Below are 56,015 nucleotides of genomic sequence, written 5' to 3'. Positions count from 1 at the left end.
TCGACGTGGAATCGATGATCTCGGCACGGCGTCCGCTGGACGAGGCGGCCGACGCACTGGCCGACCTCGCCGCCGGCCACGCCCTGCGCCAGCTGCTGATGATGGAGGACCGGACATGAGCACCGCCGGAAAGCAGACCACCGCCGGACAGCCGGCCGACGGACTGGCCCACCGCTCCGTCTCCACGTTCGAGGTCGGCGCGCAGAGCGTCGCGAACGTCGCGCCCAGCGCCGTCATCGCGTTCGCCCCCGCCAGCATGGCGGCCTCCGCGGGCAACGGCGCCTGGTTCTCGTTCTTCCTGGCCATGGCCGCCGTGCTCGCCATCGCGTACTGCATCTGCGTCTTCGCCCGCAGGCGCGCCGGGGTCGGTTCGCTGTACGCCTTCTCCCGGCTCTCGCTCGGGGCACCCGGCTCGTTCGTCACCGGCTGGGCGCTGCTCATCGGCGCGGTGTGCATCGGTTCGGGTTCGCTGGCCGGTGCCGGTTACTACACGGCGCGCGCCCTCGACCAGATCGGCATCGGGCTCTTCACCGGCATCCCCGGCCAGATCCTGCTCGATGTGCTGCTGGCGGCCGTCGCGATCCGGCTGACGATCGCCAGTGTGCGGACCGCGGCGCGGGTCGCCTCCGTACTGGAGGTCGTGTCGATCGTCCTGATCGTCGTGGTGCTGGTCCCGGCCTTCTTCAAGAGCGGGAACATCATCGACACGGAGCAGCTGAGCCTCAGCGGCTCCACCCTCGACGGTGTCGTCTTCGCCGTGGTGCTGGGCGTGCTCGGCTTCGTCGGGTTCGAGGGCGCCGCGTCACTGGGCGCCGAGGCAACCGACCCGTACAGGGCGATTCCCCGCTCGGTGATGGGCAGTGCGGTGCTGGCCGGCGTGCTGTACATGTTCGCCACGTACGCACAGGTCGCCGGGTTCGGCGGGGCGGACGCCCTGGCGAAGAGCGCCGACCCGATGGACGAACTGGCGGAGCTGTCCGGCCTCGGCTTCCTCAAGTTCTTCCTGCACGCGGGCTTCGCGGCCTCGTTCGTGGCCGTGGTGATGGCCTGCATCACCGTCGCCGCCCGGCTGCTGTTCGGCATGGCGAAGGAGGGCGTGATGCCGGCCCGGCTCGGTGTCGCCCACCCCCGCCACCGGACCCCGTCCGCGGCCATCTGGGCCGTCGCCCCGTTCGTCGCGCTTCCCGCGGTGCTGGTGGTCGGCGCCGGGACGGAGCCGCTGAACGCGACGACGTACATCGACACCATCGGTGTCTTCGGCTACATGCTCAGCTACACCCTGGTGTGTCTGGCCGCGCCGCTGTTCGTACGCCGGATCGGTGCCCGTGGCCTGCTGCTCACCTGGGGCCTGGGGCTGATCGGCGCCGCCGCGATGGTCTACGTCTTCTACCGCAACCTGTGGCCCGCTCCGGCCTGGCCGCTGAACGTGCTGCCGTACGTGTTCGTCGGCGCGCTGGTCGTCGGCATCGTCGGCTTCGCCCTACTGCGGGTGCGCAGGCCGGAGGTCGCCGAGCGCGCGGGAACGTTCGCGGACGACCTGGACTGATCCCCTCTCCACCTCCCCGATGCCCTGCTCCCCCGCACCCCGCGGGTGGGGCGGGGCATCGCCCGTTGGGCCCGAGTTTGGGGCCAAGGGCCCAGGTCACCCGGCTCGTACGCCCCTACGCTCACGTCCACACCCGAATGCGGAACTGCGGGCACAGGCATGGCAAGTGGGCGTCGGAAGGGAAGAACCGTGACTGGTGGCGGGGGCTGGGGAAGCGGAAGCGCGGGCCACATACCACCGCGGAACGGGGGTGGTGGTTCCGGCGCGAGCGGTGGCGTGTTCTTCGCGCTGACCCGTAGCTGGGCCGCCGGCGCCCTGGTCTACATCGCCGCCGGGTATCTGGTCTCGCGCGGACTCGTCGAACTGCTGGCCACCGACGAGCGGCTCGCGAGCTTCGGCTGGCGGCTGGCCCTGCTGCACGTCCCCAACGTCATCACGACCGTCCTCACGGTCCTGGCCTCCGCCCGCGTCCTGCCCGACGAGTACCGCGAGTCCCGCCTGCTGACGCTCCTCGCCGCGCTCACCGTGCCGCTGGCCGCGCTCGTCTACGGGCTCGCCGTGTCCTGGCATCTCGTGGACGTCGAGGGCACGTTGATGCCGATGGTCTCGCTGGCGACCGGCGCGGCGGCGGGGCTGGCCGTGGACCGGCTCCTGGACGACCGCGCGGACGAGCCGGAGCCCGCCCCGTACCGCCCGTACTCCTGGCGGGACGGCGGCGCCACGGCCATGGAGTACCTCGGGGTGGTCGTCCTCGTCGTCACGCTGATCGGCGCGATGTCCATGGCGGGCGTCGGCGGCCAGATCGGCGAACGCATCCGCTGCGCGATCAGTTCGCTGGGCGGCGGCGGGGGCAGCTGCTCCACCGGCGGCGGGGAAACCACCGCGAAGCCGAAGACGGACGCCGACTACGAGCCCAAGATGTGCCAGGTCTCCAGCATCTCCGACACCGTCGGCGACAAGGTCAAGATCGGCTGGTTCGAGTGGGGCAACGAGTACGGCTTCCAGCAGAAGGTCAGCCAGGCCAAGACCGATGTGAACGAGGACGGCAAGGTCGACGAGAACGACAAGCTGGTCTACATGACGTTCACGGACGCCGCCTCGGCCGGTGCCACCGCCAGCACCCCGGGCGTCAAGCTCGGCAACCTGGGCAAGGCCGATGTGGACGTCGGCGGCGGCATCAAGATCACCAACGGTGACACCTGGGTCTTCAAGAGCGAGGAAGAAGCCGCGAAGATGCGGGACGACATCGAAGAAATGAAGATGTGGGAGACCTCCACCAAGTACAGCGGCGGCTACGGCGGCGGCTGGTACTCCGGGATGAAGTGGGCCGACAAGAAGAAGGACGTCGAGAGCAAGATCGGGGACAAGAAGATCTCCTACTCGACCGTCGGCCTCAACGTCTACGCGGACGGCGGGCTCTCCATCAGCGCGGGTGACGAGGCCAAGCTCGGCGCGAAGCTCGGCGGCAAGGCGAAGTTCTCGCCCGAGGTGACCATCACCAAGGACGACGTCAACGGCAACGAGTCGTACACGTACACCGCCAAGCTCGATCTGGAGGGCAAGGTCGGCGGTTCGGCCGGTCCGCTGGGCGGCACGGCCTCCGCGAAGGACAGCCGGACCGGGGCGGTCACCGTCACCCGCGACCAGAAGACCGGCAAGATCGTCCGCATCGACATGACCCAGACCGTCGAGAACGGCTCGACGACCGACAAGGGCGACATCAGCGGCGACAACGGCGAGAAGGGCAAGGACAAGCGCGGCGGCAAGGTCAGCGGCTCCGACTCCTCCGGCGAGACCGGCATCGAGGTCCTGACCAACTCGATCGTCTTCGGCAAGGACACCGACAAGGCCACCGAGGACAAGCGGGCCATCGCCGAGCAGTGGCTGGACGGCTCCGGCAACAACACCGCCCCGTTCGAGTACCTGTTCGGTGATCACTCCCTGGAGGAGAAGCCCACCGGAACCGACCCCTTCGACCAGCTGATGTACCAGGACGGCCTGTCGAGCAAGATGAACTACAACGGCCAGACGGACGCCCAGGAGTTCGGCTTCGAGGTCTCGCTCGGCATGAGTCTGGGATTCTCCATCTCCGACGAGCACAAGAAGGAGACACTGACGGACGCGGAGTTCCTCGGCGCTCCGCAGGGCGACAAGCGCGCGTACCTTCCGTACAGCTACTGCGCGAAGTAGCCGTACGGGAAGCACCGACCGGGCACGACGAAGAGGCGATAGGCGATGACGACGACGAAGAAGATGTACCGGGCGATCGGCGCAACTGCTGCCGCCGCCATCGGCCTCGCCCTGCTCACCGGCTGCGGCGGGGAGACCGCCGCGCTCCCGGAGGGCTGGGACAAGCTCGACACCAAGAGCCTCTCCGTCGGCTACCCCGGGGACAAGGGCTACAAGGAGCAGCCCGCGGCCGACCGGGCCAAGGCCAACGCTGCCGTCGCGCTCAAGGAGGAGGGCGGGCTGCGCACCGGCATGGTCTCCGTGCAGCTCGACTTCGCCACGGGCGTGGACAACGCCGCGGAGGCGGCGTCCGCGGCGGGTGCCGGCATCGGTCTGGGGGCGACCCGCAAGGGGACCGAAGAGGTGCGGCTCGCGGGTGCGGAGAGCGCCCGTGACGCACGCCGGATCGACTACGAGTTCACGTCGAGCGGCGAGGAGCAGACTCCGGCGCCGGGCACCCGGATGACGGGGGTCGTGGTGGCGGGCGTCGATTCGAAGGACGTGCCGTTCGCGGTCCGGATCAATGCGGTGAAGGGCTCGCTGAGCGCGACGGACCTCGACGCGTTCGTCGATTCGATCACGGTCAAGTAGCGGACCGGGAGCGCTCGTCCATGCAGATCCTGCCCGGCGGCACGGCCACGTTCCTGCTGCTGTTCGGCCTGCTCCTCGGCGCGTTCGCACTCCGTTCCGCGCTGCGCCTGAACCGGGTGCTGCGGCTGGTGCGGCACGGCGAACGCGCCGAGGGGCGGTGCGCGGACCGCCGGACGGTCGACCGGGGGCCGGGCATGGAGCGGAGCTACGCCACCGAGTACGTCTTCGCGTTCCGCACCCGCGACGGCCGCCACATCGAGTTCACCGACCATGCCCCGGGCCCGTTCGGCTTCGAGGTCGGGGCGCCGGTCCGGGTCAGTTACGACCCGGCCGACCCGGCGAAGAACGCCACGGTGGCCGGGCCGGGGGCGTGGGGTCCGGCGGTGATGCCCGCGGTGTTCGCGTTCGGGCTCGGGGCGTTCGCGGTGGGTTTGCTGCTGGGGTTCGCGGCGATGCGGGGATGGCTCTGAGACACGCCGCTCACGGGCGCGCGGGAGTCAGAACGTGGCCCGGTCGAACGGCACCGGGAGCTTCTCCAGCGCCCCGGCCTCCCGCAGTCGTGCGTTCGCCTCGATGATCGTCTCGACGGCCGGGGACTCCGTACCGCCACGGGTGAGGTCGATGACCAGTCCACCGTGTGCGGTGCGGACGTACGTTCCGGGCAGCCCTTCGGGTGCGAGGGCGGCACGCCCGGCGGAGAGAAAGACCGCACGGCCGCAGCGGGGGTCGGCGTTTCCCAGGTCGAATCGTTCGGTCACCGCCCGGTACTGAGGCTTGCTGTACACCTGCCCGGCGTCGATCTCCCAGTTCTCCGCGAGGATGCGCAGAACCTCCGGAGCGCGCCGGATCACTTCCGCGGATTCGTCCACCTCGCGCGACCGGAGGACGAGGGAGACGGAATTCGCCGCGTGGAGCGACGTGCTGCCCGCGTGAATCGCCGTGGACACATTCGCCGCACCGGGATTCTGCGCCCACAGCGACGTCGTGTACCCCACCACGTCGAGGTCGGGGCCCGTGTTCTTCCGTTCGATGTACTCCACCAGTGCGGGAACCGAGGGCTCCAGCAGGGGATCGGACGCGAGACCGTCCTCGGACTCGTGCCATACGTCGAAGGTCGGGCCGTCGATGTCCTTGAGCGCGGTGAGAGTGCCGGACCAGCGCTCGGCGATGCTCCGCACGGTTTCCCCGCGAAGGCCCCACAGGCCGTTGACTACGACGTACAGCACGACACGTTCTCCTCGGCTTCGGTCTGCGGTTCGCCTCCCCGTACGGCGTTCAGCCGGTCACATCCCCCGGGGTGTGGATCACCTTAACCGGGATGCCCCTCTCCTCGAACATCTCTCTCGCCGCTTCGGCGACGTCCGGGTCGGAGAGGTGCCACTCGACCGGCTTGCCGCGTGCCGCGTCGACCTGACGGGTCGCCTGGTCCGCCCACCGGTCGGCGACCTTCGGGGTGAGCGCCCCGGTGTCGGCGTTGTAGAAGTCCTTGCCCTTGTACCCGTACTTCGCCTCCAGGTAGGTGCCCCGCGAGGCGTCCCAGCCGTCGAAGTCGACCGGCTTCCCCGTGAGCTTGTCCAGCGGAACCCGGTACTCCTTGCCGCGGCCCACCTTGGAGATCTGCTCCTGGTAGCGGGCGCCCATCTCGGTCGGGTAGTTCCAGACGCCGGGCTTGATCTCCTGCCAGTTGCCCTCGCCGCCGTCCTTGGCACCGGCCGGCGGGTCCTTGAGGTCCTTGTACCAGGCCGGCTTCGGCTGGTTCTGGGCGTCTTCCAGGGCCTTCCGGCGCTTGGCCGCGTCCGCGGCCTTCTTCGCCTCGTCGGCCAGCCGCTGGGCCTCGTCGGCGGCGGCCTTCTTCTCCGGGTCGACCTCGTCGCACTTCCCGGCGAAGAACCCGACGGGCACGGCCGTGCGCGGACCGGCCATGACGCCGGTACGGGAGCCGGGCACCCCGAGCTCGGCCCCGCCGCCGAACGGGACCCGGACGCGACCGCCCATCCCGACGGTGCAGCCCTTGAGGCCTGCCTCCTCGGCGGCGTCGTCGGCGTGCCGCTGCGCTTCCTGCGCGGCCCTCTCCGCGCCGTCGATGTCGCCCGCCTTGGCGGCCTTCTTCGCCTTGTTCGCGGCATCCGAAGCCTTCTCGGCGACCTCGCCCAGCTTGCCGAGTTTCCCGAGCTTGCCCAGCTTTCCGAACTTGCCGACGAGCTTGGCCTCGCCGTAACCCGGGATGAACAGCGAGCCGATGTTCCAGAGGCCGGTGCCGATCGCCTGGCCCTCGTTGCCTTCCTTCCACATGTCCCGGACTTCATCGCCGATGAACATGTCGTCGAGGACCTTGATGCCGGTGCCGCCGGACGCCTTGGTCCAGTCCCAGACCGCGCCGAGGTAGTCGCCGTCGGACCACTTGTCCCCGGCGTCCTTCGAGTCCTGGCTCCATTTGTCGCCGAGGCTCTTGCCGTAGTCCATCAGGCCGTTCCACGCCTCGACGGGGTGGATGACCGTGTCGATCGTGCCGGTGATGTCGCCCCACAGCCCGTCGCCGATCAGGCCCTCGAAGAAGCCGCCGGTCTGGTGTGCGGCGCAGGAGAAGAACGCGCCGACGCCCGAGGTGCAGCTCTCGCCGGGCTTCTCCTCGTCGCCGTTGCCGGTGTCGTCCTGGTCGTCGCCGCCGTCCGGCTCCCCGGAGGTGTCCACGTCGTCGCCACCGTCGTCGACCTGGATGGCGGTGTCACCCCCGCTGGAGCTTCCGGAGCCGCCCGAGCCGGACCCCGAGTCGCCCGATGTGCCGGTTCCGCCGGCCGTGTCGGTCCCGCCGGCCGCGTTGGAGCCCCCGGCCACGTCCGACCCGCCGGAACCGGAACCGGACCCTGCCGGGCCCGATCCGCCCGAGTCCGTACCACCGGACGCGGTCGACCCACCGGAGTCCGTACCGCCGGAAGCGGACGAGCCGCCGGAGTCCTTGCCGGGCCCCGCCTCCACATCGCTGCCGGGCGCGGGGCAGGCGCTCCCGGTGAGCCGGCAGATCGCGTCCTGCATCCCACCGGTCAGCTGGGCGGCGATCCCCGTGACGACGAGTCCGCCGATGAGGGCCACGACCACCAGGACCATGCCCAGGTATTCCATCGCGGTCTGACCGGCGTCGTCCCGGCGCCACCTGATCATGCGCGCGATGCTGAACCGCCGGTGCGGCGCCCGCTGTTCGAGAGGCAGCTCGAACCACTCGCGCGAGCTGGGCCGGAACAGCAGGACGACGACGGCGACCGGCATCACCAGCTGCGTGACGCCGCGCCCACCGCCGTCCCCGCCGAGGGTCGCCAGCGCGCCGAAGGTGAGCCAGACGTGTACGGCCAGCAGTCCGCGCCAGATCCAGACGCCGCCGGTGCGCGCGTACAGCGAGAGCACGAACGCGGCCACGCTCGGCAGCGCCGCGTACAGCAGCAGCCCGAACAGCCGGCCGTCCACCTCGTTGACCGCCGACGCCACGGTCAGCACACCGATGCCACCCAGAACGGCGGCTGCGAAGAGGAGCCGTACGAGGATCAGCACCGCCTGCAACGGGCGCGGCAGCGACTGCCTGCCGCCCTGCTGGTGCACGGCTGCACTCCCGCCGGCACCACCCGAAACCGCAAATCCGCCTATGCCAGACACGACGAGTCCCCCAGCTTGTCGGTGTACGGCCACAGTTCAGCCACTCCACACATCCGACCACACCGGCACCCTTCGGGGCATGGGCCTCAGGACCCAATGCAAGGCTCAAAGTTGCCGATTCCGACGGACGTCACGGAGCGGAGCGGAGCTTCGGAACAGCGGACCCGCCGCTACCGGACGGGGACCTCGCTCCCGAACAGCATCCAGGGCGACTGGTCGTACGAGGCCACGCCGGCCAACTGCGGCTGCATCGCGGCGATCTCGTGCCGCACGGCCAGCGTGTCCGGCCAACTGTCGAAGTATGTCGTCCCGTTGATGACGACACCGCTCCAGTCGGTCGCCACGGAGGCGCCCTCGCGGTCGACGACGAAGCCGATGCAGAGCACGGAGGCCCGCCCTATCGCCTCCCTGATCGCCCTCGCGGCCACCTCCTGTTCGTCCCGGTCCAGTCGGCCGAACCCGAATTCCAGCGCGACGACTCCGTCCCTCATCCGACGGATACGGGCGGGAACGTCGGCCCCGCTGTTCACCCACAACACGAAGTCGACGCTGTCGAGCCGCTGCAGTCCGGCCAGGAGCACGAGCTGTTCCCTGGTCACCCACGACGGGGTGCCCCGCGGACCGGGTCCCGGGCCGAGGAGCGTGACCCGCCTCGTGACCGGGTGGCTGAGCCGCAGACCCGCCGCGTCGAGATCGCTGAAGAGCGACTCGGAGTCCGGGCGGCTCCAGCCGAGGTGGTAGGAGTAGAAGAAACCGTCACTCATCGACACATCACCCCATGCAGACAGGTGGAGCGTGCAGTTCCAGGTGCGTGCGGGCACGCCGGACAGGCGCTCGTGCCGAGCGCCGGCCAGACGGCTCGCAGTTTGGTCGTGCACGAGCCTAATGAGGCCCGATCTCCGGGGCGTGGGCCCAGGGACCCAGGGGCGGGCCCCATTGGACAATGCGATGGACAGGAGGCGGCCCATCGCGGATCGTGTACGTCGATGACACGCACCGATTCGCCTCCCGCATGGGACGAGCGCACCCAGCTGGCCACCTTCCTCGACTACGTCCGCGACACCGCGCGCGCGAAGTGCGAGGGCATCTCCCCGGACGGTGCCCGCCGGGCCCCGCTGCCCGGCTCTCCCCTGATGACGATCGCCGGGCTGATCAACCACCTCAGCTGGGTCGAGTACTACTGGTTCGAGGTGGTCTTCCTCGGCGGCGAGGACGAGGGGCCGTGGACGGACGAGGACCCCGACCGCGAGATGCGCATCGCGGTGGACATGCCGCTCGCCGATGTGCTGTCGCTGTACGAGGAACGGACCACCCGCTACCGCGAGTTGGTCGCCTCCAACGACCTGGACGCATCGGCCAGGCGCACGCGCGACGACGGCAGCAGCCCCGACCTGCGCTGGATCGTCCTGCATCTGATCGAGGAGACCGCCCGGCACAACGGCCATCTCGACGCGATCCGGGAGATCGTCGACGGCACCACCGGCAGGTAGGGCCGTTCGGCGCGCGACGCACGCACGCGCCGCCGCCGCTGTCGGCTAGCCGATCTCGGCGACGGCGGGTGCGATGCGTTCGGCGACCTGGTGGGTGTAGCTGACCGGGTGCCGGTCGGGCAGCACTTGGATCTCGCTGATGCCCAGGCTCGCGTACGCCTCCGCGTCGGCGAGGAACGCGGCCGGCTTGTCCAGCACCGGGCCGCTGTACATCACGGTCTTCGTGATGGCGTCGTAGTCACGGTCCTCCGCGGCGCAGTGCGCGCGCAGCACGTCGAGCTTGTGGGCCACTTCCTCCTGGTCGGTGGCGAAGAGATTGCACGCGTCCCCGTAGCGGGCGACCAGGAGCAGGGTCTTCTGCTCGCCTCCGCCGCCGATCATGATGGGCGGGTGCCCGCCGATCGGCTCGGGCACGCACAGCGTCTCGGCCAGCTGGTAGTGCCTGCCCCGGAACGGGCCGTTGTCGTCGCTCCACATCTGCAGGCAGATCCGGATCGCCTCCTCCAGCCGTTCGAACCGCTCGGCGACCGGGACCACCGGCACCCCGAGCCCGTACTGCTCCCGCTCGTACCAGGAGGCGCCGATACCCAGCCTGGCCCTGCCGCCCGACAGCACATCGAGGCTGGTGACGATCTTCGCCAGCAGACCGGGGTGCCGGTACATCACGCCCGTGACCATCAGGCCGAGCGTCATCCGCTCGCTCACCGCAGCGACGTAGCCGAGCGTGGTGTACCCCTCCAGCATCGGCTCGTCGGCGACGCTCTGCCCGGTCTCCATCTGGAAGTAGTGGTCCATCACGGTGAACGACGCGATCCCCGCCTGTTCGGCGATCCGCACCGACTCCGCGAGGGTGGGCGCGATGAGCGCGGGGTCGGCCGGGGTCGAGTAGTTCCAGTAGTGCAGACCGAGCTTCATGTCCCGCCTCCCGCCCGACGAGCTCGACCACCTTGCGTAGTCGGCTGTCACGCTACGCGAGGATCCGGTCGTCGGCATTTCGGCGGACGAAGGTCGTCGGCCGGTCGGCGGACGACGTGGGCGGCGACTTCATGGGCACGGCCCGAGGCGGGCCCGCCGCGCTCCTACGCCGCCAGCCGACTTCGCCCAGGTGGGTGACGGTGGGCGGCTCCGTGCAGACCTCGCTCAGGGCGGCGCGGTAGCGCCGGAACGAGGCCGGCCGGCGGTGCGGGGCCGCGACCGGGTCGCCGACGGGCGCCGAGGACCACCCCGTTTCGGCCGAGCACGTCACCGATCCTTCACCGCGACTCGCCACCACGGGTTGGATACCTCAACTATCTTATTTCCGTGGACCAGTTGATCACCGAAGATCCCCTGCACATCGGCCCGTACCGCCTGATAGCCCGTCTGGGCGCCGGCGGCATGGGCCTGGTGTACCTCGGCCGTTCCGAAGCCGGACGGACCGTGGCCGTGAAGGTGGTGCAGGCCGAACACGCCCAGCACCCCGAATTCCGCAAGCGGTTCACGCGCGAGGTGGCGGCCGCCCGGCGGGTGGGCGGGACCTGGACGGCGGCCGTGCTCGACGCCGACACCGAGGCGCAGGTGCCCTGGGTGGCGACCCAGTACATCCCCGGCCCCGATCTCACCACCGTGGTCGCCAAGGACTTCGGACCGCTGCCCGAGCATTCGGTCCGCACTCTCGCCAACCGCCTGGCCGTGGCCCTGCAGTCGGTGCACGGTGCGGGCCTGATCCACCGCGACCTCAAGCCGTCCAATGTGCTGGTGACGGTGGACGGGCCGCGCGTGATCGACTTCGGGATCGCGCGGGCCATGGACAGCCTCGCCGGGGACAGTCTGCACACCCGCACCGGAATGCTGATCGGCTCCCCCGGCTTCATGTCGCCCGAGCAGGTGCGCGGCCTCGAACTCACCGCGGCCAGCGATGTGTTCTGCCTGGGCGCGGTTCTCGTCTACGCCGCCACCGGCCGCCTCCTCTTCGGTGCCACGGAGACCGGCCTGAACGCGCACCTCTTCCGGATCGCGGAGGAGGAGGCGGACCTGACCGGCGTACCGGAGTCACTCGTCGACCTCGTACGCGCGTGTCTGCACAAGGACCCGGCGCAGCGGCCCACGCCCGCCGACGTGGCCGCCCGCACGGCCACCGACCAGGACGGCGAATGGCTGCCGGGCTCGGTACTCGCCCAACTCGGGCGGCACGCCGCACAGTTGTTGGACTTCGCCCCGGAGACGAGGACCACGCAGCCGGACCCGCGCGTCCCGGCCCAGCCGCAGTACGCCGACCGGCCCCAGCCACTCCCCCCGCAGCCCGCCTACAGCCCGACGGCACCGGCGGATCGCCACCCGTCACCGGGGTTCGGGCCGCCCCTGAGCAAGGCGCCCGGCGGCCTGCCGACGGCCCCCGCCCCGGCAGGTCCACCGGCTCCGCACCCCATGCGGTGGTGGGGGCTGGGGATGGCCGCGCCGGCACAGCTGCTGGTACTGATCGGCACGGCGATCACGAACACCGCGCTGCCGACCATCTACGCCGAACTGGGCGCCTCCTCCGACGACATGCGCCTGTTCTCCACCGCCTACATGCTGGCCTTCGGCCTGCTGCTGCTGCTCGGCGGGCATCTCTGCGATCTCCTGGGCCGCAAACGGGTGTTCATCATCGGCTCGGCCGGTTTCGCCGCGGCCTTCGCGGTCGCCGGCCTGGCCCCCTCCTCCGCCCTGCTCATCCTCGCCAGCGCGCTCCAGGGCATGTCCGCCGCCCTGCTCTCGTCGTCCGCGCTGGCCCTGGTTTCCGCCGGATTCAGCGATCCGAAGGAACGCGGCAGGGCTTTCGGCATTTACGCCGCGGTCGCCGGCAGTGGCATGGCGTTCGGCCTGTTCGCGAGCGCCACGCTGGTCGAGAACCAGAGCTGGCGCGTGTGCATGTACGCCGCTGCCGGGCTCGCTCTGGTCATCGCGATCTGCGCGGCCCCCCTGGTGCACGACCCCCACCCGGTCCGCACCCCTGCCCGTCTCGACGCACCGGGCCTGGTGATCGGCTCCGGCGCGCTCATCGCCTTCGCCTTCGGCTTCGACAGGGCCGAGGCGACGGGCTGGGCCACCCCCCTGACCCTGATCCTCCTCACCAGTGGCGCCCTCCTGCTGCTGGCCCTCGTGCGGCGGCAGGCCAGTTCGCCCAGCCCGCTCGTCCCGGCGTACGTCCTCAGGGACCGTAACCGTGTGGGCTCCCTCCTCACCCTGTTCTTCCTCGGCCTGGGCCTGCTCGTCACGTTCCTGATCCTGACCAGGTATCTCCAGGGCGTCCTCGAATACCCCATGGCCCGGAGCGGTATGGCCCTGCTGCCCATGGCCGGCGCGGCCGTCGTCGCCTCCACCCAGGTCGCCGCCCGTCTGTGCCACCGGCTGGCGCCCCGCAATCTGATCGTGCCGGGCCTGCTGCTGACGGCGGTCGGTCTGGCGATCCTGACCGGGATCGACGCCGACAGCGCGTACACCGCCCAGGTGCTGCCGGGCACACTGCTCATCGGCTTCGGTGTCGGCCTGGCCCTCACGCCGCTCTTCACCACCGCGACCGGCGGAGTCGCCGCGCAGGATTCCGGCGGGACCTCGGCGATGGTCCTCGCGGCCCAGAACCTGGGCGGCTGGGCCGCCTGGCCCCTGTTCATCAGCATCCTCGCCTCTGCGGTCTCCGCTCGGCTGACCAATGCGTCGGACATTCCCGCGCCCCTGGTCGATGCGGCCAAGGCCGGTTTCCCGCTCAGCAGGCAGAGCCTTCCGGAGTCATTTTCCAGCACCCTGGATCGGATCAACACCGCGGTGGTGGGCGGGTACTCCGTCACCCTCTGGTGGACGGTCGGCCTCACGCTGCTCGCGAGCCTGCTCGCCGGTCTGCTGATCACGGCCCGGACTCCCAAGCGGTGACCCCGGCAGCTGGCCCCAACGATCAACCCTGAGGCCCGCGTTGAGCGTCACTGACACCGCAGGGGGCGGCACTCGCCCCCTCGGTGACCTGGAGGCAAGACGCATGAGGCAACGGGGTACACGTATCTCCTCGCTCGCTCTGGCGGTGGCCGCGGTCGTGGGGGCGGCCGCATTCGCCCCGCCCGCACACGCTGCGCAACCACCGCACGGTCACGAGGCGACCCAGGCCGCGCTGCGCGATCTGATCGAGAAGGGCAAGCTGCCCGGCGCCGCAGCCAAGACACAGGACAACGAGGGCCGTTGGTACGGAGCGGCCGGTTACGCCGACACTGCCACCGGCCGCGAACGCTCACCCGGCGACCACTTCCGCGGGGCGAGCACCACCAAGCCGTTCATCGCGACCGTCCTGCTCCAACTGGAGGCGGAGGGGAAGCTGAGCCTGAACGACACCGTCGAGACATGGCTGCCCGGCCTGGTGCGGGGCAACGGGTACGACGGCAGCCGGATCACCCTGCGCAGTCTCCTCAACCACACCAGCGGCATCGCCAACCACACCGACGACCCCGCGTTCGTGCACGACGCCGCCGGTCCCGGCTTCCCGGAGCACCGTTACGACACTCACACGCCCGAGGAACTGGTGGCGATCGCGCTGAAGTATCCGCCGCGCCCCGATCCGGAGAAGGCGCCGTTGTACTCGAACACCAACTTCGTGATAGCCGGGATGGTCATCGAGAAGGCGACGGGCCATTCGTACGCGCAGGAGGCCACCCGCCGCATCATCCGGCCGCTGAAGCTGCGCGGGACGTCGTTCCCCGGCACATCGCCGCAGATGCCGGACCCACACCCCATCGGCTACTCCCGCTTCCACGAGGAGGCCCCCGACGCCGAGATCCACGACGCCACCGAGCAGAACATGACATGGCTGGGCGCGTCCGGCGACATCATCACCACCACCGGCGACCTCAACCGCTTCCAACGCGCCCTGATGCGCGGAGCGTTGTTGCCGCCCGCGCAGCTGAAGGAGATGCTGGACGAGGTTCCGTCGGGCGACGGTGCCGGGTTCGGGCTCGGGCTCGAGTTCGCGCAGCTGTCCTGCGGCGTGAAGGTGGTGGGCAAGAGCGGCCGTACGAACGGCTCCCTGTCCGCGATGGTCGGCACTCAGGACGGGAAGCACCAGCTGACGTTCAACATCAACGGCGACTGGTTGCAGGACGGATCGCTCTACGTCAACGTGATCGAGGCGGAGTTCTGCGGCAAGGTCCCCTCCGCCACGAACAAGGCGTCGCTCTCGGGAGGCCGGGCGCCCGCCCCGCTCCCCGACTCGCTCCCCGACGCCTTCGCCGCCCTCCCCCGGTCCTCCAACGACTGAGCACGCCGGACCGCCGCCGCCCTCGCTGATGCCGGGTGCCGTCACCTCGCCGCAGCGGCACCGGAAGTCGCCGCTGCGGTGCCCTGCATGACCGTTCATCGGCGGCTGACTCGTTCGGCGACGACCGATGAGTTTCTCCACCGTCCGCGGTCAATCATGCAGTATGAGTTGGTGCACCGCAGGCGCGAAGCCGGCCGAAGCGGGCACCGGCCGAACTGTCTGCGAATCACGACATGACATTGGGAGAACTCAGATGCGCACCCTGATCAGCACCGCCTTCGTCTCGCTCGACGGTGTGGTGGAGGCCCCGGGCGGGGAGCCCGGTTACCGGAACTCGGGGTGGACCTTCAAGGACATGGAGTTCGTCCCGGAGGCGTTCGAGATCAAGGGCCGCGAGCAGCAGGAGGCCACCGCGATGATGATGGGCCGGGTCAGCTACGAGGCGTTCAGTCCGGTCTGGCCGGACATGGCGGACTTCGCCGACTACAAGACGATGCCGAAGTACGTCGTCTCCACCACCCTCACCGAGGACGACCTGGTCTCCAACTGGGGCGAGACCACGATCCTGCGCTCGCTCGACGAGGTCGCCGCGCTGAAGGAGACCGAGGGCGGCCCGATCATCGTCCACGGCAGCGCCACCCTCAACCGGAACCTCTCGGACGCCGGCCTGATCGACCGCTACCACCTGCTGGTGTTCCCGCTGCTGCTCGGCGCGGGCAAGCGCCTGTTCAGCGACACGGACAAGGACACCCAGAAGCTGAAGCTCGTCGAGCACGAGGCGTACTCCAACGGCCTGCAGAAGAACGTCTTCGACGTCATCCGCTGACGCCGCCGCCCGGCCCCGCGCCGGGCCCCACGTCGGGCCCCACGTCGGGCCCCACGTCGGGCCTCGCCGGGCCTCGCTAGGATCCCCCTCCATGGCCGGTACAGACGTCACGCACAAGCAGCCCTTCCTCGTTCTGCACGACTACGGCATGGGCGGTCTGTGGTGGTGGGTCCGTGCACGGTCCGCGCGGGAGGTGCTCGAAACGTTCGCCTGGGTCGAGGTGATCACCGACCCGGAGACCCTCGCCGGGTTCAACGGCGAGGGGCTGGAGGAGGTCGACATCGACGCGTCCCGGATGCCGCCGGGACTGGACGGCCTGCACGCCGAGCGCGCCGCCCAACGCGGCCGTACGAACTTCGGCGCGCTCGCCGACAGGGAGATCGTCCATCTGCGTCTCCGTGGCGGCGCCGAGGACGGCGAACCGGTCGACCAGTTGGTGGAAGTCGGCCCCGACGGGCGCCGGTTTCGCCAGGTGGAGGTGGCCGGGGACGGAACCGCCGTACGCAGCAGCCCCGACGACTGGCTGTTCAACCCGCCGGTGGTGGACCTCTTCGACCCGGCACTCGCGGACCAGGAGATCAGCCGGAGCGACTTCGAGGCACAGTGGGCAAGGGCCCGCCAGGAAGACTCCGGCCTGTAGACGTGCATGCCGTGTGGTGTGATGGCCCCGTGAACCGCGCCGTGGAGGAGACCAACCGCCGGATGCTCCGGGCGCGGGACGCGATGGACCGCGCCTATGCGCAGCCGCTGGACGTCCCGGCCCTGGCCCGGATCGCGCACGTGTCCCAGGCACACTTCACACGTACGTTCCGGGCCACGTTCGGCGAGACACCCCACCGCTACCTGCAACGCCGCCGTGTCGAACGCGCGATGTTCCTGCTGCGGGAGACCGACCGCAGCGTGACGGAGATCTGCTACGAGGTCGGCTTCGGCAGCCCGGGCACCTTCAGCCGTACGTTCCACGACATCGTCGGCCGGTCGCCGAGGACGTACCGCAAGGAAGCGACGGCCTCGGGCGTCCCGACGTGTTTCACCATGACGTGGATGCGGCCGAGCACCTGAGCAGTTTTGGATAAGTTCTTTTCGAGCGTGCCCAGTAGCGTGATGCGCATGTTCAACGCCATTACGCAATCGCAGATATACGTCCTCGACCAGGACGAGGCCCTCGACTTCTACGTCGGCAAGCTCGGCCTGGAGGTCAACGCCGATGTGGACATGGGCTTCATGCGCTGGCTGACCGTCGGCGTCCCCGGCCACCCCGAGCGCCAGATCCTGCTGGAGAAGCCGGGCGCCCCGGCCATGTCCGAGGAAACAGCCCAGCAGGTACGCGAGTTGGTGACCAAGGGCGCGATGGGCGGCTGGCTCATCCTCACCACGGACGACTGCCGCAAGACGTACGAGACGCTGCTGACCCGGGGCGTCGAGTTCACCGAGGAGCCCACCGACCGCCCGTACGGAACCGACTGCGGCCTGCGCGACCCCTTCGGCAACCGCATCCGCTTCACCCAGCCGAAGACCTGAGCACATTCCCGATCGCGCAGCGGGGGCCGGAGCGAGGACGCACCGGCCCCCGCTCGCATGCGACCCCAGCCCCTTCGGATGGCGGGGCGCCGGCGCGTCGGTCCCCGCGTGCGCGCGACCGGAGCGGGCGCGGACGACCACCGTTGCGGCCTCGTACCAGACGCCGGCCGATCTGTTCGGCGGGCGGCCTCGGTGAGGCAACCGAACCAACGACTTGATACCTCGCCGCGGTGGCCTGGCCTCGCCGGAGCCCCACTCTCCGCCCCAGTCGCTCACGACGGCCTCCAGCAGATACGGCATCGTCGCGGTGGCGCAGGGATACGCAGAGCTCATCGCCCGGACTCATACGTACGGTGACGGCAACGAGTTCGCCCACGATGTGCGTGGCCGCTTTCACACCCGGGGCAGGACCCCTCGGAGTGCGGCTGCCCGCGGCACTCCCCACCGGCGGGTCAGCGCTGAACCAGACGGTCGGACGACGGAACGGCGCCATGAGCGCCATGAAGGCTCACCCAGGTCGAACGCGAGGACGGCGACCCGAAGGCGAAGGCCCAGCCCGCCGGGTAACGCCCTGGATCACCCCGAACACCCGATGTGGCGCACACCACGGGCGTAGCCCTCGCCACATCGAACAAACCTAGCGCCCACTCGGTTTTCGTGCTTTCCTGTGCTTGGCCCGCAGGTCGAAGGCCTCGCCCGGCCCGCGGCTCAGGTGCACCCCCGCCCCTCTCGCCCCGCAGGGGCACGGCCACCAAGGAAGTTGGTCATGAGCACATCCGAGACCCGGCACACGTCCGCCTCCCCGCGGAACGTCGTCACGGACACAGCGCAGGACACGCCGCCGGCCGGACGCCGCGGCAACCTGGGCGGGCTGCTCTCGCTGCTCGCCGTCGGCAACATCGCGATGTACATGGTCTACATGGGGGTCGGGCAGGTTCTGCTGCCGCTCCAGGTGGAGGCCATCGACCCGGCGGACAAGGTCGCCAACTTCGGTCTGGTCTCCGGCATCTCCGCGATCTTCGCGACGCTCTTCAACCCACTCGCCGGTGTCCTCTCGGACCGATCCCGGCGGCGAAATCCCTGGATCCTCGGCGGCGGCATCGCGGCCCTGGGTGCGCTCGCGCTGCTCGGTGCGATGAAGTCGATCCTCCTGGTCACCATCGGCTGGTGTCTGGTGCAGGCGACGATGAACGTCTACCAGGCGGCCATCACCGCGGTCGTGCCCGACCGGGTGCCGGTCGAGCGCCGCGGGCTCGCCTCGGCGACGGTGGGCATCGGCATCCCGGTCGGCTCGATGGTCGGTGTCGCGCTGGCCACCATGTTCGTGCCGCACGACGTGCCCACCGGGTATCTGGTGCTCGGCGCAGTCATCGCGGGCGCGGCGGTGCTGTTCACCTCGCTGGCGCGGGAACGGAAGCTGCCCGAGCAGGACCCCGTGCCGCTGGGCAAGCAGCTGGCCGCGTTCGCGGCGGCGCTGCGGGTGGCGGACTTCCGGTGGGCGTTCGTCGGCCGGTTCCTGCTGACGCTCGGCTACTTCGTGATCGTGGTGTACCAGCTGTACATCCTCCAGGACCACATCGAGCTGCCGAAGGGCCTGAGCCCGACCGAAGCGATCGCGATCATGACGCCCGTCAACTCGATCGCGATGCTGGTCGCGACGGTCGCCGGTGGTGTCCTCTCCGATCGGATCGGCCGCCGCAAGCCGCTCATCGCGGCCTCCTGCGTACTCACCGCGGCCGGCATGGTGGTGCCGCTGGTCAACCCGGACTGGACCGGCATGCTGGTCTTCTCCGTCATCAACGGGCTCGGCTTCGGCTGTTTCATGGCGGTGGACACCGCCCTGGTCACCCTGGTGCTGCCGAGCGCGGAGGACGCCGCCCGCGACATGGGCGTGCTGAACATCGCCAACGCCGGCCCGCAGATCATCGCCCCGTTCATCGCCTCCCTGGTGGTCGGCGCGTTCGGCGGCTACGACGCCCTGTTCGTGGTCGCCGCCGTGGTCACCGCCCTCGGCGCCCTGTCCGTCGTCCCGATCCGCAGCGTGCGCTGACCGTCCCAGCCGGGCCGGTCCCCCTTTTGGAGAACCACATGAGCACCACCCCCACCCCCCGTAACGACGGCCACCCCTACCAGGACCCGTCCCTCCCCGCCTCCGCGCGCGTCGCCGACCTCGTCTCCCGGATGACCCTGGAGGAGAAGGCAGGTCTGCTCTTCCAGACCATGCTGACCATGCACCCCGATGGCCGCCCGGTCGAGGCCGGCGAGGATTCCATGGCCCCCACGGATACCACCGGCATGGTGCGCTCCAAGCTCATGAGCCACTTCAACATCTTCGGCACCGCGGGCCCACGCCAGATGGCCGAGTGGCACAACACCCTCCAGGAGATGGCCGCGAGCACCCGTCTCGGCATCCCGGTCACCGTCTCCACCGACCCCCGCCACTCCTTCACCGCGAACATCGGCGCCTCCATCGAGGCCGGTGCCTTCTCGGTGTGGCCCGAGGCGACCGGCCTGGCCGCCACCCGCGACCCGGAACTGGTCCGCCGCTTCGCCGACGTCGCCCGCCGCGAATACCTCGCGGTCGGCCTCCGCGTCGCCCTGCACCCGCAGATCGACCTGGCCACCGAGCCCCGCTGGTCCCGCCAGATGGGCACCTTCGGCGCAGACGCCGCACTCACCGCCGAGCTGGTCCAGGCGTACGTCCTCGGCTTCCAGGGCGAGCGTCTCGGCCCGGACAGCGTGGCCACCATGGTCAAGCACTTCCCCGGCGGCGGCCCGCAGAAGGACGGCGAGGACCCGCACTTCCCGCACGGCAAGGAGCAGATCTACCCGGGCGGAATGCGCGAGCACCACCTGGCCCCGTTCAAGGCGGCCATCGCGGCCGGCGCCTCGCAGATGATGCCGTACTACGGCCAGCCGGTCGGCACCGACTGGGAAGAGGTCGGCTTCGGCTTCAACAAGGGCGTGATCACAGGGCTGTTGCGCGAACAGCTCGGCTTCGGCGGCATCGTCTGCACCGACTGGGGCCTGCTCAACGACGAGCCGATCTTCGGCGAGATGCACCAGGCCCGCGCCTGGGGCGTCGAGCACCTGACCGTCGCCGAACGCGCCGCGAAGGCGATCGACGCGGGCGCCGACCAGTTCGGCGGCGAGTCCTGCCCCGAAGTGATCGTCGACCTGGTCCGCTCCGGCCGCCTCTCCGAGGACCGCATCGACCGCTCCGTACGACGTCTGCTGCGCGAGAAGTTCGTCCTCGGCCTCTTCGACAGCCCGTACGTCGACCCCGACGCGGCCGAGGAGATCGTCGGCAACAGCGAGTTCCGCGCGGCCGGCCAGTTGGCCCAGCGCCGCTCACTCACCGTCCTGGTCAACCACGAGCGGACACTGCCGGTTGTCGGCAAGCGTCCGAAGCTGTACGTCGAAGGGCTCGACGCGCGGATCGCGGCCCGGTTCGGCGAGCTGGTGGACGCCCCTGCGGACGCGGACCTCGCGGTGCTGCGCCTGTTCACCCCGTACGAGTTCCGGGAGGGCAAGTTCGAACAGCTCTTCCACTCCGGGCGCCTGGACTTCACCGAGGAGGAGCTGAGGCCGGTCCTGGACCTCCTCGACGCCGTACCGACCGTCGTCTGTCTGAACCTGGAGCGGCCCGCCGTCATCCCGGAGATCGCCGAGCGGGCGGCGGCGCTGATCGTCGACTTCGGCGCGAGCGACGAGGCGCTGCTCGACGTGGCGTTCGGGCGGGCCAGGGCGGAGGGCCGGCTGCCGTACGAGCTGCCGCGCTCGATGGCCGCTGTCGAGGCGTCCCGGTCCGACGTGCCCCACGACACGGCCGATCCGGTCTTCCCCTTCGGGGCCGGACTGGACCTCTGAGACGCTTCGGACACCCGGATTCCCACCCTCCGCCCCACAGAGCAGGAGCCACCCCTGATGACCACCGGCCCCACCGTCCTGACCAGCAGCGGCCCCGTGCGCGGCGAGCGCCGCGAGAGTGGGGTGCGGTTCCTCGGCATCCCGTACGCCGCACCGCCGGTCGGTGAGCTGCGGTTCGCGGCTCCGGTTCCGCCTGAGCCGTGGACCGAGGTGATGGACGCGACGGCGTACGGGCCGACCGCTCAGCGCCGTCCGTTCGGCGAGGTCACGACCATTCCCGAGCCGACCGTTCCGGGCGAGTCGATCCTCAACCTGAATGTGTTCACCCCGGACGTCACCTCCCCTGCCGGGAGCGGTCTCCCGGTCCTGGTGTGGATCCACGGCGGCGGTTACGTGGCCGGTTCTGCGGCCAGCCCCTGGTACGACGGGGCGGCCTTCAACCGGGACGGCGTGATCGTGGTCTCGTTCGGTTACCGGCTGGGCATCGAGGGCTTCCTGCACCTGGCGGACGCGCCCGACAACCGTGGCGTGCTCGACTGGATCGCGGCCCTTCAGTGGGTGCGTGACAACATCGCGGCCTTCGGCGGCGATCCGTCCAAGGTGACCGTCGCGGGTCAGTCGGCGGGCGGCGGCGCGGTCCAGACACTGCTCGCGACGCCTGCCGCGCAGGGCCTGTTCCGGGGCGCGATCTCGGTGTCCGGAGCGGTGATGCAGCCGCAGGGGCGTGACATGGCGCTGACCATCTCCCGCCTGTTCACCGAGCGGACCGGAGCCCCGGCGACCGCCGCCGCGCTCCGCGACAAGTCTGACGACGAACACCTCGCCCTCATGGACGCGTTGAACGCGCCCGGCCCCGAGCGCGAGTCGCTGCCGCTGGTCGTCCTCGCCCCCTTCGCCGACGGCGAGCTGATCCCCGCCCCGGTCATGGACGCTCTCACCACCGGCGACGCGGGCACCGGCACCTCGCTGATGCTCGGCTTCACCTCCCACGAGTTCAACCTCATGCCCGCCCCGGACGGCGGCGAGGAGATGCTGCGCGCCGCACTGGCCGCCATGGGCCTGGACCCGGACCGCACCCAGCGCTTCCTCGACCTCAACAAGGAAACGCCGGGCGCCCTTCTCGGCCAGGCGGCCACCGACACCACCTTCCGCGCCCCCTCCCTCGCCATCACCGAGGCCCGCGCCGCCCGCCAACTTCCCACCTGGCTCTACCAGTTCGAGTACACGTCCACCGCCGCGATCTACGCGGGCCTGGCCAGCCACTGCCTCGACCTGCCCTTCGTCTTCGGCCTGCCCGCCGACGCCGAAGGAGTCACCGCCGCTCTGGGCGAGAACCCGCCGCAGCGCTTGACCGACGCCATGCACTCCGCCTGGGTCGCCTTCGTGACCGATCTCGACCCGGGTGCCGGCTGGCCGCGCTACACCACCTCACAGCGCTCCACGATGATCTGGGACGCCGAACCGCACACCGAGTCCGACCCCCTGGGCCCGGTCCGCGAGATCTGGCTGGGCTGACCCGAACGGCGAGGCGGGCCGGTCAGCTCTCCGACCGGTCCTCCTCGCCACCGGACCGTTCCGGCAGCCCCGCCCCGTCCACCGTCACCGACCGCAGCAACCGGTCGAAGTAGGCACGCAGCCGCCCGACCATGTCGTACGTCTCCGGGGCGAGCGCCCACTGCAGCTGCAGCCCGTCCATCACCGCCGCGATCTCCGCGGCCAGCGCCGCCGGGTCGGTGTCGGGCTTGACCTCACCACGCTCGACGGCGTCCCGAAGCTCCTTGCCGATCTCCTCGAGGACCATGCGGTAGCGGCCGACGAAGAAGTCGTGCGCGGGGTGGCCCCGCTCGCCCGCCTCCCCCACCAGCGCGTTGAACATCTTGGTGCGGCCCGGCCGTTCGGCGTTGTACGCCGCGAGGTCGAGCAGTGTCTGAAAGGTCTCGACGGCGGACTGCGGCTCGCGCACGAAGAGCCGCTCCCCGCCCTGCTCGTCGGTCCGCCGCAGCACCGAGATCAGCAGATCCTCCTTGCTGCGGAAGTGGTGCAGCAGCCCACCCTGCGTGATCCCCACGTCCTTCGCGATCCGCGCGAGCGACGAGGCATGGAACCCCCACTGCGCGAAGTGCTCGACAGCGGCGTCCAGAATCCGGGCACGGCGCTCGTCACCCACGGCGTAGCTGCCACGCGCCGCGGTTCTACGGGGCTTTCCATCCTGCATGCGGTCCATGCGGACCACCCTAGTGCGGTGACTTCGCCTCGCTGCGCGAGCAGGACCCGACCACCGCCGGCCTTGGCCAAGCCGCTTGAGTCCGGCGTTCTGGCAGAGCCGCACGCGCGATGTCGCCGAGGTCAGTGGTGTGGCCGACGTAGCCCTGCGACGAGGAGTTCCACCATGTGGCGTGCGTCGTAGCGGATATCGCTGTCCGCGCCGATGCAGAGGTTACCGACGCCGCGCATGAGCTCGTACGCATCGAGGTCGCCGGCGCCCCACTCCCCGCCCCAGTCGTCCACCACGGCCGACAGCAGCCAGAGCGCCCGCCGACGCCGCGTCTCGCAGAGGGCGCGGCGCGTTGCAGCTTGATAGGCAAGCGAGCACTTGCCTATCCTGCAGGCATGGCCGACGACCTTTTCAAAGCATTGGCCGACCCCACCCGCCGCTGCATCCTCGACGAGCTCACGGACAAGTCCGGACAGACACTCTTCGAGATCTGCTCGCGACTGAGCATGAAGCATCAGCTCGGCATCTCACGCCAGGCGGTGTCCCAGCACCTCGCCGTGCTGGAAGCCGCCGGACTGGTCGAGACCAGGCGGGAGGGCCGCTACAAGTTCCACGACCTGAATACGGCCCCGCTGCGGCAGATCACCGAGCGATGGCCCGCGCCCGACACCTCCGGATCGAAAGAGAGCACCCCCATGAAGATCCGCCTGACCAGCATCTTCGTCGACGACCAGGCCGAGGCCCTGCGCTTCTACACCGAGATCCTCGGCTTCGTGAAGAAGCACGACGTCCCGCTGGGCGAGAAAGACCGGTGGCTGACCGTCGTCTCGCCCGACGAGCCCGGCGGCACCGAACTCCTCCTGGAACCCGCCGGCCACCCGGCCGTCAGGCCCTACCGCGACACGCTCACCAAGGACGGCATCCCGCTGGCCCAGTTCGCCGTCGACGACGTGCACGCGGAGTACGAGCGCCTGCGCGGCCTCGGCGTCCGCTTCACCCAGGAGCCCGTGGGGATGGGCCCCGTCACCACCGCCGTCTTCGACGACACCTGCGGCAACCTGATCCAGATCGCGTCCCAGCCGCAGTAGACGACCGACTGCGGCGCCGAAAGCCGATCGCCTCCCCACGCGGCCCGCCCACCGGCAGGCCGCCATGAAAGATCGAGGCCAGGGCCTCTCAGGCGAGCGCAACCGTCGTCAGGGAGCAGCTTCCGGAGGTGAGCTTGTGGGTGCTCCATTCGCCCGTGCAGGTCTGGAACCAGACGTACTCGTTCTCCGGAAGATCCTTGTTCTTGTACCGGAGGGTGTTGTTGCCGTCGATGTTCCAGATGTATCCCGAGCGGAGCTTGGGGGCGTTTTCGTCGAAAGCGGAGGTGACCCACCACTTGACGACAGCGGAGTGACCGTCCGCGTCCGTGTCTTCGATCGCGAACCAGTCGCCGTCATGGAAGAAGCAGGACCGAGAGTCGACTTGGTCCGCGCACTCGAATTCGTCCCAGCCGGGACCACTGAGGCCGGTGGCCCGCTCGTGGCCGTCCACCGCGGAGGCTGTGGTCATGGTGAGCATGGTGGCTGCGGCGACGGCACCAAAGACGGTGGCAACCCGGGACTTGAGCATGCGCGAATCTCCCCCTGCAGAGTTGAGACGAAGTCAACATCGTTGACGTGCTCGCAACGTTATCTCGGCACGGAACCTGCCTCAAGCAGCCTGCTGGGAGGTGGACGGGGTGGGCGACCGGCAAGGCCCACCGCTCCACCCCGTGACCCGGATCCGCGACTCAGCGCGGCAGTTGCACCCACGACTTGGTACCTCGCTGCGGCGGGTTCGCCTCGCTGGCGCCCCACTCCCCGCCCCAGTCGTCCACAACAGCCGCCAGCAGCCAGAGCGCCCGCCGACGCCGCGTTTCGCAGAGGGCCGCCATGTCCGGGTCGGCATGGTGCGGGTGCTGGTCCCAGACGAGGAGGCGTACGGCGTCGTCCCGGTGACGCAGGGATACATAGAGCTCCCTCCCCGGGCTCATTCTGGCGGTGACCGCGACCAGCTCGTCGACAACGTGCGTGGCCGGCCAGACGTACCGGGCGAGCCCGTGCGCCTCCAGCGCGGTGGCCACCACGGTCCGGCCGATGAACGCACTGCGGACGTCCCCGGGCAACGTGAAGCTCAGCCCGAGGCCACGCCCGGAGTGGCCCTTCGGGCGTAGATAGGGCTGGGGGTGCGGCTGGGGGTACGGCTGCGGGTTCGTTTGCAGGGTGGGGTGCGGATACGGGACCGGCGTACGTGTCTCGGCGGCGGCCGGACAGAGTGCGGCAATCGGAGATGAATGCATGGTGACTCCCCTGATGCGGGTGGCGAGTTGGCGGTGTCTCTCTTTCGCATGAGCGCGCACGAGTGGCTCACGTTGTTGTGTTGTGGACGAGCAGTGGCCTGTCTCCCTGACGCGGGACCGCCCCTCCCAGGGCAGGAGGTTGCGGGCAGGACCGCGTGATGCACTTCCGGCTCGTCGGCGCTGCGTGAGCGGTGCCTAACCTAACGTAGCGCAGCATTGGTACATGTGTCGCCGAGTTGGAGGCAATTGCCTCCCACGTGTTGGACTGGGCGCCCACCGCAGCGGCAGACTGTTCCCACAGTCCGTGGAAGAGAGGGCCTATGCCGAGCAGTTCCACTCCGACAGAGCGCCAGAAGCGGCTCGGCGCTGAACTGCGCAAGATGCGCGTCGCAGCCGAGGCAACTACCTCATACGCGGCCGGGCTACTGGGCATCGACCGGACGAAGATCTCCAACATGGAAGGCGGGGTCCGCCCGATTACGCCCGCTCGCGTTCGCACCTTGGCCTGCAACTACGCCTGCGCCGAAGCTCTTTACGTCGATGCGCTTGCCGAGATGGCCGAGCAGCGCGAACGTGGGTGGTGGGAGCAGTACAGGGGCACACTCCCGTCCGGCCTCCTGGACATCGCCGAACTTGAATGGCACGCAACGCGCATCCGTACTGCGCAGACCGTCCACCTTCCCGGCCTCCTCCACACCGACGGGTACGCCCGTGCAGTGTTCGGCGCCGTTCTGCCCGAGCTGTCCCGCCTGGAGATCGAACTGCGGGTCGCACACCGCATGGAACGGCAACAGGTGCTCGACCGCGAAGCCCCCATCGACTATGTGGGCTACGTCCACGAAGCCGCCCTGCGCATGCAGTTCGGAGGGCGGGATGTCACGCGCGAGCAGCTGCTACATCTGTGCGAGATGTCAGAACGCGAGCACATCGATGTGCGGGTGATTCCGGTGGACCGAGGCGCGTTCCCCGGAGCCGGGCACGCACTTCTCTATGCCCACGGTGTCGTGCCCCAACTCGACACCGTGCAGCTCGATTCAGCTCACGGCCCCGAGTTCATGCACGCGGATGCGCAGCTGACCAAATACCGCGCACACCTGGACTGGATGGAGGACGCCTCGCTGCCTTCCGTCGACTCTCGGGACTTCATTCGCGCCATCTCCCGCCAACTTTAAGGACGTTCAGCATGTCCGAGATCAACTGGGAAGAGCCGTACTGCGGCGAGGGAAACAACTGCTTCAGGCTCGGCACAGATATAGAAGGCAACGGGTTCATCGCCATTCGCGGCGAGGAGGATCGTTACCTCGTCGACAGCCGCGAAGCACTCCAACAGATGATCCGCGACATCAAGGCCGGCAAGGCCGACCACCTGCTGTAAGCGCGCAAAGGGCCCGGCACCGCGATGCGCTCGCGGTGCCGGGCCCTTGCTGTGGCGCGGGTCCTCAGGAAGACGTACCGCGCGGGAAGGAGACCTCCACGCGCCGGTTCTTCTTGCGGCCTTCTTCCGTGCTGTTGTCGGCGATCGGGTACTGCTCGCCGTAGCCACGGATCTCGAAGGTGACGGTCGATCCGAGATCCTTCACCAGCACCGACTGCACGGCGTTGGCGCGCTGCTTGGACAGCACGTCGCCGTGGGCCGACGAGCCGAGGTTGTCCGTGAAGCCGAAGACGCGCACCTTGGTGGCGTTCTGCTTCTTGATCTCGGCCGCGATGGCTGCGATACGGGAGTTGGCCGCGGAACTCAGTTTCGCGCTGTCCTTGCCGAAGAGAACCTCGGCCTGGAGCGCGAACTTGATGTTCGCGTTGCTGTCCTCGCGACGCTCTTCGCCGCCCTCGTCCTCGATCACCTGGACGATGTCGAGTACCTTGGCCGGCGCGAGCGTGCCGCCCTCGGGCATCTTCAGGTCGGGGTCGTTGGGGTCGAGCTTCACCGGCGGCACCGACGTCGCCTCGGTGCCCGGAGGCACGCTCGGACCTTCGTCGGCAAACGCCGGGGCCGCCCCGAACAGCGTGGTGCTCGCGACGACCACGGCTGCCGCGACGGTGAGTCCGGCAGCACCGATGGGCTTCAGTCGGGTTCGGGTCTGGGTCATGTCGGCCGTCACCCTGAGATCTTCAAGGAGGTCGTCGCGAACGTCGGCAGGGTGAAGTCGACCTCCGTCGTCGTGCTCGGAGGTGCCGGGAACTGCATGAAGATCGGGGTCGACTCCCCCGGCGACACCGGGAGGATGTTAGTGGTGCAGAGGCAACGGCTCTCCGTGTCCCGGAGAACGTAGTAGCGCTTCTTTCCTACCTTGTCCACCAGCGTCGCACCGGCCACGGAGTTCGGGTTCTTCGTAGCAACCGCAGTCTCCTGACCGGCCCATGAACCGGAGTTCTGTGCCCGGTCGCTCACGTTCTTGATCTCGCCCTGAACCGTGACGAATCCTCCGGAGTCACGCTTCACCTGATTGATCACGAGGGTCAGTCCGCTTCCCCTGATCTCGGCGAGCTTCACATTCGGGTCCACATTGTCCCCAGCAGCGGTGTCCTCCTTCTTCGCCGCCTTGTCCCCGTCTGAAGGCTTGGACGACTCGGAGGACGGTGACGAATCGGCACCGTTCGTCTTCTCGCCACCACCGTCAGTGCCGCAGCCCGTGACGGCCAGAGCCAGGGCCGCTGCCAGGGAGACGGCAGCCACTGCCCTTCGGGACTTGGTGGAGCACCGAATGCTCATGGATTCTGATTCCTTTACTCGTCGTTCGCCGTCAGTTGTCGACCAGGTGCACGTCGTAGAGAGTCTTGCTCACCTTGGACCAGGGCGGTGGACTGGCGGGCTCGATTTCGAGCATCTCGCCGCCTCTGCAGGTGAAGAAGTACATGTCCTGGACGCCGTCGTCGTTGAAGTCCACGGACTCCCAGTTGGGGCAGCGAAACTCGATGACAGCGGTGGCCTTGGCCTCACCGACCACGTTCTCCGTATCGCGAACGACCGGCGAGTCCACCGAGTCATGCCCCTTGACCTCAACCCTGATCCGGTCCCGAAGACCACCGGGCATCGGATAACAGCCCGTAACGGTTGCCCGATTCGCCGAGGCGAGCCCATAAGCCGCAGGGCAGCCGAGAACCGGGTGGGCATTCAGGAAAGGGTCCAGCATCTTCCCGGGCAGCGAAGCGTAGAACGGCGCCCCGAACTGCTCACGAGTCTGCTGGGCGGCAGCCAGGGCCGCGGCATCCGCGGCCCCCTGGGCTCCATTGCGCAAGGCCGAGGCCTTGCCGACGGCAAAGAATGCGAACGCGAGGAAGAGCAGGCCCGCCACCATCGCTACATAGATGGGGAAGGCCTGCCCTGCATCGGTACGAGTGCGACGCCGCATTACTTGGTCGCGATGGTGCCCACCAAGCCCTTGATCTTGTCGCTGATCGCGGAACCGATGCCGGTCGCCACGATCGCACCGATGATCGCCACGACCACCAGGATGATGCCCAGGTACTCGAACGCCGTCTGGCCGCGGTCCATGTTCTCGTAGCGCTTCTGGATGCGGCTCACAGCCGTGTTGGCCCAGCCCTGGACGCGGACGGCGGTCTTCAGGGTGATGTCCGACATGGGGTTCCCCTCCGGGTTCGGCCGACCGATAACCGGCCGACTCGCACGTTTCGTTGGTGTCGCCTGCAGTACCGGCTTCCTCCTGGCCGGTACCGCTGGCGACGTGAGAAACATACGGCGGCAGGCCCTGCCGGCCGGAGGGTCCCAGGGCCCATTCCCGGGCCCAAACCGTCAGTTGGGTCTGCGGCGCCGGCGCGCGCAGGGCCCCACGCCCCGCACGCATCCGCCTCGGCCCGCTCTTCCGCTCAGCCATGGTGCCCACCGACCCCGCGCACCCCTGGTCCCGCCGCGTGCGCCGTGCCGAGCCAGCGTGCGATGGCCTCGCTGCGGCTGGCGCTGTGCAGCTTGGTGAAGATGCGGTTGATGTGGTTCTTGACCGTCTTCTCGCTGATGAAGCAGGTGGCGGCGATCTGCTGATTGCTCATGCCGGACGCGATCAGCTCCATGACCTCCACCTCCCGTGAACTCAGCCCGTACTGCTGCCTGTTGAGTGTCGTGCGTGGTTCCCCGCCCATGGAAGACTGTGCCACAACTGGTTGCAGATGCGAAAGACCTTGCGGTGTCCGGACCGGTCGCGCCGCAGGTGGAGACGGTTCGGGCTTGGGCATATGTGCAGGCGCACCGTGTTGCTGAACGGAACTCGGGGCGTGGCCGTCGTAGCCGGGCCCCTGGTACGGAACGCCCGTGGTCAGAGCCGCCCCGAGCCCTTCGGGAAGCGGTCGCCCCTGTGGGCCCGGGCCCTGGCGCATGTGGGCGAGGAGTGCGTTCGCCGCGGTGGCCGTGAAATGGGCGCGGCCGTTTTTCGTGTCGCGTACGGCCTGCACCAGCTGGTCGGCCGTGAATTCGCCGTGGACCAGGTAGCCGCTTGCACCCAGCCTCAGCGCCTCGTGGACGATCTCGTTCTCTCGGCTGTAGGTCAGCATCATCACGGGTGCGATCTGCACGAGGTGCGGCAACGCGGAGATGCCGTCGACACCGGGCATCCGGACATCGAGCAGGACGACGTCCGGACGGTGCAGGACGGCCATGTCGTAGGCCTGGCGTCCGTCCGCGGCCTCCGCGACGACGTCGATGTCGTCACGGCCGGAGAGCAGGACGCCGAGGCCGGCCCGGACCACTGGGTTGTCGTCGGCGACGACGACCCTCAGAGCGCCGGGAACGGCCATGGGCACCGCCGCGGGAAAGGGAGACATGGGCTCGGATGCCGCGGGCTGCTGGGGGACGGGGAACGCGTTGGAGCTGGGTTCCGAGTTGAGCGGGGTGACGTGCGAGGACGTGTGCTGGGACGCGTGGTGCTGTGCGGCCCAGTTCTGGCCCGACGCGCGGGAGACGTCGTCCGGCATCTGCGACCTCCTCTCAAGGGTCTATGGGGGGGGTGAGGGTGGAATCGGAGCGGTTCAGTCGGGCTGATCGGTGCCGGGAGCGGCCAGCAGAGCTGCGATCGGAAGTTCCAGACGGACCTCGGTGCCCTTGGCCGCCTGCCCCTTTCCGATACGTATGCGGGCGCCGATGGATGCGGCGCGCTCGACCATGCCCACCAGGCCGAAGTGGCCGGCGTGGCGGAGGTCGTCCAGGGTGATTCCGGTGGGCAGGCCTCGTCCGTCGTCGTACACGCTGACGCGCAGGACATCACCCTTCACACCTGCGAGTACGACGAGGTAGGTGGGTTGTGCGTGGCGGTGGGCGTTCTCCATCGCCTCGGAGGCGATGGTGAGCAACTGACGTGCGACGGCCTGCGGGACGTGCGGGATCGGTGCCTCGTCGAGGAGCCGGAAGGTGGCCGTGAGGCCCTGACGCCTAGTGAAGTCATTGGCTCGGGCACGGAGTTCACGTACGACGTCCACGCCTCCGTCGAGTCCGGACTCGCGGCGCAGGTCGGAGAGGAGCTCGCGGGACTCGGCGGCGGCCCGGCGGGCGGCGCGGGCGACCAGTTCGGCCTGGTGCCTGACGGCGAGCGGGTTCATGCGGTCGGAGGAGCAGGCCAGGCCGTCGGCGGCGAGGGCCAGGCCGTGCAGGGTCTTGGCGACCGAGTCGTGCATCTCCCGGGCGAGGCGGGTGCGCTCGCCCTCGACGGCCTCGTTGACGGCGAGGCGGGCCTTGGTCTCGGTGAGGGCCTGGCTGGCCGTCCCGAAGCGGAGGAGCAGATTGCGCAGGGTGACGCCGACGGCACCCGCGATCACGCAGAAACCGGGGAGCAGGAGCGCCGTGGCATCGGCGGGCTGCAGTTTCGGATCGGTTCCGTACACCCCGAGGACGATGACGATCTGGAGTGCGGCGAAGATGGCCGCACCGCGCCAGCCGTAGACGAGTCCGGCCAGCAGGGGGGTACAGACGGTGACGTAGGCGAGGGTGGACTCGGGGCTCGCGGTGATCAGCAGCAGGGCGCCGAAGAAGGCGTCTATGCCCAGCAGCCAGGGGTGGCGCAGGAGTACGGGGCCGAAGCGTTCCCAGTCGCGGAACAGGACGTACGAGCCCATGAACGTGACGAGGATGGCCGAGCCGATCAGCCAGGTGGCCGGCCCCGAGGCCGTGTGGCCGATGGCGAAGGGCGTGGCTATGGCGATCATCGCGAGCCTGAAGCCGAAGACCTGCCGGCACATCGCCTGGAGGGCGTTGAGCTGGATGGCGAACGCCGGGCGCGATCCGGGATCGGCGATGGCCCGGCGCACCTCCGCGTTCACTCCGGTCTGGATGCCGCCGAGTTGGAAAGACATGAGCCTGTCACCTCCTTCTTCCCGTCCTGCCCGCCGTCCGCGTCGTTCACGTCATCAGCCCTAGAGGAAGCTGAGGTCGACGTTGGCTCCGTAGACGAAGCCGACGGTCAGCAGCACCAGGGTTCCGGGGAGAAGGAATGTGGTGACGGCGAAGGTCGCCTTGGGGACCGCCCTGGCCGCCTTCCGGCGCGCGTTCTGGGCGTCCGTGCGCCGCATGTCATTGGCGATCTGGATCAGCGTCTCGACGATCGGCGCGCCGAGCTCCTCACCCTGCTGCAGCGTGGTCACGAACATCGCCACCTGCTCCGAGTCATTGCGCTTGCGCAGCTGCTCGAACGCCTCACGGCGGCTGACTCCCATGTCCATCTGGCGCAGCGTGATGCGAAGTTCGTCGGCCCAGGGGCCTTCGTACTTCTCTGCTACACGCCCCAGAGCCTGGCGGAAGCCGAGGCCCGCCGACACGACGACGGCGAGGACATCGAGGAAGTCCGGGAGCGTCCGGTCGATGTGGTCGCGGCGGACGCGTACCGCCGACCAGAGCCCGACCTCGACCCAGAAGAGGCCGAAAGCGATCAGCAGCAGAGCGAGGAAGATCTGGCCGCGCATGAGCATCGTGAATGCGCCGAACGCGCCGAGGGTGCCGTAGACGGCGCGTCGGGCGGCGTAACGGTCGAGGGTCAGACCGCCCGGGTTGCCAGCCATGTCGATCTGGCGGCGCTTCTTGTTGACGGCCTTCGGGCCCATCATCCGCAGGATCGCGGGCGCCCACCTCATGCCCAGCCGGTCGATGCCGGAGCCGACCGCGCTGGTGCGGGTCGAGCCGACCTCCAGGGCGATGGCCAGGTCACCGGGGAGCTTTGCGTCGGCCCGGTACATGCGGATGCCGGCGATGACGCCGTACACGGCCAGAGCCATGCCGCCCGCGAGCAGGAGGTCCATGTGCTCCCCGCCCATCAGACGTCGATCCGGGACAGACGGCGGATCACGATGAATCCGATCGCGTAGAGGGTGATGGCGATGACCACTGCGACCTGGCCGATGAAGGCTCCGGTCATGCGGTCGAGGGCGCCGGGCATGACGGCGTTCATCAGGAGCATGGCGCCCAGGCCGAAGATAGGGACGGCGTAGGCGGTGACGGTGACCTGTGAGAGCTGGGTCTTGACCTCGCGTCGGGTCTCCTTGCGCTCCTCCAGCGTCTCGGTGAGGTTGCGCAGGGAGCTGACGACCGTACCGCCGGCCCGGTTGGACAGGACGAGGGTGGTGACGAGGACGACGAGTTCGCGGGAAGGGAGCCGATCGGTCAGCTCGCTCAGCGCGTCGTCGAGGGGTTCACCGACGGCGAGGCGCCGGGAGACCCTGGAAAGTTCCTCGCCCGCCGGGTTCTCCATCTCGTCCGCCGCCATGCTGATGGAGGTACGCAGCGCGAGGCCGGCCTGGGTGGCGTTGGCGAGGATGCGGGCGAGTTCGGGAAGCTGGTTGATGAAGCGTTCGGTGCGCTTGGTCCGCTCCCAGTTCAGGAAGGCGTTGGTGCCCCAGAGGCCGACCAGGGCGGCGACCGGGCCGAAGAAGCTCGCGAGCATCGACGAGGCGATCATCCAGAGCCCGGCCATCGCGGCGAGGGCGCTGACGAAGAACTCACCCGGGGTGATGTCGAGGCCGGTGGCAGCCAGCTTCAGTTCGAGTTTCCGGCCGAGGCCGGTCTTGCGCAGCCTGGCGTCGAGGCCGCGGAACCGTCGGTGCCGCCCGGTCTCGGGAATCTGACCGGTGTACGACAGGCGGTCCACCATGGCGTCCCGGTCGGCCTTGCCGCCGGAGTAGGCGTGCAGGCCCATGACGCCCGTGACGCCGCAGAGCAGCGTGACGCCGATGGTGAGAAGAGGAAGATTCGTCATGGCACGTACCTAGTTGGCCTCTCGGGTGGCGAGCTGTTCGGCGGATTCGGCGACCCCGAAGGCCTGCGGGACGGGCTGGCTGGCCATGTAGAGACGCTCGGCGATCTTGCGCGGGATCGGGAGGTAGTTGAACTCGCCGTTGATCCGCCCCTCGGCGTCCATCGGCTGAGCGTCGAACTTGGCGACGGTCACGATGCGGTAGGGGTCGCGCCCGTGCGAGTCGAGGACGGCGATCTCGGTGATCTTTCGGGAACCGTCGGCGTGCCTGGTGAGCTGGACGATGACATCGACGGCGCTGTTGATCTGGTCGTGCAGCGCCTCGAACGGAATCTTGATCTCGGACATCGAGGCCAGCGTCTGCAGACGCATGAGCGCGTCCTCGGCATTGTTGGCGTGGACGGTGGCGAGCGAGCCGTCGTGACCGGTCGACATCGCCTGGAGCATGTCGAGCGATTCGCCACCACGGACCTCACCGACGACGATGCGGTCGGGACGCATACGCAGGGAGTTGCGAACCAGGTCACGGATGGTGATCTGGCCCTTCCCCTCGACGTTCGCCGGCCGGGACTCCAGCCGGATGACGTGGCTCTGCTGGAGCTGGAGCTCGGCGGAGTCCTCGATGGTGACGATGCGCTCGCTGTCGGGGATGAGGCCGGAGAGCGCGTTGAGGAGCGTCGTCTTCCCGGTACCGGTGGCGCCGGAGACGATGACGTTGAGCTTGGCCTGGACGAGTCCGGCCAGGAGGATCAGCATCTGCTCGTCGAGCGAGCCGACATTGATCATTTCCTGGAGCGTGAAGGCCCTCGGGAACCGTCGGATGGTGAGCGTCGCACCGGTCAGCGACAACGGCGGGATGATCACGTTGACACGTTCACCACTGGGTAGACGCGCGTCGACCATAGGGTTCTGCTCGTCCACACGACGGTTGACCGTGGACACGATGCGCTCGATGGTCTGCATCAGCTGCTCGTGCGAACTGAAGCGCATCGGCAGCTTCTCGACCTTGCCGCTTCGCTCGACGAAGATCTGGTCCGGTCCGTTCACCATGATCTCGGTGATCGAAGCGTCTTCGAGGAGCGGTTCCAGGATGCCGAGCCCGAGGGCCTCGTCGACGACCCTGCGGATCAGCTGGGTGCGCTCAACGGTGGAGAGGACCGGGCCCTCACGGCTGATGATGTGGCTGAGTACGCGCTCCAGCCGCGCTCGCCGGTCTGCAGCGGCGAGCGAGGACATTTCCGCCAGGTCGATCTCTTCGAGCAGCTTGGCGCGGTAGGTGGCCACCATGTGGCTGTCCTCCCGCGCCCCGCCGTTCTTCTCGGGGGCAGTCATGCGTGCCCGCAGACTCATTGCGTAACTCCTCGCTCAGACTTGCTTGTGGTGCTCCGGTTGTGCGATGCGGGCCCCGCTCACCCTCGCGGCATGGTGGAACTGCGCTTGGCCCAACCCCAGTCGTCGATACCGGGAACGACGGAGGGGATCCTCACGCGGGTGGTGTACGTCACTTTGCCGGACCCACCGTGGCGGCTGAATTTCGAGTTCTTGTAGCTGCCGAGCCAGTCGCTCATCGCCTCGCGGCCTGCCCGCTCCGAATCCCCGCGCGGCACGTCCTGAGAGGCAGCGCGCGCTGCCGTGCGGGCGCCGGTGCCCGCCTGGTTGGCGGCGTACGCAGCAACCCCCAGCTGGATCGCGAACAGACCCACCAGAAGCATCAGCGGGATGAAGCCCATGTACTCGAAGGCGACCTGCCCGCGGTCACGGCGGGACGCAAAGGGCCTCCGGCCCGGTGTGTGCGTGCGCATGCTCATCGCTCGGCCTCCAGCGGCGACGCGGCGTTGCCCTCGATGGTCATCGGCAGGTTGAAGACTCCGGGCACCAGGACCGGCACCCGCAGCTTCACCGTGGCCTTGTACAGCCCGGACGAGTCATCGCACTTCGTCCGCTTCATCGCATCCCGCCACACCTTCGGCAGGTTCTTCTCGGACGCGTCCCGGCAGGCATGGCCCCGCGAGCCCTCCGAGATGGCCCCCGCGTGCGCGGCCTCGTCCGCCGAGTTCGCCGCCAGGGAGAACGTGTAGCCGATCAGCGCGCACTGCCAGAGCGCGACGCACAACAGGATGATCAGCGGCGTGACGCCCAGGAACTCGATGGCGGTCTGGCCCCGGTCACGCCCCCGGCCGACGAGGCGGACGCGCATCCCACCCCGCCCCGGGGCGGCGTCACCGTAACGCCTTCCCCGTATCTCCGTGTCTTTCGTCTCGGTAAGTGCCATTGGTCAACTTGCCCCCTAGGTCGTCGGACGGTTCCGGGAGTCGCCGCCGCGGTCGCGTCGGCGCCCGATCGAGCCTCGGTCGTTCTTGAACTTCGCGCCGCTCTTCGCGCCGTTCTTCTCCTTCTCAGGAACCTTGACGATGCCGAGCTCGCCCGCAAGGGCCCAGAGGGCCTGTTTGACCGTGCTCTTGGAGTCGAGTTCGTGCAGCCGGCCCGCGTCGACGACGGCCTGGAGTTCCTTGAAGTTCGCCGGGACCGCGGTGTTGGCCGTGCTGGTACCGGTGATCTTCTCGATCAGCTGCGGCTGGATCTCGGTGTTGCGGATGAAACGGTTGACAACGGTCGTCGTCTCCTCCGCCTTGCGGATCTGGAGCCGGTCCCACATCCGTACGACGCGCTTGGCGCCGCGCACCGCGATCACATCGGGTGTGGTGACGAGCAGTGCCGTGTCGGCCATCTCGATGGCCGCCGCGCTGGCGCCCTGGAGCTGGCTGCCGCAGTCGACGATCAGGACCTCGTAGCGCGAGCGCATGGCGCTGACGATCTGCCGGGCCGAGCGGTCGCTGACCTCCTCGGCGCTCTCGCCCTCGCTGGGTGCCAGGAGCAGGGCCAGACCGGTGCTGTGGCTGAACACGGCGTCGGACAGGACACGTGGCGATATGTCGGTGATCGACGACAGGTCGACGATGGAACGTCGGAACTGCACATCGAGGTACGAGCCGACGTCACCGGCCTGGAGGTCCATGTCGACCAGGGCGACAGTGCGCCCGGACGCCTGTGCCGCCAGGGCCAGTTGTACGGCGGTGACGGTGGTCCCGACGCCGCCCTTGGCGCCGCTGACGCTGATGACCGTACCGCCGGGACCGGTGAAGACATCGGCCCCGGTGGTCAGGTGGCGTCGGACTCCGACGGACCATTGGGCCGCGGATTGAACCCTGCTGGCCAATTCCTCGTAGCTCAGGGGGAGGGTGACGACACCACGCGCACCCGACTCCATCGCGGACGAGAACAGACCGGGGGTGACATCGGCGGTGATCAGCACGACCCCGATGGCGGGGAAGCGCAGGGAGACCTCCCGGATCAGTTCCAGCGCCGGCACCGGTCCGATCCGCTCGTGGACCAGCACGACCTCGGGCAGATCGTCCAGCGCCTCGCCCGCGAGCCGGGCGAGGGTGTCGATCAGCTGGGTCGAGTCGGTGACCGGAGCGGCCGGCTCCGCCTCGGGAAGCTGGCTGAGCAGGGTGGTGACGGATCTGGCCGCGTCGACATCACCGACGGCCGGGAGGATCCTCGTGGTCATTCGATCCTCACTTGTCCTTGTCGAGCGTGTAGGTGCGGTCGCCCGGACGGATGGTGCTGTCGCTGCCGGAGGCGAGGAGCGCGAGGCGTACGTGCTCCGCGAAGGACTCGGCGTAGGCGATGCGCTGGGTGTCGAGCGTGTTGAGCGCGAAGGTGATCGGGACGGCTTCGGTGCCCATGTTGGACTTGCCGTCCTGGTTGGGCTCCAGAGCGGTCAGCTTGCCGACGTCCAGCACCTTGGCGTTGGAGACGATGACCTTCGACTGGGAGGTCTCGCCATCGCGTTCACCGGCGAAGGTGGCGTAGATGTTGACCGTGGCGCCAGGGGTGATCTTGCCCGCGACGCCGGTCGCGGCGTCGATCATGATGGCGATCTCCTGCTCCCCGGGCTGCAGTTCGGGGCGCCGCTGCATCATGTCGGACTGGAGCAGCGAACCCTTGCGCAGCTGGGTGACGGCGATCTTGCCGTTTACCTCGGAGAGATCGGTGACCGCGTTGGTGGAGAGCCAGCGCTTGGGCATCGAGATCTTCTCGAACTGCCCGGAGGACAGGGCGGTATAGGGTGCTACGTCGGACTTCAGCTGGTAGGCCGAGACCTCCGGCCCGACCTTGGAGTTGACATCGCTGATCACCGAGAGCACGCCGGCGAAGGCGCCGAAGGCGCACAGAACCGACAAAAGCAGGAGTATCACGCCGCGGCGCTGACGGGAGTTCATGGGCCGGACAACCTCGTTCGATTCGGATGCGTGGGGCAGCGGACGGAAGGGCGTCTACGGAGGAAAGCGGAAGCGCTAGGACTGCGGTGGTGCGAGCGCTCCATGGCTGAGGACACCGGCAGAGTGCATTCGGTTCTCGGCTGCGGGTAGCGGGGAGGAGCAGAACCCGCAGCGGTCACCGATGAGTTCCATTCCGCACCAACGGCAGTTCTCACGGCGGACGGAGGCCACCAATTGGTACAGGACGGAGATGTCTGGCAGGTAGGCGGCGAATTCCACCAGCTTCCCGGTTCCCCACCATGCTGGGGATTCGGACGGGAGCGGGGACTCGTGAATGGACTGGACCTGCCACGCGGGCGCGAGGGTCTCCTTCACCCACTCCGACTGGGACTGGCCTTTGGCGGTCATCAGGTGGGTGGCGAATTCCGGACCGGTCGGCGGGTCGACCTTCGGGCCGACCCTGACGAGCTGCGGTTCGGGCCCCGCGACCACGGCGAACTGGGAGCCGGGCACCCAGGACTTGGCATGGGTCCTGAGGTCGACGGGGACCCGGTCGAACTTGGTGACCGAGTGGAGCAGGGCGCCCGCGTGGATGTAGTGCGTCAGCAGCCGGGCGGCGGAGGCGACCACTCCGGGGCTGAAGTCACAGATGGACAACTGGCGCAGCTGCCTGACGAGCACGGCGACGCCCAGCGGCGGGAGGTCCACCTTGACCAGGGCGATGCGGTCGCTCTCCAGGACCGAGCGCACGGAGTGGAGCCGGCGCTCATGGGCGGGCGAGATGCCGGTCGGGTAGACGGCGACGACATAGCCGTGCTGTTCGAGCAGCACGTGCATGTCACCGATGGCCATCTCCAGCGCCTGGGCATCGGGCGCCTGCAGCAGGGCGGCTGTCGGCGTCTGCTGATCGGTCGGAGGTAGTACCAAGTCAGCACTGGTCACTGCTATTGCGGTCGGCACGCTGTTCCCCGTTTCGGCTTCCGGCCGGACGCCGGTCATGACGTCGGCCGCAATCGCTCCTTCTCCGCGGTTCTGCTTCAGCACTTTATCCACGTCTTACCTGGCAGAGAACACTTTTCGGAGGCCAGTCCGACAACGTGTGCGAGGCGCCCGCGTAACGCCCGCGTGCTAAATCGGATCAAATCGAAAACCGTCAACTTCTGTACAACTGCGGAGGGTTACCGATCCACCTTCCGGCCACCTTGCTCCGGGAATTCATCCGCGCACGTCAGCACGGATGCGGAACCTTGCGCACCGACCTCGCACCGACCTCGCACCGGGGGCCGGACCGTCACTGTCCGAGCACCCCGCCGCCTCACCCGCACGGGTCTCCACGAGGTCAACAAAACGTCAATTCACAGGTGCGCGGAGGGGGCTTCGGGGTCTCCATCGAGGCCTTCGCGGGGTGGATGCCGGGCAGAAGTGGAGTGAGCGCGGGCCGGTCCGGCGACCACGATCTCCGCAGGTCTCATTGCCAGAGGTCTTGACAACTTGATTGGTCTGGACCAGTTTATCGGCCAGCGGTGGCCACCGTTCCTCAACTCCATATCCCCTTCCTCTCCCCGTCACCTCCCGGACGGCCGGAGTACCGCCGGTCCACCCCGCCGGCTCGTCCCCCGGTACTCCCGGCAGGCATCCCCAACTCCCCCACGGAGGCAGCAAGTGGAACGTTCCCCCCTCAGCGGCCACAGAATCCACCGGCGCCGCGGCCGGGTCCGGCTCGGCGCCACAATGGCCGTCCTCGCGGCCGGCGCGCTGACCGCCACAGGCCTCGCCGGAAACGCCCAGGCGGCCGATATCAACGTCGCCAAGAACGCGGGCTTCGAGTCCGGGCTCGCCAACTGGTCCTGTACCGGCGGCAGCGGCGCCACCGTCTCCTCTCCCGTGCACGGCGGCACCGCCGCCCTCAAGGCCACCCCGTCCGGCCAGGACACCGCGCGGTGCACGCAGACCGTGGCCGTGAAGCCCGACTCGACGTACACGCTCAGCTCCTGGGTGCAGGGCGGGTACGCGTACCTCGGCGCGAGCGGTACCGGAACCACCGATGTGTCGACCTGGTCCCCCGGCTCCGGCGACTGGACGCAGCTCACCACCACCTTCAGGACGGGCCCGAACACCACCTCGGTCGACGTCTACACGCACGGCTGGTACGGGCAGGCCGCCTATCTGGTGGACGACATCTCGGTCAACGGCCCCGACGGCGGGGGCGGCACCGACCCGGAGCCGACCGTCCCGTCCGCCCCGGCCGGACTCGCGGTCGGCGCGACCACCTCCTCCTCCGCGGCCCTGTCCTGGAACGCGGTGTCCGGCGCGACCGGCTACACCGTCTACCAGGACGGCAAGAAGGCGACCACGACCACCGGGAGCTCGGCGACGGTCACGGGGCTGGCCGCCGACACGGCGTACCAGTTCGCGGTGACCGCCACCAACGCGGCCGGTGAGTCCGTCAAGTCCACGACGATCAGCGGGCGCACGGCCAAGGAGGGCGGCGGCAACCCCAACCCCGGCACCTCCGTCCCCAAGCACGCGGTGACCGGCTACTGGCAGAACTTCAACAACGGCGCGACCGTGCAGAAGCTCAGCGACGTGCCCGCGAACTACGACATCATCGCGGTCTCCTTCGCCGACGCCACGAGCACGCCGGGCGCCGTCACCTTCAACCTGGACACGGCGGGCCTGAACGGCTACACCGTCGACCAGTTCAAGGCCGACATCAAGGCGAAGCAGGCGGCCGGGAAGAACGTCATCATCTCGGTCGGCGGCGAGAAGGGGTCCGTCTCGGTCAACAGCGACGCCTCGGCAACCAACTTCGCCGACTCGGTGTACTCGCTCATCCAGGAGTACGGCTTCAACGGTGTCGACATCGACCTGGAGAACGGCCTCAACTCCACGTACATGACGAAGGCGCTGCGCTCGCTGTCGCAGAAGGCGGGCTCCGGCCTCGTCATCACGATGGCCCCGCAGACCATCGACATGCAGTCCACCGCGGGTGAGTACTTCAAGACGGCGCTCGGCATCAAGGACATCCTGACCGTCGTCAACATGCAGTACTACAACAGCGGTTCGATGCTGGGCTGCGACGGCAAGGTCTACTCGCAGGGCTCGGTGGACTTCCTCACCGCGCTCGCCTGCATCCAGCTGGAGGGCGGCCTCGACCCGTCCCAGGTCGGTCTCGGTGTGCCCGCCTCCACGAGCGGCGCGGGCAGCGGCTACGTACCGCCGTCGGTCGTGAACGCGGCCCTGGACTGCCTGGCCTCCGGCACCAACTGCGGGACGTTCAAGCCCTCGAGGACGTACCCGGGCATCCGCGGCGCGATGACCTGGTCGACCAACTGGGACGCCAAGTCGGGCAACGCCTGGTCGAACGCGGTGGGCCCGCACGTGCACGGCCTGCCGTAACCACCGGCCGGTATCAGTGACCAGCAGCGCCGCCGCTCCCCCGGCGGCGCTGCTGCATGTTCCGGGACCGGGACGGGGGCCAGGGGCCGGGGCCGGGTTCCGGTATCCGTGCCGGGCCTGTCCCGGACCGGCAACAGAGTGCCCGGGACTTCCTGCATTCCATGGCTGTTCGGGCGCGCACGTGGCACCGTTGTGGGGCTCGACGGTGATGTGACAGGGGGAGGGACATGGCCGGGGCGCGGGTGCAGGCACTGGGTGCGGACGATCCGGCGACGCTCGGACCGTACCGGCTGATCGGACGGCTGGCGTCCGGCGGCATGGGGCGGATCTATCTGGCCCGCAGCGGTGAGCGCGGCGGCCGTGGCCTCGTCGCCGTGAAGACACTGCTGGCCGAGGGGAACGTCAGCGAGACCGACCGGCGCCGCTTCGCCCGCGAGGTGTCGCTCGCCCAGCGGGTCGACAGCGCGTACACGGCGCGCGTACGGGACTCCGACGCGAACGCCGAGCGTCCCTGGATGGCCATCGACTACATCGCCGCGCCCCCGCTCTCCGAACTCGTCCGCACCTGCGGGGTGTTACCCGCGTCGGCCGTACGGTGGATCGCCGCCGGGACCGCGGAGGCACTGGTCACGCTGCACGGGGTGGGCATCGTCCACCGCGACGTGAAGCCGCAGAACGTGCTGCTGCCGCTGGACGGCCCCCGGCTCATCGACTTCGGCATCTCGCACGCCAGTGACCTCACGCTCACCGGTCTCACCCTCGGCACGATCGCCTTCACCTCGCCCGAACAGGCCCGCGGCGAGGAGTCGACCGCCGCGTCCGACGTCTACTCCCTGGGCGCCACCCTGTTCCTGCTCGCCACCGGGCGCCCGCCCTACGCCGCGGACGGCGACACGCTGCGGCTGCTGGCCCGCGTCCAGCGCGGCGAACTCGACCTCGGCGGACTGCCGAAGGAACTCGTCGCGACGATCCGCCCCTGCCTCGCCGCAGACCCGGCCCAACGCCCCGCGCCCGCCAACCTGCTCGCCCGCTTCCGCGAGGACCAGGCCGGCCTGCCGGCTTCCCACAGCGGTACCCGGTGGCTGCCACCGCGCTGGACGGAACTGATCGGCGCGTACGCGAACCAGGGCCTGGAACTCGCGAGCGGCGGCCGCCATACGGACCCGGCGGCCCTGACCGTCGACGAACGTACGAACGTGGTGCCGCCGCCCCGCCCGACGATGGTCTACACGGAGGAACGCAGGGCCCGCGCCGCCCGCGACCGCGCCCGCCGCGAACGTGCGCGGCAGGAGCTGGCGGCGCTCGCGGAGCTTGCGGAGCGGCAGCGGGCGGAGCAGGCCGAACGGGAGCAGGCGGAGCGCGAACAGGCCGAACGCGCCGAGCGCGCCGAACGGGAACGGGCTGAGCGCGAACGCGCGGAGGCCGCCCGCCGGGAGGCCGAGCGCGCCGAGGAGCGGAGACGGGCCGCGCAGGAGCAGGCCAGGCGGGAGCGGGCCGAAAGGCAGCGCGCCGAGCAGGCGGCCCGTGCCGCTCGGGTGCGCGCGGCCTCGTCCGCCAACGCCTCGCCCGCCGGGGGCACTACGCGCCCGGCGACCGCCCCCTCTTCGGGCGGCTCCTCGAACTGGGGCTGGCTGATCGCCATCGCCGTCGTCGTCGCCCTGGTGATCTGGCAGCCCTGGGACACCTCGGGGAAGGCGAGCGGCAGCGGCGGGTCCGCCTCCGGCACCAGCACGTCCGGCAGCAGCCTCGACACCCACTCCGACGACGAGATCACCGGCACCGATGACAACGAGAGCAGCAACGACTCCGGAGGTACCACGGACGACTCGGACAGCAGTGCCGACGAGCCGTCTCCGACCCCCACACCCACGCCCACACCGACCCCGACGCCGACCCCCACCCCGGACGCCACCGACCGGGCATTCCGCGCGGTGCGCGCCGGAGACTGCCTCAACGTGTACAGCGATGGGCACGGCGAGATGAGCGCCGAGGTCCCGGTCCGGGTCAACTGCCGCTCCTGGAACGCCTACATGCATGTCAACCGCGTCACCTCCCGGTCCGGAGCCTCCAGCTCCTGCGACACGGGGCAGGGCTTCACCTGGTGGCACAAGTCCGGTGAGGACGGGATCGGGAGAACGCTCTGCCTCGACCGGGTGTACCAGGTGGGCCAGTGCTTCCCCGCACAGGTCCAAGGGGCCGTCAGCGCCGATCTGACGGTGGTGCTGAGCTGCAACTCGTCGAGCGTCCCCCAGGCCGGCCAGTCGATCCTCCGGATCACCGGGTACTACCGGGCGCCCTCGGCCGGTACCAAGTGGACCTGCCCGGCAGGGCGCGGGGAGCGGTTCTGGTACTGGCAGGTGAACAAGGGCCGCAGCATCATCTGCGCATCGGCAGCCTGACCAACGCCGACAAGGTGCCCGTCGCGGGCCAGTCGATCGCGCAGATCACCGGCTACTACCGGGCACCCAAGTCGTACAGCGGCCGAATCTGTCCGACGAACGGCGGGCAGCGCTACTGGTACTGGAAGGTGGACGGCAACAAGAACATCATCTGCGTCAGCCAGGCCTGAACCGGCCCGAACCGAACGAGAGGCTCTGGATCACCAGGCCACGGACCCGGGCGCCGTGCCGTGCGTGGTGGTGCGGGTGCGGGTGCGGGTGCGGCAAGTGGATCAGCTGGATCAGCCGAGTACCGCGAGCGCGTCGATCTCGATGAGCAGGCCCTTGGGGAGGCCGACGTAGACCGTGGTGCGGGCGGCGGGAGCCGCCTTGAGGTTCTGCTCGCCGAAGTAGGAGTTGTAGATCTCGTTCATCTCGGCGAAGTGGTCCACGTCCGTGAGGTAGACGCGCATCATCATCACGTCGTCCCAGCTCGCGCCGCCCTCCTCCAGGATCGCCTTGACGTTGGCGAAGGTCTGGAGGGTCTGCTCGCGCAGCGTCGGACCGGCGGGGGTCGGGGCCTGGCCCTCGACGGCGGGCAGGAAGCCGACCTGGCCGGCGACCTGGAGGATGTTCCCCTTCTTCACCCCGTGCGAGAACTTCGCGGGGGGCGTGGTGTGAGTGCTCGGGGTGAGGGCGATCTTCTCGGTCATGGCTGTTCAGGCTTTCTTGGGTCGGGTGGTGCCGGAGTACTCCCGGCTGATGGAGTCGGCGGTGCGGCGCACCAGCGGGAGCAGGGTGAGGAGTTCCTCGGCCGTGACGACGACATTGGGTGCGGAGACCGACATCGCGGCGACGACCCGCCCGTCCGCCCCTCGGATGGGGGCGCCGATGCAGTTGATCGACTCCTCGTGGCCGCCGAGGTCGGTGGCCCAGCCCTGTTCGCGGACGACGGTGAGTTCCTTGAGGAAGGCGCCGGCGTTCGGGGTCGAACGGGACGTGTACATGGGGTAGTCGAGCTTCTCGGCGACGGCGCGCCGTTCGGGCTCGGAGAGGTCGGCGAGGAGCAGCTTCGCGACGGCGGCGACGGTGATCGCGACGGGCTTGCCGATCCGCGAGTACATCCTGACCGGGTAGCGGCTCTCGACCTTGTCGATGTAGAGGACCTCCTGCTCCTCGTACACCGCGAGATGCACGGTGTGACCGCAGCTCTCGTTGAGTTCGACGAGGTGGGGGTGGGCGATCTCCCGTACGTCGAGGTTCTCGACGGCCTCCTGCGCAAGGGCGAAGAGGCGGGCGCCGAGGCGGTAGCGCTGGTCCTGCTGGCGGTAGACGAGTCCGTGTTCGTGGAGTGTACGGAGCAGGCGCAGCGCCGTGGACTTGTGGACGCCGAGCCGCTCGGCGACCTGGCCGAGGTCTGCGGGCCCCTGGGCGAGCAGCGGCAGGATGCTCAGCGCCCGGTCGACGGTCTGACTCATGTCGTACGTACCTCCTGGTCGTCCCCCGTCCACCCGGGGCCGAGACGAAGTCTCCCCCAGGCGTCGTCGTCCAGTGCGGCAAAGGAGTCGGCGTGAGCGCGGGCCGGTGGGACGGTGAGGTCGCCGGGAACGGTGAGGACGGCGGCGGCCATGAGGTGTCCGTGCCGGACGCGGTCGCGTACGGGGAGGTCGCGCAGGGTCGCGGAGAGGAACCCGGCGGCGAAGGCGTCGCCCGCGCCGACGGGGGCGACGACATCCACGCGGAGGGCGGGGACGGTGGTGACGCTCTCGGCCCCGGAGAAGACCGTCGCTCCGTCGGATCCCCGCTTCACGACCAGTACGGACGGCTCCGGCAGCGCCGCGCGGATCGCCTCCGCGCCCGTCACCCCCCATGCCTCCTCCGCCTCGTCCTCGCCGACGAAGACCAGGTCGCTGCGGCGGGCCAGGTCGAGGAGCACCTCGGGGGACGCGGCGGCGTCGCGCCACAGGCCCGGCCGGTGGTTGACGTCGAAGGAGAGCAGCGGGCGGCCCGGCCGGGGCGCGGTGAGGTCGTGGAGCAGGGCCAGGCAGTCGGCGGAGAGCGCCGCGGTGATGCCGGACAGGTGCAGGACCCGGGTCGCGGGCAGCGTCCCGTACGGGATGTTCCGCGGGGACATCGCGGACGCGGCGGACCCGGCCCGGTAGTAGGCGACCTCGTGCACATCGGCGGCCCGGTCGGTCGCGGTGCGGAAGTAGATCCCGGTGGGGCGCGACGGATCGCGCCGCACGCCGGAGGTGTCGACCCCGTAGCCGGCGATCGCCTCGACGAGGTGGTCGCCGAAGCCGTCCTCGCCGACCCGGCTGACCCAGGCCGCCCGGTGCCCGGCGGCGGCCAGCGCGCAGGCGACATTGGACTCGGCGCCGCCGATGCCGCGGCCGAAGGAGGGTACGTCGGCGAGGCGTCCGGGCTGCGACGGCAGGAACGTCACCATGGACTCGCCGAGGCAGACGACTTCGGCGGCCGTGGCGGCGTCGGCGGTCCTGGCCGGGGTTCCGGACACTCGGGGCTCCTCGCGGGTTCGGTGATGCGGTTCGGGGCGTGGCGGGGGTTGCACGCCATTGACCCGGCGTCGGCTCGGATGTTAGACAGCGTTAAGCGATATACGCAATGGGTGTTGCACATGATGCAACGACGACTTCGATCGAGGAGGCCCCCTTGGCCGCCGACCGTCCTGTGTCCGGACTCGCCGACGAGCTGGTCGACCACCGCTTCAAGGCGCTCCCGCCCGACGCGGAGGGCCTGACCGTCGGCGCCCTCGCCGCCGAGCGGCGCAACCTCTTCACGGGCGGCTTCACCACCCCGGTGCTCGCCCTGTCCGCCGAGTCGGTCGAGCACAACCTCGCCCTCCTGGAGACGTACGCGGAGCGCCACCGGCTCGCGTTCGCCCCGCACGGCAAGACCTCCATGTCCCCGCAGCTCTTCGCCCGCCAGCTGGAGTACGGCGCCTGGGGCATCACCGCGGCCGTGCCGCACCAGGCGCGGGTCTACCGGGCGTACGGAATCCGGCGGATCTTCCTCGCCAACGAGCTCGTCGACGCCGCGGCCCTGCGCTGGCTCTCCGGCGAGCTGGACTCCGACCCGGAGTTCCGCTTCATCTGCTACGTCGACTCGGTGCGCGGCGTGGAGCTGATGGACGAGGCGCTGCGCGCGGCGGGCGCCTCCCGCGCCGTCGACGTCGTGGTGGAACTGGGCGCGGGCGAGGGTGCGCGCACCGGCGTCCGTACCGAGGCCGAGTGCGCGGCGGTGGCCGACGCGGTGGCGGCGACCGGGACCCTGCGCCTGGTGGGCGTGGCCGGTTACGAGGGCGAGGTGCCGGACGCGTCCGGCGAGCGGGTACGGGAGTGGCTGCGCCGGCTCGTCGCGCTGGCCGTCGACTTCGACCTCACGGGGCGCTTCGCGGCGTCCGGCGAGCAGATCGTGATCAGTGCGGGCGGCAGTGCGTGGTTCGACGCGGTGGCGGAAGTGTTCGCGGAGCTCCCGGAGCTCTCCGCGCCGGTGCTGAAGCTGCTGCGCTCGGGGGCGTACGTCTCGCACGACGACGGCCACTACCGCCATCTGACCCCGTTCAACCGGGTGCCGGAGGAGGGGACGCTGCAGCCCGCCTTCCGGCTGTGGGCGCAGGTCGTGTCGCGCCCGTCGGCCGAGCAGGCGTTCCTCAACGCGGGGAAGCGGGACGCGGCGTACGACCTCGACCTGCCCAAGGCGCAGGTCGTGCGGTCCGGCCGGGACGGCGCGGTCCGGCCCGCGGCGGGTATCTCGGTCAGCGGTCTGTCGGACCAGCACACGTGGGTGCGTACGGAGCCGGGCGCGGAGCTGGAGGTCGGTGACTGGGTGGGGATGGGCCTGTCGCATCCGTGCACGAGCTTCGACAAGTGGCAGCTGATTCCGCTGGTCACGGCGGATGGGACGGTCACGGACTACATCCGCACCTTCTTCTGATGCCTGCGGGGGGAGCTGCCCTGCGGGGCTTTTCCCCTCCCCGCCCCTTCCCGTAACCGGGGGCTCCGCCCCCGGACCCCCGCTCCTCAATCGCCGAAGGGGCTTGAATTGGAGCCCCCATGGACCTGGTCATCCGCAACGCCCATGTCGTCGACGGCACCGGCAGCCCCGGTCACCGTGCCGATGTGGCCATCGCCGACGGCCGGATCGCCGAGATCCGCCCCGAGGGCTCCCCCGGCCCGCGCCCCTCCGCCCGCCGCACGCTCGACGCCGACGGGCTCGCCCTCTCGCCCGGCTTCATCGACATGCACGCGCACAGCGATCTCGCGCTGCTCCGCGATCCGGACCACAGCGCCAAGGCCGCGCAGGGCGTCACGCTCGAAGTCCTCGGTCAGGACGGCCTGTCGTACGCCCCGGTCGACGACCGGACACTCGCCGAGGTCCGCCGGTCCATCACCGGCTGGAACGGCAACGGCGACGACATCGACTTCGACTGGCGCACGGTCGGCGAATACCTCGACCGGCTGGACCGCAACTTCGACGGCCGGGGCATCGCGGTCAACGCCGCCTACCTCATCCCGCAGGGCACGGTCCGGATGTACGCGGTGGGCTGGGAGGACCGCCCCGCCACCGAGGCCGAGCTGACCCGGATGAAGGAACTCGTCGCCCAGGGCATGGCGGAAGGCGCGGTCGGCATGTCCTCCGGGCTCACGTACACCCCCGGCATGTACGCGAACGACGCCGAACTCACCGAACTGTGCCGGGTGGTGGCCGAGCACAACGGCTACTACTGCCCGCACCACCGCTCGTACGGGGCGGGCGCGCTCGGCGCGTACGAGGAGATGGTGCAGCTCACCAGGAACGCGGGCTGCGCCCTCCATCTCGCCCACGCCACCATGAACTTCGGCGTGAACAAGGGCAAGGCCCCCGATCTGCTCGCCCTGCTCGACCACGCCCTCGACGCGGGCGCCGACATCTCCCTCGACACCTACCCGTACACCCCCGGCTGCACGACCCTCGTCGCGATGCTGCCGAGCTGGGCGGGCGAGGGCGGCCCCGAGTCGGTGCTCACCCGGCTCGCGGACGACGCGACGGCGGAACGGATCCGGCACCACATGGAGGTACTGGGCTCGGACGGCTGCCACGGCGTGCCGATCGAGTGGGACACGATCGAGATCTCCGGGGTCGGCGTGCCCGCTCTCGCCGACCATGTGGGACGCACGGTGGCCGAGTCCGCCCGGCTGCGCGGCGAGGCGCCCTGGGTGACCGCGCGCAGGCTCCTCGTCGAGGACCGGCTCGGCTCCACGATCCTCCAGCACGTGGGCCACGAGGAGAACGTGCGGCAGATCATGCGCCACCGGGTCCACACCGGAGGCAGCGACGGCATCCTCCAGGGCGACAAGCCGCACCCGCGCGCCTACGGCACGTTCCCGCAGTATCTCGGCCGTTACGTACGGGAGTTGGGCACCCTGTCGCTGGAGGAGTGCGTCACCCACCTCACCTCGCGCCCGGCGCGGCGGCTGCGCCTGACCGACCGCGGGTACGTCCGCGAGGGCTACCGGGCCGACCTGGTCCTCTTCGACCCGGGGACGGTGGCGGCGGGCTCCACGTTCGCTGAGCCGCGTACGTTGCCGGTCGGCATCCCGCACGTACTGATCGACGGCCGCTTCGTCATCGAGGACGGCCGCCGGACCCAGGAACTGGCGGGCCGGTCCGTCCGGGGAACGGGGCGCGCTGCCGGGTAGCGCATCCCGGCCCTCACTCCCCCGCCTGCTCCTTCGCCCAGGCCAGGTCCTCCTCGGTCGGGGCGTCGTCCTGGGTGAGGCTGCGCCGCCAGTAGCCGCTGAACTCCACGGCCGCCCTGGGCAGCCCGCGCTCCTCGACCAGATGGCGGCGCAGGGCCCGCACCGCCCCGGCCTCACCGGCCAGCCACGCGGCCCCGGGCCCGGCGGGCAGCCGGGCCGCCCGCACCGCGTCGGGCAACGACCCGCCCCGGTCCCGGTGCACCCAGTGGACGGCCACGTCACCGGGCGAGCCGAGCGGCTGCTCCTCCGCCGCGTCGGCGACCTCGACCCAGGCGAGCGCCCGCGCCCCGGCCGGCAGGGACTCCAGCAGGGTCCCGATCGCGGGGAGCGCCGTCTCGTCGCCGGCCAGCAGCAGCCAGTCGGCGGCGGGCAGCGGCCGGGCGTACAGCGACGACGGGCCGACCATGCCGAGCACATCGCCGGGTCGCGCGCCCCGGCCCCAGCGGGCGGCGGGCCCTTCGTCGCCATGCAGCACGAAGTCGACCGTCATCACGTCCGGTCCACGGTCGTACGCGCGAACGGTGAAGCTCCGCATCAGCGGACGTTCGGGCTCGGGGATCGCGAGGTACGCCTCGTACCACCGCATGCCGTACGTGTCGTCGGCGTCCGGCTCCGGCAGCCGGGGCACCCCCTGCCCCTCCCTCGGGAAGCAGAGCTTCATCTGCTGGTCGGGCCGGTCCTCCATCAGCTCCGCCAGCGCGTCCCCGGTGAAGGTGACCCGTGCCGTCCGCGGAGTGATCCGCTCCACGCCGACGACCCGTACGTACGACACGGTCAACGCCTGCCCCATCGCGGCTCCCGCCCTCTCCGACTGATAGTTTATGCCGTAAGGAATTACCCGGGCGAAGTTACTTTACGGCGTAAGGAGTCGCAAGTGGTGGTCTTTGCCGGACAGGGCGACGCCCGCCGTTCGATGTCCCTGCTGTGGCGCGCCGACCGGCCCGAGCAGCGGGGCCGGCGCCCCGGTCCCGGCCCCAGACCGGGGCTGAGCGTCGACGCGATCGTGACCGCCGCGATCGCCGTCGCGGACGAGGACGGCATGGCCGCGCTCTCGATGCGCGCGGTGGGCGAGCGGCTCGGCCGTACCGCGATGGCGCTCTACACCTACGTCCCCAGCAAGGGCGAGCTGCTGGACCTGATGTACGACGCGGTCCACGCCGAGCTGACCACGGAGTACGAAGGCACCGGCAACTGGCGGGCAGGGCTGACCGATTGGGCGCGGGACACACTCGAATTCCACCTCCGCCACCCCTGGGTGCTCCAGGTCTCCCAGGCCCGCCCGGTCCTCGGCCCGCACGAGTACGCGGGGCTGGACACCCTCGTACGCCTGCTGACCGCGACCGGCCTCGAAGCGCACCTGCTGCGGCGGCTGGTCGGCACGCTGTCCCACTTCGTTCGCGGCTGCGCCGGCACGGTCGCCGAGGCGCGGCAGGCCGCGGCGGCGACGGGCGAATCCGACGAGGAGTGGTGGTTGGCCCGCTCGGCACTGCTGGGCGAGGTGGCGCCCGACTTCGCGGACCGCTATCCGAGCCTGATGGCGATGGAGACCGGGTCCGCCCCGCAGCCACCGGCGTCGGCGTCGGCGTCGGCTCCCGGCGAGGAGGCGGTGCCGTACCTGGAGCGAGAGGCCCGGGAGATGTTCGACGTCGGTCTCGGGGTACTGCTCGACGGGATCGAGACGGCGATCGGCCGCACGACGACGCCATGAACCGCGAACCGCGAACCGTGAAACACGCGTCGCCGCCGCGATGCCCGGTGTCGGGCATCGCGGCGGCGACGGGTTCAACAGCCGTGACCTGTCACGGCTTGGGCAGGGCACACCCCGCACGGTCGAGGTCGAACTTGTTGCCGGTGCCGATGCACGGCACGATGCCGTACGTCTCCTGGGCGTAGTTGATGCCCTCGCGCACCGTCACATTGCCGTCCTCGTCGACCTCGCACGGGTTGTTGTCCGTGCACTCCTGGCCGTCCTCGTTTCCGGTGTTGTTGACGGCGACGACCTTGCCGGTCGCGTTGTCGATCACCGGGGAGCCGGACGTACCGCCGATGGTCTGGCAGGCGGAGGTGTAGCGGACCGAGTCCTTCCAGGTCCACTCCCCTTCCTTGAGGCGGTAGACGAAGCCGTCGACGTTGCAGGAGTACGTGCGCTTCCAGTAGCCGGACACGACGGTGATCGCGGTGCCCTGGACCGGGTGCGCGGTGTTGAGCTCCAGCGCCTTGATGCCGTAGTCGCCCTCGATCTCGGCGTAGGTGCTGGTGAGTTCGTACACCGATATGTCGGTGTCGGTCATCGTCCCGTACGCGATCTTGCTGGCCCGCAGGGTGCCGACGCCGCTGCCCGAGGCGTTCAGCAGGGTGAAGCTACGGGTGGACGGCTGGTCGAACACGACCTCACCGGGGCCCGGGAATCCCGTCTCCATGCAGTGCCCGTTGGAGAGCACGAGCGCGGGGTCGTCGGGCTGGGAGTCGGGGGTGCGGACGACGGAGCCGGAACAGTTGCTGAGCGCCACGGTCCCGGCGAAGTTGACCGCCTTGGGCCTGGCCTTCTCCTTGACCGTGCTGGGCGCCGCCGCTTCGTGGCCGGTTGACGCGGTTGCGGGCGCGACGCCTGCCCCGAGGAGCAGGACAGCGAACAGCGCACCGACGAGAGGCTTCTTCATGTGGGGGTCCCCTCAAGTGACCTGGGCAGGGTCCTGATGGCCCCTGCCCACCGAAGTTCCCTTCGGATTTGACATGCGCATGTTGGCGCACTGGAGGGGTCCCCACAAGGGGCGGTTTCAAGCCGTCAGGCCCAGGGCTGTCAGGCGGCGTCCGGCTCCACCGGGATCCACAGCTCCGCCGCGCTCTCCCCCGCGACCGGTGACGGCCGGACCCGCAGGATCTCGGGACCGGGCCTGCTCCGGTACGGATTGGACGGGAACCACTGGGTGAACACGTCCCGCCACAGGTACTGGAGCGCCTCGGGGAAGGGCCCGGAGTTCTCGAAGACGGCCCAGGTGCCCGCCGCGACCACCAGCACATCCAGGCCATCGGGCGCCTCCGCACCCGTCACCACGGCGTGGTAATAGTCGAGTTCGGTCCCCTCCGCACGGTTCTCCGCGAGGTTGTCGCTCACCTGGACGATGCCCTCGGGCTGCTGATCGGACAGCGCCGCGATGCGCGCCACGGTCTCCTTGTCGATGCCCCGGATGAACTCGGCGATGGCCGGGTTGACCCCCTCGTGCACGAGGGGAACCCGCGCCTTCTTGCCCACCACACGGAACTCTTCCTTCGTCACGATCCGGTACTCCATGCTGCTGCTCCCTTCGACCACGAGACGGAAGGACATCCGGGGCTGGGACCGCAGAACCGCACCGGCCCGCCGGGCCTCGCCCGGACCGACGCCGTGCATGGCACGGAACGCCCGGGCGAACGCCTCGCCCGAGGAGTAGCCGTAACGCACGGCGACCTCCAGCAGCGTCCGCTCCCCATTCAGCACCTCGGCGCCCGCGAGCGTCAGCCGCCTGCGCCGGACGTACTCCGACAGCGGCATCCCGGCCAGCGCGGAGAACATCCGCCGGAAGTGGTACTCCGACGTCATGGCGATCCGGGCCAGCTCGGCCGGTTCGATCCGCTGGTCGAGACGACACTCGATGTACTCCATGGCCTGGTTCAGCTTCTCCAGCACCCCGGCCTCCTTCCCTTACGGACACTCACGTTAGGAAGAGTGCACCCCGGCCCACCCGACACTCTGTGCCCGGATCGGTCTGGTCGGCCGGGTCGGTCGCGGCGGTGCGCCGAAGCGGGCCGGTTCGGTGCGGTACGGTGCGGTGCCTCAGTGCCTCGCGGCCCGGCCGTCCGCCCGCGCAGCCTTGAGCACGTCGTACCCGACGAAGTCGAACATCCGGTGCCCCGACGCGAGTTCGCGCGGCTCACCGGTGAAGCGGTGTGCACCGACGCCGTACCCCGCGTCCGGTTCGGACAGCCACTGTCGCTCGAAGCCGCGCTCCTCGAACCAGCCACAGACCAGCGGCACCCGGTCGGGCGCGGCGCGGTTCCGCGTCCAGACGACGGTGCCGCCGGGCCTGCACAGCCGGGTGCAAGTGTCGATGGTGCGCTCGATGTCGGCGTCGACGATGTTGCCGAACACACCGCAGACCAGCACGAGATCGGCCGGTGCCAGATCGAGGTAGTGATCGATGAGCGAGGCGTCGCCTGTCACCACATCCACCTGCGTAAGCCCTGCATTGCGGGCCAACTCCCTTGCCAGCGCGGTGTTTCCGGGGTCAAGCTCCACCAGTCGGGCCCGGAGGTCGTCGCGCCGGGGGTGGTCCGCCAGCACACCGACGAGGTCGCGTCCCTGGCCGGCGCACACGCTGATCGCCCGCAGCGGCCCGGGGGGTGCGGTGTCCAGGGCGTCCCGGATCCGGTCCTCGACGGCCCGCAGCCGCCGCGCCAACCACGAATCGGGCGCATCGTATGCGTCGTGCCACGCCTGCCAGTCCATGGCCGGGACCCTACGGCGGGGGCGCCCGGCACGTCATGCGAGTTCTGGGGAGGGTGACTGTCGTACCCGGCTGGCAGACTGCCGCCATGACTGATGCCGTGAAGGGTCCCGCCGGCTATTTCCCCTCGATCGAGAAGCAGTACGGCCGTCCGATCGCAAAGTGGAAGGACCTGATCCGGTCCTCGCCGCTGACCAAGCACATGGAGATCGTCGGCTGGCTCAAGGCCGAGCACGGCCTGGGGCACGGCCACGCCAACGCGCTGGTCGCGCACACCCTCGCCGAGGACAAGAACAAGTAACCCCACCGCCCGTCAGGGCCTCCCGAGGTCGGTGCCCCACCGCCCGTCAGGACCTCGGACCAGGACCCGAGGACCAGGACCGTCACGCCTCCCGCCCCAGGCGGTCCACCGCCCCGGTTGCGTACGGTCGGCACATGACCTCCGACCGCGCCGCCGATCACGGCCCCCGCCCCGTTCCCGGCCTCGACCTCGACGCCTATCTCGCCCGCATCGGCTGGACCGGGGAGCGTCGGCCCACCGCCGACGTACTGCGCTCCGTGCACCGGGCACACTCGCTGGGCATCCCGTTCGAGAACCTGGACCCCGTACTGGGCAGGGCACCCTCGCTCGCGCTCGCGGACCTGGAGGCGAAGCTCGTACGCGGTGGGCGCGGCGGGTACTGCTACGAGCACAACACGCTGCTCGCCGCCGCGTTGACCGCGCTGGGCTTCAGAATCACGCTGCTCTGCGCGCGGGTCGTGGTGGGAGCCGGGCCCGGGGACATCCGGCCGCGCACACACATGCTGATGCTGGCCGAGGTGCCGGGCGAGCCGACCCCGTATCTGGCGGATGTCGGCTTCGGCTCCCGCGGTGCGCTGCTGGAGCCGATCCCGCTGGTCGCCGACGCCGAACTGCACGACACTCCGCGCCGCCACCGGCTCGTGAACACCCCGCACGACGGGCCGCTGGAGCAGTGGGAGCTCGAGACGTACACCGCCGACGGGATGTGGGAGCCCCAGTACGCCTTCACGCTGGAGCCCTTCGAGGCGCCGGACTACGAGGTGATCAACTGGCACATCGCGACCAACCCGCGCTCCCCGTTCAAGCACCAGGTGTACGTCCAGCGCACCACCCCCGACGCCCACCTGTCGCTGACCGGCCGCACCCTCGCGATCACGGCACCGGACGGCACCCGCGAGGAACGGGAGCTGGCGGACGGGGCCGAGGTGCTGCGCGTACTGGCGGCCGACTTCGGCATCCACCTCCCCTCGGGCACCCGGCTGCCGGAGCAGCGGGAGCCGTGAAGCGCCGTGGCGCATCTCACCCGTCGGCGTCCGTCACGCCTGAATTCCACCGGATTCGAAGCCCCGCCCCCGTCCACGCCCGGCGTTCCCACGGTCCCGGGCAGTGGGCGCATGGCTATGGAAGACGGGGCGGGAGGGCAGGGTTACCCGGGTGGGGCAACCGGAAGGGAAAGTCCGGGCAACAGGCGCAACGCGGTCGTAAGCTCCCAGACATGCAGGTCATCCAGTCCACGAAGCTCGCCAACGTCTGTTACGAAATCCGGGGCCCCGTGCTCGAGGAGGCGATGCGGCTGGAAGCAGCCGGTCACCGCATCCTCAAGCTGAATACCGGCAACCCTGCCGCATTCGGCTTCGAGTGCCCGCCCGAGATTCTCGAGGACATACTGCGCAACCTCTCCGGGGCGCACGGCTACGGCGACGCGAAGGGGCTGCTGTCCGCGCGGCGGGCGGTGATGCAGCACTACCAGACCAAGGGGATCGACCTCGATGTCGAGGACATCTACCTGGGCAACGGCGTCTCCGAGCTGATCCAGATGTCGATGCAGGCGCTGCTCGACGACGGCGACGAGGTCCTCGTACCGGCTCCGGACTATCCGCTGTGGACCGCTTCGGTGTCGCTGGCCGGCGGCACGGCCGTGCACTACCGGTGCGACGAGCAGTCCGACTGGATGCCGGACCTCGCCGACATCGAGCGGAAGA

The 56,015-nt window shown here is 69.7% G+C and carries 56 protein-coding genes and 2 pseudogenes (2 of these 58 only partly in view); 28 read left to right on the top strand and 30 right to left on the bottom strand.

What is annotated here, in order from left to right; translation table 11 throughout:
* The 5 genes from OG978_RS25960 to OG978_RS25940 form a co-directional block, all read left to right on the top strand.
* Nucleotides 1–119: the 3' portion of a zinc-binding dehydrogenase gene (locus tag OG978_RS25960; protein WP_326767507.1), read on the top strand. Its footprint begins 1,030 nt before the window's first position; only the last 119 of its 1,149 coding nucleotides appear in the window; the start codon falls outside the window, past its left edge; the stop codon is at nt 117–119.
* A complete protein-coding gene (locus tag OG978_RS25955) occupies nt 116–1,546 on the top strand; it encodes an APC family permease (RefSeq protein ID WP_326767506.1) in 1,431 nt (476 codons plus the stop codon). Before OG978_RS25960 ends, OG978_RS25955 begins: the two co-directional genes overlap by 4 nt.
* Before the next feature lie 159 nt (nt 1,547–1,705).
* The gene (locus OG978_RS25950; RefSeq protein ID WP_442817748.1) at nt 1,706–3,736 is read left to right on the top strand and encodes a hypothetical protein; all 2,031 of its coding nucleotides are present in this window, start codon (nt 1,706–1,708) and stop codon (nt 3,734–3,736) included.
* 45 nt (nt 3,737–3,781) lie between these two features.
* Nucleotides 3,782–4,366: a hypothetical protein gene (locus OG978_RS25945; protein WP_326767504.1), complete on the top strand. Its 585-nt coding sequence runs from the start codon at nt 3,782–3,784 to the stop codon at nt 4,364–4,366.
* A gap of 20 nt (nt 4,367–4,386) precedes the next feature.
* Nucleotides 4,387–4,836: a DUF3592 domain-containing protein gene (locus tag OG978_RS25940; protein WP_326767503.1), complete on the top strand. Its 450-nt coding sequence runs from the start codon at nt 4,387–4,389 to the stop codon at nt 4,834–4,836.
* A gap of 27 nt (nt 4,837–4,863) precedes the next feature.
* Here OG978_RS25940 and OG978_RS25935 read toward each other — a convergent pair whose 3' ends face one another.
* The 3 genes from OG978_RS25935 to OG978_RS25925 all read right to left on the bottom strand — a co-directional run bounded on the left by OG978_RS25935 (nt 4,864) and on the right by OG978_RS25925 (nt 8,775).
* Nucleotides 4,864–5,592: an Imm52 family immunity protein gene (locus OG978_RS25935; protein WP_326767502.1), complete on the bottom strand. Its 729-nt coding sequence runs from the start codon at nt 5,590–5,592 to the stop codon at nt 4,864–4,866.
* Between the two features lie 49 nt (nt 5,593–5,641).
* Nucleotides 5,642–7,957: a Tox-REase-5 domain-containing protein gene (locus OG978_RS25930; protein ID WP_326767501.1), complete on the bottom strand. Its 2,316-nt coding sequence runs from the start codon at nt 7,955–7,957 to the stop codon at nt 5,642–5,644.
* 224 nt (nt 7,958–8,181) lie between these two features.
* Nucleotides 8,182–8,775 (bottom strand): hypothetical protein, encoded by a 594-nt coding sequence (locus OG978_RS25925; protein ID WP_326767500.1) that lies wholly within the window; start codon nt 8,773–8,775, stop codon nt 8,182–8,184.
* A gap of 222 nt (nt 8,776–8,997) precedes the next feature.
* On the opposite strand from OG978_RS25925, the gene OG978_RS25920 reads away from it, so the two are divergent.
* Nucleotides 8,998–9,501 (top strand): DinB family protein, encoded by a 504-nt coding sequence (locus tag OG978_RS25920; protein WP_326767499.1) that lies wholly within the window; start codon nt 8,998–9,000, stop codon nt 9,499–9,501.
* Nucleotides 9,502–9,546: 45 nt separating this feature from the next.
* Here the strand turns inward: OG978_RS25920 and OG978_RS25915 are convergent, their stop codons facing one another.
* Both OG978_RS25915 and OG978_RS25910 read right to left on the bottom strand, forming a co-directional pair.
* The gene (locus OG978_RS25915) at nt 9,547–10,416 is read right to left on the bottom strand and encodes an LLM class F420-dependent oxidoreductase (RefSeq protein ID WP_326767498.1); all 870 of its coding nucleotides are present in this window, start codon (nt 10,414–10,416) and stop codon (nt 9,547–9,549) included.
* 52 nt (nt 10,417–10,468) lie between these two features.
* Nucleotides 10,469–10,747 carry a hypothetical protein gene (locus tag OG978_RS25910; RefSeq protein WP_326767497.1) on the bottom strand — a complete coding sequence of 93 codons (279 nt, stop codon included), beginning with the start codon at nt 10,745–10,747 and terminating at the stop codon, nt 10,469–10,471.
* A gap of 56 nt (nt 10,748–10,803) precedes the next feature.
* Between OG978_RS25910 and OG978_RS25905 the strand changes: the two genes are divergently transcribed.
* From OG978_RS25905 to OG978_RS25865, 9 genes are all read left to right on the top strand, one after another.
* Entirely contained in the window at nt 10,804–13,389 is a 2,586-nt protein-coding gene (locus tag OG978_RS25905; protein WP_326767496.1) for an MDR family MFS transporter, read from the top strand.
* Nucleotides 13,390–13,492: 103 nt separating this feature from the next.
* Entirely contained in the window at nt 13,493–14,758 is a 1,266-nt protein-coding gene (locus tag OG978_RS25900; protein WP_326767495.1) for a serine hydrolase domain-containing protein, read from the top strand.
* Nucleotides 14,759–15,011: 253 nt separating this feature from the next.
* Entirely contained in the window at nt 15,012–15,584 is a 573-nt protein-coding gene (locus OG978_RS25895; protein ID WP_326767494.1) for a dihydrofolate reductase family protein, read from the top strand.
* Nucleotides 15,585–15,675: 91 nt separating this feature from the next.
* Nucleotides 15,676–16,224, top strand: a complete 549-nt coding sequence (locus OG978_RS25890) for a hypothetical protein (protein WP_326767493.1) — start codon at nt 15,676–15,678, stop codon at nt 16,222–16,224.
* Nucleotides 16,225–16,253: 29 nt separating this feature from the next.
* Nucleotides 16,254–16,646 (top strand): AraC family transcriptional regulator, encoded by a 393-nt coding sequence (locus OG978_RS25885; RefSeq protein ID WP_326767492.1) that lies wholly within the window; start codon nt 16,254–16,256, stop codon nt 16,644–16,646.
* A gap of 48 nt (nt 16,647–16,694) precedes the next feature.
* Nucleotides 16,695–17,105, top strand: a complete 411-nt coding sequence (locus OG978_RS25880) for a VOC family protein (RefSeq protein WP_326767491.1) — start codon at nt 16,695–16,697, stop codon at nt 17,103–17,105.
* A gap of 766 nt (nt 17,106–17,871) precedes the next feature.
* Nucleotides 17,872–19,155, top strand: a complete 1,284-nt coding sequence (locus OG978_RS25875) for an MFS transporter (protein ID WP_326767490.1) — start codon at nt 17,872–17,874, stop codon at nt 19,153–19,155.
* 38 nt (nt 19,156–19,193) lie between these two features.
* Nucleotides 19,194–20,975, top strand: coding sequence for a glycoside hydrolase family 3 protein (locus OG978_RS25870; protein ID WP_326767489.1), 1,782 nt, complete (start codon nt 19,194–19,196; stop codon nt 20,973–20,975).
* Between the two features lie 57 nt (nt 20,976–21,032).
* Nucleotides 21,033–22,490: a carboxylesterase/lipase family protein gene (locus tag OG978_RS25865; RefSeq protein ID WP_326767488.1), complete on the top strand. Its 1,458-nt coding sequence runs from the start codon at nt 21,033–21,035 to the stop codon at nt 22,488–22,490.
* 22 nt (nt 22,491–22,512) lie between these two features.
* On the opposite strand, the gene OG978_RS25860 is transcribed toward OG978_RS25865, so the two are convergent.
* Together OG978_RS25860 and OG978_RS25855 are read right to left on the bottom strand one after the other, a co-directional pair.
* Nucleotides 22,513–23,199, bottom strand: coding sequence for a TetR/AcrR family transcriptional regulator (locus OG978_RS25860; RefSeq protein ID WP_326767487.1), 687 nt, complete (start codon nt 23,197–23,199; stop codon nt 22,513–22,515).
* A gap of 122 nt (nt 23,200–23,321) precedes the next feature.
* Nucleotides 23,322–23,450 (bottom strand): annotated as a pseudogene (locus tag OG978_RS25855) (TetR family transcriptional regulator); the annotation flags it as partial.
* 135 nt (nt 23,451–23,585) lie between these two features.
* Here OG978_RS25855 and OG978_RS25850 point away from each other — a divergent pair.
* Nucleotides 23,586–23,885 (top strand): annotated as a pseudogene (locus tag OG978_RS25850) (ArsR/SmtB family transcription factor); the annotation flags it as partial.
* On the top strand, nt 23,886–24,278 hold the full coding sequence (locus tag OG978_RS25845) for a VOC family protein (RefSeq protein ID WP_326770165.1): 393 nt from the start codon (nt 23,886–23,888) through the stop codon (nt 24,276–24,278).
* A gap of 88 nt (nt 24,279–24,366) precedes the next feature.
* Here OG978_RS25845 and OG978_RS25840 read toward each other — a convergent pair whose 3' ends face one another.
* The gene (locus OG978_RS25840; RefSeq protein ID WP_326767486.1) at nt 24,367–24,807 is read right to left on the bottom strand and encodes a hypothetical protein; all 441 of its coding nucleotides are present in this window, start codon (nt 24,805–24,807) and stop codon (nt 24,367–24,369) included.
* Between the two features lie 160 nt (nt 24,808–24,967).
* Nucleotides 24,968–25,516 carry an ATP-binding protein gene (locus OG978_RS25835; RefSeq protein WP_326767485.1) on the bottom strand — a complete coding sequence of 183 codons (549 nt, stop codon included), beginning with the start codon at nt 25,514–25,516 and terminating at the stop codon, nt 24,968–24,970.
* A gap of 320 nt (nt 25,517–25,836) precedes the next feature.
* Between OG978_RS25835 and OG978_RS25830 the strand changes: the two genes are divergently transcribed.
* Nucleotides 25,837–26,688: a helix-turn-helix domain-containing protein gene (locus OG978_RS25830; protein WP_326767484.1), complete on the top strand. Its 852-nt coding sequence runs from the start codon at nt 25,837–25,839 to the stop codon at nt 26,686–26,688.
* An 11-nt stretch (nt 26,689–26,699) separates the two neighbouring features.
* On the top strand, nt 26,700–26,891 hold the full coding sequence (locus OG978_RS25825) for a hypothetical protein (protein ID WP_326767483.1): 192 nt from the start codon (nt 26,700–26,702) through the stop codon (nt 26,889–26,891).
* A 64-nt stretch (nt 26,892–26,955) separates the two neighbouring features.
* On the opposite strand, the gene OG978_RS25820 is transcribed toward OG978_RS25825, so the two are convergent.
* The 14 genes from OG978_RS25820 to OG978_RS25755 form a co-directional block, all read right to left on the bottom strand.
* Complete coding sequence (locus OG978_RS25820; protein ID WP_326767482.1) at nt 26,956–27,606, bottom strand: OmpA family protein; 651 nt, start codon at nt 27,604–27,606, stop codon at nt 26,956–26,958.
* Nucleotides 27,607–27,614: 8 nt separating this feature from the next.
* Nucleotides 27,615–28,229 carry a hypothetical protein gene (locus OG978_RS25815; RefSeq protein WP_326767481.1) on the bottom strand — a complete coding sequence of 205 codons (615 nt, stop codon included), beginning with the start codon at nt 28,227–28,229 and terminating at the stop codon, nt 27,615–27,617.
* A gap of 31 nt (nt 28,230–28,260) precedes the next feature.
* Nucleotides 28,261–28,869 carry a pilus assembly protein TadG-related protein gene (locus tag OG978_RS25810; RefSeq protein ID WP_326767480.1) on the bottom strand — a complete coding sequence of 203 codons (609 nt, stop codon included), beginning with the start codon at nt 28,867–28,869 and terminating at the stop codon, nt 28,261–28,263.
* Nucleotides 28,869–29,099 (bottom strand): hypothetical protein, encoded by a 231-nt coding sequence (locus OG978_RS25805; protein WP_326767479.1) that lies wholly within the window; start codon nt 29,097–29,099, stop codon nt 28,869–28,871. The genes OG978_RS25810 and OG978_RS25805 overlap by 1 nt, the downstream gene beginning before the upstream one ends.
* 245 nt (nt 29,100–29,344) lie before the next feature.
* Nucleotides 29,345–30,442 carry a response regulator gene (locus OG978_RS25800; RefSeq protein WP_326767478.1) on the bottom strand — a complete coding sequence of 366 codons (1,098 nt, stop codon included), beginning with the start codon at nt 30,440–30,442 and terminating at the stop codon, nt 29,345–29,347.
* Between the two features lie 54 nt (nt 30,443–30,496).
* Nucleotides 30,497–31,813, bottom strand: coding sequence for a sensor histidine kinase (locus OG978_RS25795; RefSeq protein ID WP_326767477.1), 1,317 nt, complete (start codon nt 31,811–31,813; stop codon nt 30,497–30,499).
* 60 nt (nt 31,814–31,873) lie between these two features.
* On the bottom strand, nt 31,874–32,752 hold the full coding sequence (locus tag OG978_RS25790) for a DUF5936 domain-containing protein (RefSeq protein WP_326767476.1): 879 nt from the start codon (nt 32,750–32,752) through the stop codon (nt 31,874–31,876).
* 14 nt (nt 32,753–32,766) lie between these two features.
* Nucleotides 32,767–33,705, bottom strand: a complete 939-nt coding sequence (locus tag OG978_RS25785; protein ID WP_326767475.1) for a type II secretion system F family protein — start codon at nt 33,703–33,705, stop codon at nt 32,767–32,769.
* 9 nt (nt 33,706–33,714) lie between these two features.
* The gene (locus tag OG978_RS25780) at nt 33,715–35,052 is read right to left on the bottom strand and encodes a CpaF family protein (RefSeq protein WP_326767474.1); all 1,338 of its coding nucleotides are present in this window, start codon (nt 35,050–35,052) and stop codon (nt 33,715–33,717) included.
* Nucleotides 35,053–35,111: 59 nt separating this feature from the next.
* A complete protein-coding gene (locus tag OG978_RS25775; RefSeq protein ID WP_326767473.1) occupies nt 35,112–35,510 on the bottom strand; it encodes a TadE/TadG family type IV pilus assembly protein in 399 nt (132 codons plus the stop codon).
* Nucleotides 35,507–35,899, bottom strand: a complete 393-nt coding sequence (locus OG978_RS25770; RefSeq protein WP_326767472.1) for a TadE family protein — start codon at nt 35,897–35,899, stop codon at nt 35,507–35,509. Before OG978_RS25770 ends, OG978_RS25775 begins: the two co-directional genes overlap by 4 nt.
* A gap of 90 nt (nt 35,900–35,989) precedes the next feature.
* A complete protein-coding gene (locus tag OG978_RS25765; RefSeq protein ID WP_326767471.1) occupies nt 35,990–37,273 on the bottom strand; it encodes an AAA family ATPase in 1,284 nt (427 codons plus the stop codon).
* Nucleotides 37,274–37,280: 7 nt separating this feature from the next.
* Nucleotides 37,281–37,988, bottom strand: a complete 708-nt coding sequence (gene cpaB / locus OG978_RS25760; protein WP_326767470.1) for a Flp pilus assembly protein CpaB — start codon at nt 37,986–37,988, stop codon at nt 37,281–37,283.
* 75 nt (nt 37,989–38,063) lie between these two features.
* Entirely contained in the window at nt 38,064–38,930 is an 867-nt protein-coding gene (locus tag OG978_RS25755) for a hypothetical protein (protein WP_326767469.1), read from the bottom strand.
* A gap of 720 nt (nt 38,931–39,650) precedes the next feature.
* Here OG978_RS25755 and OG978_RS25750 point away from each other — a divergent pair.
* From OG978_RS25750 to OG978_RS25740, 3 genes are all read left to right on the top strand, one after another.
* On the top strand, nt 39,651–41,387 hold the full coding sequence (locus tag OG978_RS25750) for a chitinase (RefSeq protein ID WP_442817747.1): 1,737 nt from the start codon (nt 39,651–39,653) through the stop codon (nt 41,385–41,387).
* 227 nt (nt 41,388–41,614) lie between these two features.
* Entirely contained in the window at nt 41,615–43,786 is a 2,172-nt protein-coding gene (locus OG978_RS25745; RefSeq protein WP_326767468.1) for a serine/threonine-protein kinase, read from the top strand.
* Between the two features lie 14 nt (nt 43,787–43,800).
* Nucleotides 43,801–43,956 (top strand): hypothetical protein, encoded by a 156-nt coding sequence (locus OG978_RS25740; RefSeq protein ID WP_326767467.1) that lies wholly within the window; start codon nt 43,801–43,803, stop codon nt 43,954–43,956.
* Nucleotides 43,957–44,067: 111 nt separating this feature from the next.
* Here the strand turns inward: OG978_RS25740 and OG978_RS25735 are convergent, their stop codons facing one another.
* The 3 genes from OG978_RS25735 to OG978_RS25725 are packed head-to-tail and all read right to left on the bottom strand — an operon-like array spanning nt 44,068 to nt 46,283.
* Nucleotides 44,068–44,478, bottom strand: coding sequence for a RidA family protein (locus tag OG978_RS25735; RefSeq protein ID WP_124716700.1), 411 nt, complete (start codon nt 44,476–44,478; stop codon nt 44,068–44,070).
* Nucleotides 44,479–44,484: 6 nt separating this feature from the next.
* On the bottom strand, nt 44,485–45,243 hold the full coding sequence (locus tag OG978_RS25730; protein WP_326767466.1) for an IclR family transcriptional regulator: 759 nt from the start codon (nt 45,241–45,243) through the stop codon (nt 44,485–44,487).
* Complete coding sequence (locus OG978_RS25725; RefSeq protein ID WP_326767465.1) at nt 45,240–46,283, bottom strand: sugar kinase; 1,044 nt, start codon at nt 46,281–46,283, stop codon at nt 45,240–45,242. Before OG978_RS25725 ends, OG978_RS25730 begins: the two co-directional genes overlap by 4 nt.
* Before the next feature lie 107 nt (nt 46,284–46,390).
* Here OG978_RS25725 and OG978_RS25720 point away from each other — a divergent pair, with 107 nt between their 5' ends.
* The gene (locus OG978_RS25720; RefSeq protein ID WP_442817746.1) at nt 46,391–47,722 is read left to right on the top strand and encodes an alanine racemase; all 1,332 of its coding nucleotides are present in this window, start codon (nt 46,391–46,393) and stop codon (nt 47,720–47,722) included.
* A gap of 119 nt (nt 47,723–47,841) precedes the next feature.
* Nucleotides 47,842–49,467 (top strand): N-acyl-D-amino-acid deacylase family protein, encoded by a 1,626-nt coding sequence (locus OG978_RS25715; protein WP_326767463.1) that lies wholly within the window; start codon nt 47,842–47,844, stop codon nt 49,465–49,467.
* Nucleotides 49,468–49,480: 13 nt separating this feature from the next.
* On the opposite strand, the gene OG978_RS25710 is transcribed toward OG978_RS25715, so the two are convergent.
* A complete protein-coding gene (locus OG978_RS25710) occupies nt 49,481–50,317 on the bottom strand; it encodes a siderophore-interacting protein (RefSeq protein WP_326767462.1) in 837 nt (278 codons plus the stop codon).
* Nucleotides 50,318–50,401: 84 nt separating this feature from the next.
* Here OG978_RS25710 and OG978_RS25705 point away from each other — a divergent pair, with 84 nt between their 5' ends.
* Nucleotides 50,402–51,235, top strand: a complete 834-nt coding sequence (locus OG978_RS25705; protein WP_326767461.1) for a TetR/AcrR family transcriptional regulator C-terminal domain-containing protein — start codon at nt 50,402–50,404, stop codon at nt 51,233–51,235.
* 91 nt (nt 51,236–51,326) lie between these two features.
* On the opposite strand, the gene OG978_RS25700 is transcribed toward OG978_RS25705, so the two are convergent.
* The 3 genes from OG978_RS25700 to OG978_RS25690 form a co-directional block, all read right to left on the bottom strand.
* Complete coding sequence (locus OG978_RS25700; protein WP_326767460.1) at nt 51,327–52,187, bottom strand: S1 family peptidase; 861 nt, start codon at nt 52,185–52,187, stop codon at nt 51,327–51,329.
* A 140-nt stretch (nt 52,188–52,327) separates the two neighbouring features.
* Complete coding sequence (locus OG978_RS25695; RefSeq protein WP_326767459.1) at nt 52,328–53,194, bottom strand: AraC family transcriptional regulator; 867 nt, start codon at nt 53,192–53,194, stop codon at nt 52,328–52,330.
* A 147-nt stretch (nt 53,195–53,341) separates the two neighbouring features.
* Nucleotides 53,342–54,013, bottom strand: a complete 672-nt coding sequence (locus OG978_RS25690) for a class I SAM-dependent methyltransferase (protein WP_326767458.1) — start codon at nt 54,011–54,013, stop codon at nt 53,342–53,344.
* 86 nt (nt 54,014–54,099) lie between these two features.
* Here OG978_RS25690 and OG978_RS25685 point away from each other — a divergent pair, with 86 nt between their 5' ends.
* The 3 genes from OG978_RS25685 to OG978_RS25675 form a co-directional block, all read left to right on the top strand.
* Nucleotides 54,100–54,312: a DUF4287 domain-containing protein gene (locus OG978_RS25685; RefSeq protein WP_326767457.1), complete on the top strand. Its 213-nt coding sequence runs from the start codon at nt 54,100–54,102 to the stop codon at nt 54,310–54,312.
* A gap of 134 nt (nt 54,313–54,446) precedes the next feature.
* A complete protein-coding gene (locus OG978_RS25680) occupies nt 54,447–55,316 on the top strand; it encodes an arylamine N-acetyltransferase family protein (protein ID WP_326767456.1) in 870 nt (289 codons plus the stop codon).
* A 212-nt stretch (nt 55,317–55,528) separates the two neighbouring features.
* Nucleotides 55,529–56,015 carry the 5' end (the start) of a pyridoxal phosphate-dependent aminotransferase gene (locus OG978_RS25675; RefSeq protein ID WP_326767455.1) on the top strand. It continues 725 nt past the right edge of the window, so 487 of the gene's 1,212 nt are visible here — the first part of the coding sequence; the start codon lies at nt 55,529–55,531; its stop codon lies off the right edge, out of view.

It is taken from the genome of Streptomyces sp. NBC_01591 (assembly GCF_035918155.1).
Taxonomy (GTDB): domain Bacteria; phylum Actinomycetota; class Actinomycetes; order Streptomycetales; family Streptomycetaceae; genus Streptomyces.
Note: the sequence above shows the minus strand (reverse complement) of the source record. Positions and strands in the feature narration are given on the sequence as shown.

Bases quoted from the DNA above. Each gene is read 5' to 3' on its own strand.
- OG978_RS25955 (WP_326767506.1), top strand. From the start codon at position 116: ATGAGCACCGCCGGAAAGCAGACCACCGCCGGACAGCCGGCCGACGGA.
- OG978_RS25950 (WP_442817748.1), top strand. From the start codon at position 1,706: ATGGCAAGTGGGCGTCGGAAGGGAAGAACCGTGACTGGTGGCGGGGGC.
- OG978_RS25945 (WP_326767504.1), top strand. From the start codon at position 3,782: ATGACGACGACGAAGAAGATGTACCGGGCGATCGGCGCAACTGCTGCC.
- OG978_RS25940 (WP_326767503.1), top strand. From the start codon at position 4,387: ATGCAGATCCTGCCCGGCGGCACGGCCACGTTCCTGCTGCTGTTCGGC.
- OG978_RS25925 (WP_326767500.1), bottom strand. From the start codon at position 8,775: ATGAGTGACGGTTTCTTCTACTCCTACCACCTCGGCTGGAGCCGCCCG.
- OG978_RS25920 (WP_326767499.1), top strand. From the start codon at position 8,998: ATGACACGCACCGATTCGCCTCCCGCATGGGACGAGCGCACCCAGCTG.
- OG978_RS25915 (WP_326767498.1), bottom strand. From the start codon at position 10,416: ATGAAGCTCGGTCTGCACTACTGGAACTACTCGACCCCGGCCGACCCC.
- OG978_RS25900 (WP_326767495.1), top strand. From the start codon at position 13,493: ATGAGGCAACGGGGTACACGTATCTCCTCGCTCGCTCTGGCGGTGGCC.
- OG978_RS25895 (WP_326767494.1), top strand. From the start codon at position 15,012: ATGCGCACCCTGATCAGCACCGCCTTCGTCTCGCTCGACGGTGTGGTG.
- OG978_RS25890 (WP_326767493.1), top strand. From the start codon at position 15,676: ATGGCCGGTACAGACGTCACGCACAAGCAGCCCTTCCTCGTTCTGCAC.
- OG978_RS25880 (WP_326767491.1), top strand. From the start codon at position 16,695: ATGTTCAACGCCATTACGCAATCGCAGATATACGTCCTCGACCAGGAC.
- OG978_RS25875 (WP_326767490.1), top strand. From the start codon at position 17,872: ATGAGCACATCCGAGACCCGGCACACGTCCGCCTCCCCGCGGAACGTC.
- OG978_RS25870 (WP_326767489.1), top strand. From the start codon at position 19,194: ATGAGCACCACCCCCACCCCCCGTAACGACGGCCACCCCTACCAGGAC.
- OG978_RS25865 (WP_326767488.1), top strand. From the start codon at position 21,033: ATGACCACCGGCCCCACCGTCCTGACCAGCAGCGGCCCCGTGCGCGGC.
- OG978_RS25860 (WP_326767487.1), bottom strand. From the start codon at position 23,199: ATGGACCGCATGCAGGATGGAAAGCCCCGTAGAACCGCGGCGCGTGGC.
- OG978_RS25845 (WP_326770165.1), top strand. From the start codon at position 23,886: ATGAAGATCCGCCTGACCAGCATCTTCGTCGACGACCAGGCCGAGGCC.
- OG978_RS25840 (WP_326767486.1), bottom strand. From the start codon at position 24,807: ATGCTCAAGTCCCGGGTTGCCACCGTCTTTGGTGCCGTCGCCGCAGCC.
- OG978_RS25835 (WP_326767485.1), bottom strand. From the start codon at position 25,516: ATGCATTCATCTCCGATTGCCGCACTCTGTCCGGCCGCCGCCGAGACA.
- OG978_RS25830 (WP_326767484.1), top strand. From the start codon at position 25,837: ATGCCGAGCAGTTCCACTCCGACAGAGCGCCAGAAGCGGCTCGGCGCT.
- OG978_RS25825 (WP_326767483.1), top strand. From the start codon at position 26,700: ATGTCCGAGATCAACTGGGAAGAGCCGTACTGCGGCGAGGGAAACAAC.
- OG978_RS25820 (WP_326767482.1), bottom strand. From the start codon at position 27,606: ATGACCCAGACCCGAACCCGACTGAAGCCCATCGGTGCTGCCGGACTC.
- OG978_RS25815 (WP_326767481.1), bottom strand. From the start codon at position 28,229: ATGAGCATTCGGTGCTCCACCAAGTCCCGAAGGGCAGTGGCTGCCGTC.
- OG978_RS25810 (WP_326767480.1), bottom strand. From the start codon at position 28,869: ATGCGGCGTCGCACTCGTACCGATGCAGGGCAGGCCTTCCCCATCTAT.
- OG978_RS25805 (WP_326767479.1), bottom strand. From the start codon at position 29,099: ATGTCGGACATCACCCTGAAGACCGCCGTCCGCGTCCAGGGCTGGGCC.
- OG978_RS25800 (WP_326767478.1), bottom strand. From the start codon at position 30,442: ATGCCGGACGACGTCTCCCGCGCGTCGGGCCAGAACTGGGCCGCACAG.
- OG978_RS25795 (WP_326767477.1), bottom strand. From the start codon at position 31,813: ATGTCTTTCCAACTCGGCGGCATCCAGACCGGAGTGAACGCGGAGGTG.
- OG978_RS25790 (WP_326767476.1), bottom strand. From the start codon at position 32,752: ATGGACCTCCTGCTCGCGGGCGGCATGGCTCTGGCCGTGTACGGCGTC.
- OG978_RS25785 (WP_326767475.1), bottom strand. From the start codon at position 33,705: ATGACGAATCTTCCTCTTCTCACCATCGGCGTCACGCTGCTCTGCGGC.
- OG978_RS25780 (WP_326767474.1), bottom strand. From the start codon at position 35,052: ATGAGTCTGCGGGCACGCATGACTGCCCCCGAGAAGAACGGCGGGGCG.
- OG978_RS25775 (WP_326767473.1), bottom strand. From the start codon at position 35,510: ATGAGCATGCGCACGCACACACCGGGCCGGAGGCCCTTTGCGTCCCGC.
- OG978_RS25770 (WP_326767472.1), bottom strand. From the start codon at position 35,899: ATGCGCGTCCGCCTCGTCGGCCGGGGGCGTGACCGGGGCCAGACCGCC.
- OG978_RS25765 (WP_326767471.1), bottom strand. From the start codon at position 37,273: ATGACCACGAGGATCCTCCCGGCCGTCGGTGATGTCGACGCGGCCAGA.
- cpaB (WP_326767470.1), bottom strand. From the start codon at position 37,988: ATGAACTCCCGTCAGCGCCGCGGCGTGATACTCCTGCTTTTGTCGGTT.
- OG978_RS25745 (WP_326767468.1), top strand. From the start codon at position 41,615: ATGGCCGGGGCGCGGGTGCAGGCACTGGGTGCGGACGATCCGGCGACG.
- OG978_RS25735 (WP_124716700.1), bottom strand. From the start codon at position 44,478: ATGACCGAGAAGATCGCCCTCACCCCGAGCACTCACACCACGCCCCCC.
- OG978_RS25730 (WP_326767466.1), bottom strand. From the start codon at position 45,243: ATGAGTCAGACCGTCGACCGGGCGCTGAGCATCCTGCCGCTGCTCGCC.
- OG978_RS25720 (WP_442817746.1), top strand. From the start codon at position 46,391: ATGGGTGTTGCACATGATGCAACGACGACTTCGATCGAGGAGGCCCCC.
- OG978_RS25715 (WP_326767463.1), top strand. From the start codon at position 47,842: ATGGACCTGGTCATCCGCAACGCCCATGTCGTCGACGGCACCGGCAGC.
- OG978_RS25710 (WP_326767462.1), bottom strand. From the start codon at position 50,317: ATGGGGCAGGCGTTGACCGTGTCGTACGTACGGGTCGTCGGCGTGGAG.
- OG978_RS25700 (WP_326767460.1), bottom strand. From the start codon at position 52,187: ATGAAGAAGCCTCTCGTCGGTGCGCTGTTCGCTGTCCTGCTCCTCGGG.
- OG978_RS25690 (WP_326767458.1), bottom strand. From the start codon at position 54,013: ATGGACTGGCAGGCGTGGCACGACGCATACGATGCGCCCGATTCGTGG.
- OG978_RS25685 (WP_326767457.1), top strand. From the start codon at position 54,100: ATGACTGATGCCGTGAAGGGTCCCGCCGGCTATTTCCCCTCGATCGAG.
- OG978_RS25680 (WP_326767456.1), top strand. From the start codon at position 54,447: ATGACCTCCGACCGCGCCGCCGATCACGGCCCCCGCCCCGTTCCCGGC.